Origin of the sequence: Saccharopolyspora rectivirgula DSM 43747 (assembly GCF_000497205.1) — a bacterium.
Classification (GTDB): Bacteria; Actinomycetota; Actinomycetes; order Mycobacteriales; family Pseudonocardiaceae; genus Saccharopolyspora; species Saccharopolyspora rectivirgula.
Genome location: NZ_AYJW01000027.1, coordinates 1 through 52,458, shown reverse-complemented (window position 1 = coordinate 52,458; position 52,458 = coordinate 1). Strand labels below are relative to the sequence as shown.

The window sequence follows — 52,458 nt, the reverse complement described above, 5'->3', positions numbered from 1 at the left end:
CCCTGCCCCAGCTGAGCCGTTACTTGCAGCTGGCGGCGCTGCTCGGGGCGATCTACATCGTCAACAGCTTCGACGCGATCTACCTGATGACCCAGGGTGGTCCGGGGACGGCCAGCACGAACCTGCCCTACTACATCTACCAGCGCGCTTTCGAGGGCTTCGACGTCGGCCAGTCGTCCGCCATGGGTGTGATCGTGGTGCTGCTGACGTTGGTCGTGGCGACCTTCGCCCTGCGGTTGATCTTCCGGAGCTTCGGTGTGAGCGAGGTGCGATGATGCGGATCCGCGGTCGTCTCGGCGGGGGGGTTCTGACCGCCTTCACCTGGCTGGTGGCAATCGTGTTCATCTTCCCGCTGCTGTGGATGGTGCTCACGGCGTTCAAGCGGGAAGCCGACGCCTACACCGATCCACCGCGCGTGGTCTTCAGCCCCACTCTCGAACAACTCGCAGGCATCTTGGAACGCGGGTTCCTGCCGTACTTGGCGAATTCGGCGTTCGTCACCGCGACGTCGACCGTGCTGGTGCTGCTGCTGGCCGTCCCGGCGGCCTACGCGCTGTCCTTGGCGGCCGTGCCCGGCACGCGGGATGCGCTCGGCTTCTTCCTGTCCACCAAGATGCTGCCGGCGGTGGCGGCGATCATCCCGCTCTACGTGATCTCCCAGAACATCGGCCTGCTGGACAACGTGTGGGCGCTGGTCGTGCTCTACACCGCGATGAACCTGCCGCTGGCCGTGTGGATGATGCGGTCGTTCTTCCTCGAGGTGCCCAAGGAGATCTTGGAGGCCGCCCGCGTGGACGGGGCCTCCCTGCCGACCACGCTGTTCCGGGTGGTGCTGCCGGTGGTGGCTCCCGGGATCGCGGCCACCGCGCTGATCTGCGTCATCTTCTCCTGGACGGAGTTCTTCTTCGCGGTCAACCTCACCGCTGCTCGAGCCGCCACCGTTCCGGTCTTCCTGGTCGGTTTCATCACCAGCGAAGGCCTCTACTGGGCGCAGCTCTCGGCGGCGGCCCTGATGGCGTCCCTGCCGGTGATGGTGATCGGTTGGTTCGCCCAGAACCACTTGGTGCGCGGCCTGTCCATGGGCGCGGTCAAGTGAGCACGGCACGAACAGCTCCTGCCGTCGCGCCCGCACCGGGCACGGCGGCAGGAGCTCCGCTGCTCACCCGCTGCTAGGCGGGCACGGTGTGCTTGCCCTCCGCGATCTCCTCGACGATCTTGGCGTTGAAGGCCGGCAGGTCCTGGGGGCCGCGACTGGTCACCAATCCGTGGTCGGTGACCACTTCTTCGTCCACCACCTCGCCGCCGGCGTTGCGCAGATCGGTGCGAATGCTCGGGTAGGAGGTGACCCGGCGTCCCCGCACGACATCGGCTTCGACCAGGGTCCACGGCCCGTGGCAGATCGCCCCGACCGGTTTGCCGGAGTTGACGAAGCCCCGCACGAATTCCACCGCGTCGGGGTTGTTCCGCAGGTTGTCCGGGTTGACCGTGCCCCCGGGCAGGATGAGGGCGTCGTAGTCGTCCGGGGAAACCTGCGATACCTCGCGGTCGACCGGGAACCGGTCCGCGGGGTTGATGTCCTTGTTCATGGCCTGGATCTCACCGGAATGGGTCGACACCAGTTCGGCCTGTCCCCCGGCTTCTTCGACCGCTCGACGCGGCTCGACCAGCTCCACCTGTTCGACCCCGTCAGCGGCGAGGATGGCCACTCGTCGACCGCTCAGCCTGTCACCCATGTCCGATCACGCTCCTGCTCGTCGTTTCGAATAGCACTGGCTGTTCCAGCCAGGGGCTCCCCGGCTGGCCCCGTGCGCAAACGTGTGACCGGGAGTGACCGAGCGCCTCGTCGGCCTACCGACCGCTGGTCAGGGCGGGGGCCAGTTCGCGCAGCGCGGGGAGCGGGTCCGTGCTGCGCTCGTCACCGAGCGCCTGCACCACCACGTGATCGGCGCCGGCGTCGAGCTGCTCCCGCACGCGGGCAGCGATGTCCTCGGGCTTTCCCCAGGCGACCAGTGCTCTTGCCAGTCGCTCGCTGCCGCCGCGCACCAAGTCGTCCTCGTGGAAGCCCAGGCGCAGCCAGTTGTTGCGGTAGTTCGGCAACCCCGTGTACATGTCCAGGTGGGTGTGCGCCCGGTGCAACGCGGTCTGCTCGTCGGTGGTGAGCACGACCCCCTGTTCGACGACGAGCAGCTTGTCCGGCCCGAGCACTTCCCTGGCCCGGGCGGTGTGCTCCGGTGTCACCAGGTACGTGTGCGCACCGTCGGCGCTGTCGCGCGAGAGTTCGAGCATCTTCGGCCCCAGCGCCGCCAGCAGCCGGGGTGGTCTCGCGGCACCGGGTTCGACCGTCTCCGGCACCTGGTCCATTCGCGAGAGGTATTCGCGCATGGTCGCCAGGGGTTTCCGGTAGTTCCCCGAGCGGTGTTGGACCAGCGGCGCGTGGCTCACGCCCAGGCCGAGCAGGAAACGTCCGGGATGCAGGGCGGACAGGGTGCGGCTGCCGGATTCGGCGGCGATCGCGTCGCGGGCGTGGATGTTGGCGATCCCGGTGCCCACCCGCAAGTTCCGGGTGGCGGCCAGCAGCGCACCGGCCTGGGTCAGCGCTTCCTTGCCCATCGCCTCGCCGAACCACAGCGAGCCGTAGCCGAGCTGTTCCAGCTCCTCGGCCGCTCGTTGGACCTCGGTGATCGGCACCTCGTCACTGGTCCACCAGACACCGGCGGCAGCGGGAAAAGCAGCAGCGGGCATGACCGCAAACTAGCACTCCGCGGCCGGGGGCGCGGTCAGAACGAACTCGTCTCCCCCGGTCAGGTCGTGCGCATCGAGCAGCCCGCGCGAGCACCTCGACCCACCACTGGTCCACTGCGCGGACGAGATCGTCCACGCTGGACCATCCGGTGAACGGGCGCGCCGGCGGTCCGGAACTGGTCGCGGCAGGTGTTTCAGCCTTCCTGCGGCTCGAGGACCATCCCGGCCACGTCCAACTCCTCGTCCACGTAGCCGAAGTCCCGCATCAGGCGCACGACGCGCTGCAAGTCCGCCGCACCGATCCGGGATTCCAGCTTCGGCAGGGTGATGACCGGAGCGATGTCCGGATCGATCTTGGTGAACTCCGGCAGCAGCTCCACGACCTTGCTGCGGTCCTGCGCGGCAGCAGCCGCGCTGTCCATGGCGCGTTGGAAGGCCGCGACCGTCCGCGGGTTCTCCTCGGCGAAGCGCGCGTTGGCGACGAAACCGCTCAGCGGCAGTTCCTCCAGGAGACCGGTGGCGACGTCCGCCACCGGGATGGCGCTGACGTTGCGCACCGAGAGCGTGGTGAAGGGTTCCACGGTTTGCGCGGCGTCGACCTCGTTGGCCTGCAACGCCTGGGGCATGTTCGGGAAACCGATCGGAACCCACTGGACCCCGTCGAAGTCCACGCCGTGAGCGCGCATGACGGCCTTCACCATGAGCTCGGAAATCGTGCCGGCGCCGCTGATGGCGATGCGCTTGCCGGCCAGGTCCTGCACCTCGCGAACACCGGACCCCGGAGAAGCCATGATCATCAAGCTGTCCGGCACCGCTGACGCGCAGTGGGACACGATCTTCAGCTGGGCGACTCCTCGCGCCTGGGCTCGGAATATCGGCAGGTAGCTGCTGCTGGCGAGGTCGTAGTCACCGCCGATGGCGGCGGCGAGCGCGGCACCGCCGTCGGGAGCGTTGACGATCTCCACGTCGAGCCCTTGCTCCTGGAAGTGGCCGTCGCGCACGGCCAGGTGCAGCACGGCGAGTTCGCAGGCCGGCAAGGCTCCCACGCGCAGTTTCGGCTTCTCGACCTGGGAATTGCCGTTCTGCTGCGATCCGCCCAGGGCACTGCAGCCACTGACGCCGAACCAAGCCCCCGCTGCGACCGCGCCCCCGGTGAGCTTCAGCAGATCGCGGCGGGAAACGGCTCGTGCCAAACGCATGTGGGTTCTCCTGTCGGTGCGGCACAACGCGCAGCCCTTCCTCCTGTCGCGGCCCCAGGGGCGCGGGAGGAGGACTGCAGCGGTGCAGTGCTTGCCGGCGCGCGGGAATGCCCTGCGCAAGGGCGCCGAATCGCGAAGAGCTCCACTGCGTGGTGCCGTGCGCGGCGCGGTCCTTGCGGGTGAGGTCATCTCCCCTCCGGTCGAATTGCAAGGCAAACCTAGTGACCGAACTTTTGCTCGATCAATCAAAATCGGACACTTCACTCGAACAGATCAATCTCCGCGCATTCGAGCAGCGAACGAGCTGATGGGTTACCCCTTTCGCGGTAAACGCCCCGGTGGAAGCTCCCGGTTCGAGGAGCGCTCATCCGAGCCACTGCCCGCCGGTTTCCCGCTGCGCAGGGGAATCCCCTGCCGTCCCGCCCACCCCCGCCTGCGACTTCCTGCCGTGCGGCAGGACCGCACCGGTGTTGTACTCGGAACCTCCGGAAGTCGCGCTGCTTCCGGTTCCCGGCCTGCCCGCCGCACCGCGGGCGGGCGCTCACCGGCGGGAAGATCCGGTGCTGCAAGCGGAGGGGGGGATGGAGCAGTTCGAGTACCTGCTCGTGCTGGCCGGCTGCCTGGCGATCACCGCACCTCTGGAGTTCTTCGGCGCACGGGTCTACCGCAGACCCGTCCGACTGGCCCGGGCGGTGCTCCCGGTCGCCGCGGTGTTCCTCGTCTGGGACGCCATCGCCATCGCCAACCGGGTTTGGAGCTACAACCCCGAGCACATGACCGGTGTTCGGCTACCGCTGGCGATACCGCTGGAGGAATTCCTGTTCTTCCTGGTGATCCCGGTGTGCGCGGTGCTGACCTACAGCTGCGTGCAAGCCATGCTCCGCCGCCTGCGCACGGGGCGGCGAACGCAGGAGCCGGCCGGGGAGGTGCGCTCGTGACGGGTTTGGGCTACACGCTCCCGGCGGTGCTGGCGGTCGTCGCCGTGTGCTGCTGGGAGCTCCTGGTGCTGCGCACCGGGTTGTTCACCAAACCGGCTTACTGGATCTCGATGGCCATCGTGGGTGCTTTCCAGGTCGCGGTGGACGGGTGGCTGACCAAGCTGTCCGCACCGATCGTGCTGTACGCACCGGAGCACATCAGCGGAGTGCGCATGCCCTGGGACATTCCGGTGGAGGACTTCTTGTTCGGGTTCGCGCTCGTCACCTCTGTTCTGCTGCTGTGGCAGCGGCAGGCCGACCGCAACGAGGAGTCGGCATGAGGGTGGGGCCGACCGGACTGGTCCGCAGCGCGGTCGCTGACGCGTTCGACACCGGAGCAGTCGCGTACGACCGGCTCGTCGGCGCCAATCCCGGCTACCACGCCCACCTCCGGCTGTCCGCCCGGAGGATGCGAATCCCGCGCCGCGGCCGGGGCATGCGGCTGCTGGACGCCGGGTGCGGCACCGGGGCGTCCACCGCTGCCCTGCTGGCGGCAGCACCGGAAGCGGAGATCACCGCCATCGACGCCTCGGCGCGGATGCTGGCCAAGGCCGCGGAGAAGCCCTGGCCGCCCTCGGTGCGCTTCGTGCACACCCGGGTCGAGGAGCTCGCCGAGAACGGAGTCCACGGCCCGTTCGACGGGATCTTCGCCGCGTACTTGGTGCGCAACCTCGCCGAACCGGATCGGCAGTTGCGCGCGCTGCGGGACTTGCTGCGCCCGGGCGCTCCTCTCGCCGTGCACGAGTACTCCGTGCGCGATTCGGCGGTGGCCACTGCCGTGTGGAGCGCGGTGTGCTGGTCGATCATCATTCCCGCGGGTTCCCTGTTGACCGGGGACAGCACGCTCTACCGCCACCTGTGGCGCAGTGTCTTGAGCTTCGACGGCGCGGCCCGGTTCCGGCGGCGACTGGCCGAGGCCGGGTTCACCGATGTGCGCAGCGGGACGATGACCGGGTGGCAGCGCGGCGTGGTGCACACCTTCCTGGCGACCGCCCCGGGACGGGAGGCTCCGTGAACCCGGCAGTGCGCGTTCCCCGGGATCCCCGCGCGGTTCGCCATCTCGCTCCGCGCGGGGCTGCGCACGCCGATCAACTCCCCCGGCGTCCGCAGGTCGTCGTCGCGGGAGCCGGGATCGCGGGGCTCACCGCGGCCACCGCGTTGGCCGAGCGCGGTGTCGCGGTCACCGTGGTGGAGCGCGAGGAGCACCTCGGCGGGCGAGTGGGCGCGTGGACCGAGCAGGACGCCAACGCGGGGCAGTTGTCGGTCAGCCGGGGTTTCCACGCTTTCTTCCGCCAGTACTACAACCTCCGCGCCCTGCTGCAGCGGACTGATCCCGAGCTGCGCCGGTTGCGTTCGGTGCCGGACTACCCGTTGCTGGACGCGCACGGCCGCCGGGACACCTTCCGGGGGTTGCCCCGCACTCCACCGTGGAACGCCTTGTTCTTCGCCTTGCGCAGCCCGACTTTCCGGTTGCGCGACCTGCTGGCGCTGGACGCCCGGGCGGCTGCTCCGCTGGCGGCGGTGTCGGTACCGGAGATCTACCAGCTGTTGGACCACGTCGACGCCGAGACGCTGCTGGAGCGCATCAACTTCCCGCGCCCGGCGCGACACCTGGCGTTCGAGGTGTTCTCGCGCAGTTTCTTCGCGTCCCCGCGGGAGATGTCCGCTGCGGAACTGGCGGTGATGTTCCACCTGTACTTCCTCGGTTCCGCCGAGGGACTGGTGTTCGACGTGCCCACTTCTGCGTTCGACACCGCGCTGTGGGAGCCGCTGCGGGCCCACCTGGAATCGCTGGGCGTGCGCTTCCGCACCGGGGTCGCGGTCACCGCGGTCGAACGCCCTGGGGCCGGTTTCCGCGTCCACACCGGAACGGGTGAGCAGTTGCCGGCCGACGGCGTGGTGCTCGCCCTGGACGTGGCCGGGTTGCGCTCGGTGGTCGACGCTTCTGCGGATCTGGCGGACCCGCAGTGGCGGGAGCAGGTGCTGCGGCTGCGCACCGCGCCACCGTTCCTGGTGCACCGGCTGTGGCTGGACCGGCCCGTCTCCTCGCGGCGCCCTCCGTTCTTGGCCACCGGAGGGTTGGCTCCGCTGGACAACATCAGCGTGCTCGACCACTACGAGCGCGAAGCCCAGCAGTGGGCGGATCGCCGCGGTGGCTCGGTGGTCGAGCTGCACGCCTACGCCGTCGAACGGCTGCCCGGGGACGAGGAGGCGCGCGTGCGCGCGCTGTGCGATCGGCTCGTGGAGCGCTTGCACCAGGTGTACCCGGAAACCGGGAGTGCTCGGGTGGTGGCGCAGCGGTCGCTGTGGCGCCAGGACTGCCCCATGTTCGGGCTCGGGGATTTCGCCCGGCGGCCTCGGGTGCGGACTCCGTTCGGCGGCCTGGTGCTGGCCGGGGACGGGATCCGCATCGATCTCCCGGTCGCCCTGATGGAACGGGCCGCGGCCACCGGTTGGCACGCCGCCAACACGCTGTTGGCCCGGTGGGGGTTGGCCGGCCACGAGCTCACCAGCGTGCCGACACGCGGGCGGCTGGCACCGCTGCGCGCTTGGGCTTCTCTTGGAAGGTGATGAGTGATGAGCATGGTGAACCTGCGTCACCGGTGGCCGCGCACCTGGCCGCTGCAGCCGATTCCGCGCATCCCGTGGGCCCGCCAGGAGCCGACGTACCAGGAGGCCCGGCCGAAGCTGATCCAAGCCGCGCTCAAGCGAGCCGAGGCGCGACCGTCCGGCAACTGGTTCGTCTTCGCCGCCAGCCGGGACATCCGCTCGGATCGGCCCTGCGGTGCCACGGTGGCGGGGATTGAGCTGGTGGCGTGGCGCGACGAACGCGGCGCCCTGCTGGTCGGCCCCGGAACTTGCCCGCACTTGGGGGCGCCGTTGTCGCAGGCGCGGGTGGACGGCGGAGATCTGTTGTGCCGGTGGCACGGCTTGCGCCTGGGGAAGACGAGCGACTGCGGTTGGCGGGTGCTGCCCAGTCACGACGACGGTGTCCTGGCGTGGGTGCGGCTGGACCGGGTGGGCGGGGAGGAACCGCTGGAGTCCCCGGTGATCACCGAGCGCCCCGATCTTGCCAGCAGCATCGATTCGGTGGCGACTCTCGTCGGGACCTGCGAGCCGCGGGACGTGATCGCCAATCGTCTCGACCCGTGGCACGGTTCTTGGTTCCACCCGTACTCCTTCTCCAGGCTGCGCGTTCTGCAAGCCCCGGATGAGTCCGTTGTGGACGATTCCGAGGACCGCTTCGTCGTTGCGGTGACGTTCCTGGTGACCCCGACGCTGGGGGTGCCGGTGCGCGCGGAGTTCGTCTGTCCGGATCCGCGCACCATCGTCATGCGCATCATCGACGGCGAGGGGGCCGGCAGCGTGGTGGAGACGCACGCGACTCCCCTCGGCCCGGGGCCTGATGGGAAGCCGCGCACAGCGGTCATCGAAGCCGTCATCGCGCGCTCACCCCGGCCCGGCTTCAACTTGGCCAGGACCGTTGCTCCTGCGATCCGGCCGCTCATGCGCCGGGCCGCGGCTCGCCTGTGGCGCGACGACCTGGCCTACGCCGAACGCCGGTACGAGTTGCGCTCGCGCCCTTGAGGCTGCGGTCACCGGCTCGGCGGCGCCCCAGAACTGAAACTGCTGATCGGCGTCGCAGCGCTGCGCGGTCGCCCACCCTCGGGCCCCGGGGTCGCGCACCTCCGCACCCCTTCTCGAGCGTCCCCCGGTTCCGCCGCGGATCTCCTGCCTAGTCGAAGGCCGCTCATCGCTCCACCGCGCACGGTCTCGCCGCTGCTTCCCATACCCGCAAAGTAATTATACATATGAAAGTACATGGTATTTGCGTTCTGAAGCGACGCGACACGAACGAACGCGGGTGATTGATGTGGGCCGAGGCAACGTCCTGATCGTCGGCGGCGGAATCGGCGGTCTCACCACCGCCATCGCACTCCGCAACGCCGACTACGACGTGCACGTGGTGGAGCTGCGACCGGGCCTCCGCTCCTCCGTCGCCGGAGCGGGGATCATCCAACCGGTCAACGCGCTGCGCGCGCTGGAAGCGATCGGCTGCGCGCAGGAATGCCTGGACGCGGGCTTCTCGAGCACCGCCTGGGGCCGGGTGCTCGACGTGGAAGGCAACGTGATCGGCGAAATGCCAGGCGCTACCATTCCCGGCTCCGGCCTGCCCCCGCTGAACGGCCTCACCCGCCCACGGCTGCACGAAATCCTGACCCGCAAAGCCCGCGAAGCGGGAGCCGTCATCGAATACGGCAAGACCTTCACCGAACTGGCCGACACCCCGAACGGTGTCGACGTGCGCTACAGCGACGGAACCCGCGAGGTCGTGGACATCGTCGTCGGCGCCGACGGCGTCCATTCCGAGGTCCGCGCGCACGTGTTGGGCGAAACCGCAAAACCCGTCTACAACGGCCAGTTCGCGTTCCGGTGCAACATTCCCCGCGAACCGGAGATCGACCGGATCATCCTGCAGAAAGGGCCCAGCGGCACAGCCGGTTTCGTGCCACTGGCACAAGACCTGGCCTACCTCTTCTACAGCACCTCGTGGGATCGCGACGACCGACCGCACCCCGACGAACTGGACGAGGTGCTCCGGGAGCGCCTCGCCCCGTTCGGCGGGTTGACCGGACGGGTGCGGGACAAGCACATCAACGACCCGTCGGTGATCGTGGTGCGCCCCGAAGAGTGGCTGATCGCCCCACCACCGTGGCACGAGGGCCGGATCGTGCTGATCGGCGACGCCGTGCACGCCGTGACCCCGCAACTGGGTCAGGGAGCGGCGCAGGCGATCGAAGACGGCGTGGTGCTCGCGGAGTGCCTGTCGGGCGGCAACGGCCTCGAAGAGGCCTTCGCCCGGTACGCCGAGCGCCGCTACGAACGCTGCAAGCTCATCGTGGAATCATCGGTGCAGATCGGCGAGTGGGACGTCAATCCCACCGAAGACGTGGACCACGCGGGACTGACCCAGCGCGTCCTGGGAAGGATGGTCCAACCGATCTGATCACCTGACCGCCACCCTTGTTCTCGCCCGGATGCTCGGCCGAGAACAGCCGGCGGTGGCCGGGAATTCCACGATCCACTGCGGAAGGCGTTCCCGGCCACCAGATCCCGACCGTTGCGGTCCGCAACCAACCCCGGCAGCGGCCAGCTCGCTGCCGACTACCGGTCGGTCTTGCCGTGCAGCTCGGTGTAAGCAGCGTGGTACTGCTGCCGCACCTGTTCTCCTCGCTGCGGATCGACGACGTCGAGTTGGACGGAATCCGCCAGCGGCCAGTCAGGTGGCAGTTCGGTCCCGGCCAACGCCCACGCCGCCTGCCGGGCCGCCCCGCGCGCCACGTATTCGGCGGCAGCGGGAACAGTGACCGGAACCCCGAAGACCTGCGGTGCCGCCTGCTGCACCGCCGCGGACTGGGCCGCGCCCCCGATCAACAGCACCCGCTGCACCGGCAACCCCTGCTCGCGCAGCGCGTCGATGCCAGCGGCCAACCCGCACAGCATGCCCTCGACAGCGGCTCGGGCGAGGTTCTGCGGGGTCATGTTCCCCCGGCGCAGCCCGAACAGCGTTCCACTGGCGTCGGGCAAGGTCGGCGTGCGTTCCCCGTCGAGGTACGGCAGCAGCACCAGGCCGTCCGCTCCCGGGGCGGCCTGCCTCGCCAACCGGTCGAACTCGGCCATCTCCACGCCCAGCATCGTCGCGGTGGCGGTGAGCACCCGCGCCGCGTTGAGCGTGCACACCAGCGGCAGGAAAGCGCCCGTGGCGTCGGCGAAACCGGCGATGATCCCGGTCGGGTCAGCGCTCGGGGTGTTGGCCGAGGCGAACACGGTTCCGCTGGTCCCCAGCGACACCACGACATCGCCCGGTTCGATCGCCAGTCCCAGCGCGGCACCCATGTTGTCCCCGGTACCGGCCGAGACGAGTTTGCCGTCCTTGGTGTGCCCGGCGGGTTCGGCCGCGGCGAGCACCCGCGGGGTTCGCGGGGTGCGGCCGCCGAACGCGGTGGCCAGCAGGTCGTTGCGGTACTCGCCCAGCCGGGGAGACCAGTAGCCGGTGCCGGAGGCATCCCCGCGGTCGGTGACGAACTCACCGGTCAACCGCCAGGTCAGCCAGTCGTGCGGCAGCAGCACGTCCGTGACGCGGTCGGCCAGCTGCGGCTCGTGCTCGGCCATCCAGCGCAGCTTGCTGGCGGTGTGGCTGGCGACCAGCACGCTGCCCACCGCCTCGGCGCAGGCCTGCGGGCCGCCGAAGTCCTCGATCAGGTCGAGCGCTGCCTGGGCGGAGCGGTTGTCGTTCCACAACAGCGCCGGGCGCACTACCTCGCCCCGCTCGTCCAGCGCCACCAGGCCGTGCTGCTGGGCAGCGACCCCGATCGCGGCCACGTCGTCGAGCAGGCCTTCGGTCGCGGTCTGCAGGGCTTGCCACCAGTGCTCCGGATCGACGGCCGTGCCGTCCGGATGCGGGGCGCGTCCTTCGCGCACCACCTTGCCAGTCTCCGCGTCGCACACCACGACCTTGGTGGCCTGAGTGGAGGAATCGACCCCGGCAACCAGTCTCATCGGATCTCCGCAGTGAAAGTGATCAGCTCTTCGGTCAGTTTCCGGCGAATCGGAGCCCGGTGGCAGCTGCACCACGCGCCGGGTCCAGTCTGCTCCGGTGGTCTCGCAGGAACCAGCCCTCCGTAGATTCGCACATCACCTCGATCGGCCTGCGCGCCTCCACCACCTGGGCTTGCCGTTCTGGTGAACCCCACCACGCGCCGCCCTCCCCCGGGCCCGCGGTGGGCAGCCCTCGCCCGCCCGGGGAAGGGTTGCCCACGGCATCCAGCTGCTGGCCCGGCGACGAACCACCCGGATCGCGAGGCCGGAACGCCTTCCTGGCGCGGACCGGCTGCCGCGGCCGGTCCGCGCCAGGAAGGTCAGGCGACCCCCAGGAGGTGGTCCATCGCCAGCTGGTCGAGACGTTCGTAGTGCATGCCGCGGGCGGCAGCGGCTTCGACGTCGAAGTCGTCGTCGGCCAGCAGGTCCGCGGCCGTTTCGCCGGGAGCCATCGTGGGGGTCTCCAACTGCGGGACCCGCGCTGCTTCCAGCGCTTCGCGCACCCTGGGGTCGGCGCGGAACGCCGCTGCCCGCTCCTTGAGGATCAGGTAGTTGCGCATGCACCCGGCGGCCGAGGCCCAGACCCCTTCGGCGTCTTCGGTGCGCGGCGGCTTGAAGTCGAAGTGCCGCGGACCGTCGTAACCGGCCGACTCCAGCAGGTCGACCAGGAAGAAGGCGTTCTTGACGTCTCCCGCGCCGAACCGCAGGTCCTGGTCGTACTTGATGCCGTGCTGCCCGTTGAGGTCCAGGTGGAACAGCTTGCCGGCCCACAGCGCCTGCGCCACGCCGTGGACGTAGTTCAGCCCGGCCATCTGCTCGTGCCCGACTTCGGGGTTGACACCCACCATTTCCGGGTGCTCCAGCTGGTCGATGAACGCCAGCGCGTGCCCCACCGTGGGCAGCAGGATGTCGCCTCGCGGTTCGTTCGGCTTGGGTTCCAGCGCCAGTCGCAGGTCGTAACCGCGGTCCTTGATGAACTGGCAGACCACGTCGATGCCTTCTTTGTAGCGGTCCAGCGCCACCCGCACGTCCTTGGCCGCGTCGGTCTCGGCGCCTTCTCGACCGCCCCACGCCACGAACGTCCGTGCTCCCAGTTCAGCGGCCAACTCCACGTTGCGCAGCACCTTGCGCAGCGCGAAGCGCCGAACGTCCCGGTCGTTGGCGGTGAGCGCACCGTCCTTGAACACCGGGTGCGTGAACAGGTTGGTGGTCACCATCGGAACCACCAGTCCGGTTTCGTCCAGCGCCTTCTGGAACCGAGACAGCACCCGGGAACGTTCTTCCGCGTCGCTGCCGAACGGGATCAGGTCGTCGTCGTGGAAGGTGATGCCCCACGCCCCCAGCTCCGCCAACCGGTGCACCGCCTCCACCGGGTCGAGCCGGTCGCGCGTCGGCTCACCGAACGGGTCTCCACCTCGGAAACCGACCGTCCACAGTCCGAACGAGAAGCGGTCTTCCGGGGTGGGCGTGTAGTCGCTCACGGTCCTTCCTTCCTGTTGCGTTCAGCTGGAACCGCGCCGGTCCAGCTTCCGTTCACTGCTCGCGGCTCTGCGGAGGAGCTCCGTCCCGCAGAGCAGCAGCCGCTCACCGGGGCTGGTGAGCGGCTGCGGTTCCGGTCACCTCCGGTGGTCCTCCTGGACGCGGATGACGAAGTCCGTCGTCCGCTCCGTTCCGTTGTGCCGCACGATCGCGGTCACGGTGGCCACTCCCGCCCCGCGGGTGCGGATGGTGCCGTCGGGGTCCACCGAGACGACCTCGGGTCGATTGCTGCGGTACTCCACGGTCATCCCCGCCGGGATGTCGGCGTCTTGACCGTGTCCGTACAGCGTTCCGTCGCTCATGCCGACGGTCAGGCGCGGCAGGACCACCGCTCCGCTGGGGAACACGACCTGGGCCGCGTCGTTGTGCGTCTGCTCGCCGGCCTCGTCCGGGGTCGCCGAAACCGTCTGCAGCACCGGCTGCAGCACCCCGCTGACCTGGACCTCTGCTCGCTGTTGCACTTCCCGATCAGCGCTGGAGGCCGCCAGTTGGAACTCGTACCGGCCTTCGTCCACTTCGTACTTCCCGCTCTCGGGGTTGAAGAAGGCCAGGTCGGCCACGCGGACCGGGAACTCGACGGTCTTGGTCTCGTTCGGCTGCAGGGTCACCTTCCGGAAGTCGACGAGCCGCTTGTCCGGCCTTTCCGCGGACGAGGGAGCGTCCGGGGTGGCCGCGTACAGCTGCACCACGTCAGAACCGGCGACCTGCCCGGTGTTGGTGACCTGCGCGGTCACCGTCACGACGTCGTCGGGATTCGCGTCGTGCCGGTCCACCTGGATGTTCGAGTACTCGAACTCGGTGTAGCTCAGGCCGTGGCCGAACGGGTAGGAAACCGGTCCGTCGAAGTACATGTAGGTGCGGCCGGGCGCACCTTCCCCGTCCCGGATCCGGTAGTCCCCGATCGGTGGGAGTTGCGATTCCTCGCGGTACCAGGTGAAGGGCAGGTGCCCGCTCGGGTTGCGCTTGCCCAGGAGGACGTCGGCGAACGCTTCGCCCTTGCGCTGCCCGTTGTAGGAGCTCCACAGGATCGCCGGCACCGCGGATTCGAACTCGGTGACGTCGACCTGCCCCACCGTCTCCAAGTACACCACGGTGTTGGGGTTGCGGGCCGCCACTTCCTTGATCAGTTCGGTCTGCGGGCCGGGCAGCCGCAGGTCCTCCCGGTCCTTCTCCTCGCGCGCGGTTTCTCCATCGGTGGTGGCGTGCACGATCACCGCGTCGTACTGGGCTGCTTCGGCGATCGAATCCGCATTGGGCTCGTTGGGGTCGTCGGCCGCACTGCCCGGCAGGTGGTCGACGCGCGCCTGCAGGTTGATGGCCTGGATCGCCTGCTGAACTCCCTTGTGGACGTTCACGTTGTTGGCCTTGCCGGAGGACTCCTGAACGCTGGAGTACCCGCCCAGGTACATGTCGTCGGTGGCGGCCTGGTCGCCGATCACCGCAACGCGGAACGGCCCGGAATCCGGGACCGACAGCGGCAGCAGTGCGCCGCCCGGGCGCTCGCTGTTGCGCAGCAGCACGATGGCTTCACCGGCCGCTTCGCGGGCCAACGCCAGGCGCTCCGGGGTTTGGGTCACCGCGCCGTTGGCATCGGAGTTCTCCCAGCTGCCCTGCGGCACGCGGGCCCGCGCCTGCTGGACCCAGGGGTTCTGCTGCGGGTCGTCGAACTCGCCCAACTGGATCCGCACCGTGAACAAGCGGACGAGGGAGGCGTCGATGAATTCTTCGGTGTAGACGCCTTTCTCGGTTTCCACGCCCTGCTGCACAGCGGTGGGCAGGGTGTTGCCGAAGTTGTGCTCGTCGTGCAGTCCGCGGTTGCAGTTGAGGTCGACGCCGGCGGCGTTGGCGTACGCGTTGCGCTCGATGTGGTCCAGGGGTTCCTCGCGGCCCGGGGGTTGCCAGTGGTGCCCGTGCTGGATCTCGTAGACGGAGTCGCAGTCCGAGGTGAAGAAGCCGTCGAAGCCGAACGTCTTGCGCGCCAGTTCGTCCATCAGGTGCGTGCTGGCCGAAGCCGGCACGCCGTTGACCCGGTTGTAGGAGGTCATGATGGAGGCCGGGTCGCTCTGCTGGATCACGCTCTCGAACTGCTTGAGGTAGTACTCGCGCAACGTCCTTTCATCCATGTCGGACGTTCCGGTGGTGCGGTTGTACTCGCTGTTGTTGGCGGCGAAGTGCTTGAGCGTGGTGCTGGTCTTGAGGTAACCGCCGGATTCGGGACGGAGCTGCCCGTTCAGGTCCTTGCCTTCCATCCCGTTGACGTACTGGGAGGCGATGCGGGAGGTCAGCACCGGGTCCTCGCTGTACGTCTCGTCGTTGCGCCCCCACCTCGGGTCCCGGCTCAGGTTCACCGTCGGCGAGTAGAAGTTCAGGTCCAGCAGGTTGTCCCGCACGACTTCGCGCGCTTCGCTGGAGATCTGGTCGGCGACCCGGTGCATCAGTTCCGGGTTCCAGGTGGACCCCATGGACAGGCTCACCGGGTAGGAGGTGGTGTTGACCAGGTCCGGTGGTTCGTCGTTGTCGACGGTCTGCTCCCGCGAGACGCCGTGGATGGCTTCGTTCCACCAGCCGTAGGCGCGGACGCCGAGCCGGGGGATCGCCGGGGCCTGGCTGCTGTTGAGCTGGGCCGCTTTCTCCTCCAGGGTCATGCGCGACACGAGGTCAGCGGCCCGTTCGGCCGGGGAGTAGGACGGGTCCAGGTACACCGGGGTGTCGGCGGCCGCCACTTGCGGCACCGCTGCCAGCGGGCCGGCCACCGCAAGACCGGTGATCACAGCGAGCAGTGCCCGTCTTGTTCTTTTTCTCTTCCTTCTCACGGAACCCTCCCGAATCTCCATCTACTGGCGTTTCAGGCCCGAGAGCTCGTGTTCTCACCCGCGGTCGCGGTGCTCAGCCGTTCTTCCAGTTCTTCGAGGCTCGTTCCGGTGGTCTCCGGGACGAAGTACCGGACGAAGAAGAACGAGAGCACGCCGAACGCGGTGAAGATCAGCATCGACGGTCCCTGTCCGATGGCGGTCAGGATGACCGGGAACAGCAGGGACACCAGGAAGTTCGCCGCCCAGTTGCCCCAGGTGGCCAGGCCTTCGGCGGGTCCGCGGATCCGCAGCGGGTAGAGCTCGGGGAGCATCACCCACACCACCGGCCCCCACGTGGCCCCGAACGAGGCGACGTACGCAGCGAGGCAGACGATGGTGATGAGCGCGATGACTTGTCCGCTGGAGCCGACCACGAGGGTGAGCACCCCGAGCAGCCCCAGGCTGATGCTCATCCCGGCGCTGCCGAACAGCAGCAGCCGCTTGCGGCCGATGCGGTCGATGTAGCGCACCGCCACGAAGGTGAAGAGCAGCATGATGGCGCCGATGCCCATCTGCGCCGCGATGGAGGCGCTGTTGCCCATGCCGAGCTGGGTGAGGGTGGTGGGTGCGTAGTAGATGATCGTGTTGATCCCGACGAACTGCTGCAGCACGGCCAGGCCCAGCCCGATGAGCAGGGCCGGGCGGATGCTCTTGGCGGTCAGGTCGCGCCAGCGGCCTTCTTCCCGGGTGCGGCGGTGGGCTTCGCGGATCTCCGCGCGGGATTCTTCCAGTTCTTCCGGTCCGCGGATGGTGCGCAGCACGCGTTCGGCCTCGTCCATCCGGTTGCGGCTGGCCAGCCAGCGCGGGGTTTCGGGCATGAACAGCATTCCGATGAACAGGGCCGCTGCCGGAACGACCGCCAGGCCGATCATCCAGCGCCACGCCTCCCACGGGGCGAGGGCGTAGTTGACGATGTAGGCCAGCAGGATGCCCACCACGATCAGCAGCTGGTTCAGCGAGGTGAGGGTGCCGCGGATGCTGGTGGGGGCGATCTCGGCGATGTACATCGGCACGATCACCGATGCGAGCCCGACACCGATGCCGATCACGAAGCGCCCCGCCACGAGCGTCCACACCTCGGGGCTGAGGGCCGCGAGGACGGAACCCGCGGCGAACACGCACGCCGCGAAGAGGGTGACCGCACGCCTGCCCCACCGGGCGGCCATGCCTCCGCTGGTCAATGCGCCGAGCATGGCTCCGACCAGCAGCGAACTGGTGACCAGGCCTTGCAGGAACGCGTTGTCCGCGATCCCCATCGGCCCCTTGAGGTACAGCAGAGCCCCGGAAATCACCCCGGTGTCGTAGCCGAACAGCAGTGCGCCGATCGCGCACACCGCCGAGGCGACGTACACCGAGCGTCTTGACGTGGGCTTCGTCTCGCTCGTCGTCATCGCACAAGCCCCTTGATCTCTAATAAATTTTTAAAGAGGTAAAAACAAAATGACCGTCCTGTCAATCCCCAACTCCGGGTCGGCGATGCTGGATCGGTACGGGACCACGCGACCACCGCGAGGCTGAAACGAGGAAAGACGTGACTGCTACGACCACCCAGGGGCGGGACCCCGCCAGCCTGCGCCGCCACAACCTGCGCGCTCTCCTGCGCTTCCTCCACCTCAACGGAGCCACCAGCAGGGCGGAGCTGGCCGAGGTCACCGGCCTGACCCGCAGCGCGATCGCCGATCTCACCGGTGAGCTGGCCAGCAGAGGCCTCGCTGCGGAAGGCAGCCCCGACCGGAACCGTGGCAGTCGCGGACGCCCCCCGGTGACCGTCTCCCCGCGCAGCGAGAACGCCTACGTGCTGGCCGCGGCGATCGAAGTGGAAACGCTGCGCGTCAGCCGCGTCGGCATCGGCGGCACCGTCCTGGACGAGGCCGAGGAACCGCACGAGTACATCCCGGGCGACCCCAGCAGCAGCATCGAGCAGCTCAGTCGCATGCTCGACGGCCTGCTCCGCACCTGCGACGAACCGCCCCGCGCCCTGGGGGTGGCCGTGCCGGGCCTGGTGCGCTCCTCCGACGAACTCGTGCTGCACGCCCCCAACCTGGGCTGGACCGACCTGGCGCTCGGCGAGGAACTGCGCCGCACCACCGGACTGCCCGGTCCGGTGTTGATCGGCAACGAAGCCAGGCTCGCCGCCATCGCCGAGAACCGGCGCGGCGCGGGCCGGGGCTGCAGCAATCTCGTCTACATCTCGGCCGAAGTCGGCGTCGGCGGCGGAATCATCACCGGGAACCGCGTGCTAACCGGGCACAGCGGCATCGGCGGCGAGATCGGCCACATGATCACGCGCCCCGGCGGCCGGCGGTGCCGCTGCGGACGCAGGGGGTGCTGGGAAACCGAGATCGGCGCCGACGCCCTCCTGCGCCACGCCGGGGTGCCCGCCTCGCAAGAGCGCCGCGCCGCGCTGAACGAACTGCTGTCCAACGCGGAACGCGGGAATCCCAGCGCCGTGGCGGCTTTCCGCTCCCTGTGCACCCCCGTCGCCTTCGGACTGACCAACCTGTGCAGCATCTTCGACCCGGAACGGGTCGTCCTGGGGGGCCTGCTGGAACCGCTGGTCCAGCACGCCGAAGAGGAACTGCGCGCCCGCTTGGCCGAGTTCAGCGCCCGCCCCGGCTCGACCCCGGAGCTCCACCCCGCCCAGCTCGGCCCGCACGGTCGCCTGCTCGGAGCAGCCGAAGCCGCGTTCGACAGCTTCATCGCCGCGCTCGACTGAGCCCGAAAGCAGCCGCAGGGGACCCCGATCCCCCTCATCCGCCGCACCGCGCCACTTCCACAACAGGATTGGTGGCAGCGGCGAACCGGGTACTCGGGGCTCGTCCACCTGCACCGGGAAAGCCGGTCCACCGCACCGGCTCCCCGGTGCTCAGGACGTGAAGGCGCAGAACCGGCAGCACGGAACGACCCCGGAAGGCACGTCGCCGCCCATTCCGGCACATTCGGACGAGGGGGACCAGCAGTGACCCGAACACCGGTGACCACCGCACTGACCATGAGCCGACTGACCCGGAAACTGACGCGCGGCAAGACGCTTCCGCGCATCCCCCGACCGCGGTCAGCCCCCACCACCCCCAGCGCCATCCCGGACTCCAGCGGCGTGTTCCCCTCGGTGTTCCGCGCCCTCGCCCAGCTGCGCAACGCCCGGGTCTTCCACCCCCACGGACTGGTCCTCGACGGGGAGCTCACCGTCTTGGCGAGGGGCCCGCTGCCGTGGGAGGCGGGAACCCGCAATCCCGTGCTCGCCCGCATGTCCCGGGGGATCGGCCTGCCCGGCGACGTCCCGGACGTCCTGGGGCTGAGCATTCGCCTGCTCGACGCGGGCGGACCGTCCCGCCACTGGGACTTCGCCCTTGCCAGCTGCGGGTGGGGCCCGGCCCAGGTGATCCCCTTCCCCGCCCGGTCGTGGGACCGCGCCCGCTACAGCACCCTGGCCCCGTACCGGCTCCACAAGAAGCTGGTGTGGCTCTCGGCCACGATCGACGAGCTACCGGGCGCCTCGCTGGAGGCGGTGGAGCGCGGACTGCGCACCGGGCCGCTGCGCGCCACCCTCCACTGGCGCGGTGGCGTGCGGGGCAAGTGGCAGCCGTTCGCCCAGCTGGAACTGCACACCCAGCGCCAGGACGAGGAGCGCCTCGGTTACGACCCGATGCTCCACCGCCCGCAGGAGCTGCAGCTCTACCCGCAGTGGCTGGCCAAGGTGCGGGAACTGGCCTATGTGGGCAGCAGGGTCGGCCGGCCGCACCGCCAAGCCGAGCCGCTCTGAAGCGGAGCACTACGCGACGGGCAGCGGTTGCCAGCGAGCGCCGGCGGACTCCGGCGGCCACACGACCACGCGCCGGCCACCTCGCCACTGCACCGTCAACACCCGGTGGCCCACCTGCTGGCCTCGGGTGTCGATGCGGAACCGGCCGAACAGCGTCGTGCAGTCCAGCCGGCGGGCGGCCTCCAGCACCGCCGCGTCGCGGGAAGCACCCGCTGCGCGCAGGCAGCGCAGGGCGAGCAATCCCGCGGCGAACGCCTGCACCGCGGGATAAGCGGGTTCTTGACCGGTGCGCTCCCGGAAAGCAGCCAAGAATTCCTCCGCGCTGGGGCCTTCGTCGGGGATCGGGGCGGCTTCCGCCAACCACTGCGCCGGTCCCAACAGGCCTTCCCGCCGCTCGCCGAGACCGGAGAGCACTTCCCGGACCCCGGCAGCGACGAAGCCCACCGCCTTCCTGCCCCGGAAGTCCAAGGTTTCAGCGATCCGCACTTCCTGAGCGGGACTGGCGACCACCAGCAGCACGTCGGCCTCCGGGGTGGACTCCGGCAGCACGGCTCGGCGGGTTTCGATCCCCAGCCGCTGCGCTTCGGCGAGCGCCCCACCGCCCACCCCGCGGCCGAACCCGGTGTCCGAGTGCAGAACACCGGCGCTGAAGCCCCCGGCGAGGTGGTGGTGCAGGAGTTGCACAGCTCCCGTGAAGTAGGTGCGGGCCGGAGCCAGCACGTTGATGACATTGCGCCGCGGCGGCACCTGCGCTCCTCCGTGGTTCCACACCAGCCGGGAAGCTGCGGCGGCCGCTCTGGCGGCGGGCCCGCTGCCGTAGGGCCCGAAGAGCAGGTCCGGGCGGGTGCCCTCCGCGCGGTGCAGTGCGCCCCGGGCATCGGGGTGGGCGTCCACCACCGTCAAGCGCACCTGATCGGGACCGCTGAACCGGTCGGCCCAGAGGGCGAGCGCGGCGGCCCCGGCTCGACCGAATCCGCCCATCGGGCCGGACAGCGGTGTCACCAGGGCCGCCCGCACGGGTGCCACGGCTAGTGGTGCTCGACGTCCTTGTTCTCCGCCGCACCCCAGCCGTGCCAGCGGTCGATCTCGATCCACGCGTTGACCCGTTTGCGGTCGCGCACCGGGTACTGCTCTCCGGTGTAGTGCTTGGCCAACCGGTCGATGGTCCGCAGGTCCACGTCGTCCTCCAGGGCAACCACCCTCCCCTGCAGGCTGACGTGCGTGTACCAGCTCTTCTCGTCCAAGATGGTCAGGGAGACCCGCGGATCCGCCCGCATGTACTCGAGCCGTTTGCGGCCTTCGTCCATGTTGACCAGCACGCGACCGTTCTCCCACGAGTACCAGGTCGCCACGGAGACCGGTTGGCCGTCCGGGCGCAGCGTGGTGATGACACACGGGTTGGGCTTCGCCAGCAGCTGGCTCACCTCATCGGGCAGTGGTGGTTTCGCCACGACGTTCTCCTCGTTGCTCTGTTCTCCGCGAACCTGTGCTCACCTGAACTATCCCAACGGCCACAGGTTCTGCGCCAGGTAACCACGGATCTCCTGGTCCCCGCGTTGCTGTTCACCCTGCAGGGCGTTGAGGACGACCAGGGCACCGGTCAACGCCGGCACCGCCCACTGGGTGACCCGCAACCGCCGCTCGATGGCGGCCACGTCGGGGGCCTGCCCGGGGTGCGGCTGGTGGGATTCGTCGGTCTGCTCCGACGTCGCCTGCGCCACCCGCTTGCCGAGGACCGCCGAGTAGGCCGTCGCCGCGAGCGCCGCACCGGTGACCGCGCTCTTCCAGAAGGAGGACGCCGCCACGCCTTGCTGGTATTTGATCCGCGCGCGGTTGGCTTTGAGCAGACCCACCCCGCCGACGACGTAGGCGCCGAGGGCTGCGGCGTTGACCGGGGCCCACTTGGCCCATCCGGCGCTGGATATCCGCCGGGTCTGCCCGCGGTCCCCCATGGAGTTGGCGGCCCCGTTCAGACCCACCGCCCCCATCAGGGAGCCGCCGAACCACGCCCCCAGGCCGAGTTCGTGCAGCGCTCGCATCACCGTGCTGCGTTCGGACAACGCACACCTCCTCGCTCCGGAATTTCCCCCGCGGGGTGCCCGGGCGGCGAGCAGTCAGGCCCCGCTGGGCTGTTCTTCGAACGTGATGTCGATGTTCCTGGTCATCGGGCAGGACTGCCAGGCGCGCTGCTGGATCGACCGAGCGGTGTTGTCGTCGGTCCCGGGGAGTTCGACCGCGACAGCGGCCTGCATGGTGAACTTCTCCTGCACGAGCTTCAAGGTGACCGTGGCCCGGACTCGACTGCTCTCCGTGGGCACGCCTTCCTTGCTGGCTTCCAGCACCACGCTCTGGTGCAGGCAGGAGGCGAGCGCGGCCGCGTAGAGCATCTCGGGATCCGCAGCATCGGAGTGGACGCTGTCCGGCGTGGTGACCCGCCACCGCATGCCGTTCTCGCCCACCCTGACCTCGCCGCGTTCGGAGACGGCGAGGTGTTCGGCTATCCGTTGCTCTGCGGACATGCCGTAGAGCATGCTGCAGATCCGCGTTCTCCGCACGACGTCTCCCCCGGGGCGCGCTACCGGAACGGTCGTGTTCCGCGCGGTTCCGCCGTGGCCGCTGGCGATCGGGTTTTGCGATGGACCCACTTCCACCGGGGCTCGACCATCCTCCAGAACCGGCACCGAGGTTCCTGCCGAACGCACGGGTCTTCACTGTCCACAAAGAATCCGGAACGACGGAGTTCCGCGGAGCCTTGCGTCAACTACAACAACACCGCCGTCCGATCTTGCAGTCCGCCAATGCCGTTCAGCGCACCCTCCACATGAGATCACCAGTTGCCCAGCGATCTCATTCCGATCCCCGGCCACCGGTGCGCAACCCGCGCGGCTGGAGGGGGCGGCTCCGCGCTGCTGCCTTGCAGGTACGCCGCCCAGCTCGGCGCGCTCCAGCGGCGAGCAACCCACCGGATCCGGTGGGAAGGTGGTGGCATGAGAGCCGCCCGTGGCTCCTCAGGAACCGATCGGCAGCCCCGATCACCGAGCTCGCAGCCCGGTGGTTACGTCCCGCTGCGCGACTACGCGGTGATCGGTGACGGCCGGACCGCAGCCCTGGTCTCCCGGCGCGGCTCGGTGGACTGGCTGGGTGTGCCCGACCTGGACTCCCCCGCGGTGTTCGGCGCCGTGCTGGACGCCGACCAGGGCGGCCGGTGCGCTCTCGAACCGGAGGTCCCCTACCGCACGCAGCGCCGCTACCTGCCCGGAACCAACGTGCTGGAGACCACCTTCCTCACCGACCGGGGCACCGTGCGGGTCACCGATGCGCTGACCCTGCGCGACGACGAGGCGCTCAGCCCGGCGCGCGAGCTGGTGCGGCGGCTCGAAGGCGTGTCCGGGTCCGTGCCGCTGCGGTGGAGCGTGCAACCCCGGTTCGACTACGGCGCCGCCCGCGCTCAGTTCTCCTCGCGCTCCGGTGTTCCGGTGGCGGCCACTGGTGGGGACGCGCTCGCCATCTGCTCCTGGGGTGCCGGCTCCCCGAAGTGGGACGGGACGACCGCCGGCGACCGGTTCGAGCTGGGCCAGGGCCAGCGCGCCGTGCTCGCCATGCCGTTCGCGCACCAGGAACCCCTCGTCCTGCCGGTCCGCGCCGAGTGCGAAGAACGCCTGGAGCGCACGTGCGCGGCCTGGCAGCACTGGACAGCGCGCCGCACCTACCGCGGCCGCTGGCAGCAGGAGGTGATGCGCAGCCTGCTGGCGCTGAAACTGCTGATCTACGCCCCTTCCGGTGCCGTGGCGGCCGCGGCGACGACCTCGCTGCCGGAGAGCGTCGGCGGCGAGCGCAACTGGGACTACCGCCTGTCCTGGATCCGCGACTCCGTTTTCACCCTGGTGGCCTTCCTGCAGCTCGGCTGCCCCGGGGAAGCCCACGCCTACTTCTGGTGGCTGATGCACGCCTCCCAGCTCTCCCACCCGAGCCTGCACGTGCTGTACCGACTGGACGGTGGCCAGCGCGCACCGGAACGGACCCTCAGCTGGGAGGGCTACCGGGGTTCTGCTCCCGTGCGCGTTGGAAACGCCGCCACCGAACAGCTCCAGCTGGACACCTACGGGGAGTTGTTGCAGACCGCGTGGCTGTACGCGCTGGCCGGCCAGGCGCTGGACACCGACTTCGCGCGCCGCCTCGCCGAACTCGCCGACCTGGTGTGCCGGCTCTGGCGGCAACCCGACTCGGGCATCTGGGAAGTCCGCAGCGCGCCCCGCCACTTCACCCAGTCGAAGATGATGTGCTGGGTGGCGCTGGACCGCGCCGCCGACCTCGCCGAGCGCGGGCTGATCCCGAACCGCAACAGCAACCGCTGGCGAACCACCCGCGACGAGGTGGCCGAGTTCATCGAAACCCGCTGCTTCTCCCGGAACCGCAACAGCTACGTGCGTTCCGCCGACAGCGAAGAGCTGGACGCCGCCGTCCTGCTGGGCTTCCTCTACGGGTACGACGGCAGCGAGCAGCGCACGCGGGCCACGGTCAGCACGCTCGCCCGAGAACTCCGCCACGGGCCCTACGTCGCCAGGTACACCGGAGAGGACGGGCTCAGCGGCACCGAGGGGGCTTTTCTGGCCTGTTCCTTCTGGTTGGCCGAGGCCCTGGCCCGCACCGGCTTCCTCCCCGAGGCCGTGGAGCTGATGGAGGAGCTGCTCGACCTGGCCAACGACGTCGGCCTCTACAGCGAAGAGGTCGCCCCGGGGACCGGGGAGTTCTTGGGAAACCTGCCGCAAGGCCTCAGCCATCTGGCGCTGATCAGCGCGGCCTGCGCCATCAGCAACGCGAGCGAGGAGGCGTCCCGGTGAACCCCTGGGGAACTGTGGCGGGTGCTTTCATCGGCACGCTGGTGCTGACCACCGCGCTGCGGGCGGCCAGCGAACTGAAGCTCACCCGCGCGGACCTGCCGTTCCTGCTCGGCACCGCGGTCACCGTCAACCGCACGCGCGCCAAAGCCGCGGGGTACCTGCTCCACTTCGTGAACGGGCAGGTCTTCGCGTTCATGTACTACGCGGTCTTCATCGCCATCGGCCAGGCGGGGTGGGGCCTGGGGGCGCTCTTCGGCTTGGTGCACGGGCTGTTCGCCAGCACCGTGCTGGTCAACGTCCTGCTGCCACTGGTGCATCCTCGCATGGGCAGCGCGTTGACCAGTGCTCCCGAGGTGGCGCTGCTCGAATCTCCCGGATTCCTGATGCGCAACTACGGCCCGGGGACGCCGGTGGTCAACCTCTTGTCCCACGTCGTCTACGGAACCATCGTCGGGGGGTTCACCTCGCTGGGCAGCTGAACACCGGCGCCCCGCACCAGCACAAGGCGAGAACATCCCGTCAGCAAAGGAAGATCTCGCATCCGCCGATCATCGCGCGCCCGATCCTCCGGACTCCATTGAGGACAAGTCCATCGCGGTCGGACCGGCGGGGTCACCGTTGGCGCGTCTTCCGGTGGCGCATCAGGTCGAGCGCGAAATCGACGTACTGCTCAGCGATCTGCTCGGGAGCAAGCGGACCGTCCGGGCGCCACCAGCCCGACAGCGCGGTGCACATCGTGACCACCGCCCTGGCCGCTTCTCGCGGGTGGCTCGTGCAGAAGTCCCCTTGACGAGCTGCTTGCTCGGCTTCCGCATCGACCATGCGCTGCTGGGCGACGCGCATCGCGGCGATCCGCCGTCGGGCGGAGCCGGCCAAGCTGCGCATCTCGCTCGCGCCCACGAAGCCGAGTTCTCGGCGGTGGGTGTGGAAGAGGGCGAGGTGCTCGATGAGGAAGCTGAACCTCTCGACGGGGTCGTTCCCCTCGCCCCGGGCTGCTTCGGCTCGTGCCAGCAGCTCCGTCATGGTGCGTTCGAGAATGGTGACCAGCATCTGCTGCTTGCTGGTGTAGTAGTGGTAGATGCCCGAAACCGAGAAGCCGCAGCGCGCGGCGATGCTGCGCACGGTCGCTCCGTGGTAGCCGATTTCGACGAACTCGCTGAGCGCAGCGGCGAGAACGGGGTCGAAGTCCAGCGGTTCGTAGTCGCGCCAGTGCGGAATCGGTGGGACGTGCGGCGTTGCCGCCGCTGCTCCGGACGGCTTGGCAGCTCTGCCCCGGTGCGCGGTTTCACCGCGCGGATCGATGTCGAGGATTTCCGCCACGGTCATGTCCAGGGCGTCGGCTATCCGCCCCAGCCGGGAAACGCTCACCTTCGTGCGCCCGTTCTCGATCTGGCTGATCGTCGCCGGGCTGACGCCCACGGCGGAGGCGAGGGTGCGCACGGTCAGGTTGCGCCGCAGGCGGGCTGCTCGTATTTGCGCGCCGGGCGGCCCGGTAGCGCTGGAGGCGGTCATGCGGTCCCCCAATCCTGATCTTGTTTAGAAAACCTAAACAGAAAGATAGCGCGGCGCCTTTCACCGCCAAGAAACTCCCCCTGATCGCAAGGAAGTGTTGACACATCGTTGTGTGATGCAGATCATCACTGAACAAATTCCAAACGATCGTTCGGACGACCATTCGGTGCCAGTGGCGAAGGAGCTGCCGATCATGACCGAAGCCCCGTCGATGCGCGAAGTGCTGGGTGAGGACGCCCCCAACAACTGGGGCAAGTGGGGACCGGACGACGAGCTGGGCTGCCTGAACTACCTGGACTCCAGCGAAGTGCTGCGCGGCATCGGAGAAGTCAAGACCGGCGAGGTCTTCACCCTGCAAACGCAGATGGGCCACCCCAAAGGGGACCCCGTCTTCCCCGGCCGCAAGAGCATGGAGCGGGAGAACGTCCTCGACGAATCCAGCTGGGGACCGGGCAAGGACGACGCACCGCAATTCCCCGGCGGCGTGCACTACGCCGACGACGTGGCGAAGATCTTCCTGCAGGGCTCGTCGCAGTACGACGCGCTCGGGCACGTCTGGTACGACGGCAAGATCTGGAACGGCTACGACGCCAAGACCACCATCGGCGGCCTGTCCAAGGCTTCGATCCTGCCGATCGCCGAGAAGGGCGTGGTCGGCCGCGGGGTGCTCATCGACATGGCCCGGCACCGCGGCAAGGAACACCTGGACAAGGGCGAGACCTTCGACCACAACGACCTGCTGGCGGCCGCGGAGAAGCAGGGCGTGACCATCGAACGCCACGACATCCTGCTCATCCGAACCGGTTTCCTCGGCTACTGGTACAAGACCACGCCCGAGGAGTTCTACGACGACTTCAACGAGCCCGGCCTGACCTACTCCCGGGAACTGGTCGAGTGGTTCCAACAGACCGAAATCCCCAACCTCGTCACCGACACCATCGCCAACGAGGTGACGAAGGACCCGGAGACCGGGGTGATGCTGCCCCTGCACTGCGCCCTGATGCGCAACCTCGGGGTGGCGCTCAGCGAGGTGATCTGGCTGGACGACCTGGCCGAAGCCTGCGCGCGGGACAACCGGTGGAGCTTCCTGTACGCGGCGGCGCCGCTGAAGGTCGTCGAAGGGACCGGTGCCCCGGTGAACCCGATCGTCATCCGCTGAGGAGCTGGGCATGAGCGCCTACAGCAGCAAGCCGTGGCTGGCCCGCTACGCCCCGGGCCAGCCGGCCGAGATCACGCCGGAATTCGCCAACGCGCTGGAGATGTTCACCGCCTCGGTGCGGCGCAATCCCGACGGGGACATCATCCGGTACTTCGACGGGCGCATCACCCTCCGCGAACTCGACGAGCTCACCGACGCCTTCGCCGCCGGCATCACCGACGCCGGTTTCTCCCCCGGTGAGCGGGTTGCCATCTACGCGCAGAACGTCCCGCAGTTCCTCATCGCCCAGATCGGCACCTGGAAAGCCGGCGGCATCGCCGTGTCGGTGAACCCGATGAACCGGCAGCGGGAGCTGGAGCTGATCCTGCAGGACTCCGGTGCGAGCGTGCTGGTGTGCTTGGAAAGCCTCCACCGCGACGTCGCCCGCGAGGTCCTGCCCCGCACCCAGGTGCGCACCGTGATCACGACCTCGGAGCTGGAGTACCAGACGCGCAACGACGAACGCCTGTTCGCCGGCGTCGAGCGCATCCCCTGCGACGGCACCGTCGACATGGGCGAAATGCTGCGCGAGCACCGGGGCCGCGCAGCACCACCGGTGTCGCTCGCCCCGGACGACGTGGCCCTCCTGACCTACACCTCGGGCACCACGGGGCCGCCCAAAGGGGCGATGACCACCCACCGCAACATCGTGTTCAACGCCCAGACCTACCGGGACTGGATCGGGCTGAGCGGTGACGACGTGATCCTCGGGGTGGCTCCCCTGTTCCACATCACCGGGCTCATCGGCCACGCCGCCCTGGCCATGCTGACCGGGGCGCCGCTGGTGCTGATGTACCGGCTCCACCCGAGCGTCACCATCGAGACGATCCAGGCCGAGCAAGCCACCTTCACCGTCGGGGCGATCACGGTGTTCATCGCGCTGATGAACGCCCCCAACGCCAGCAAAGAAGCGCTGACGAGCCTGACCAAGATCTACTCGGGCGGGGCTCCCATCCCGCCGAGCACGGTGCGGGCGTTCCAGGAGGCCTTCGGCCACTACATCCACAACATCTACGGGCTCACCGAGACGACTTCGCCCACCCACGCGGTGCCGCTGGGAGCGGACGCCCCGGTGGACCCCGCGTCGGGCGCCCTCTCGGTCGGTGTTCCCGTGTTCAACACGGTGGTCCGGGTCGTCGACGACGACGGGCAGGACCTGCCACCCGGGGAGATCGGCGAGCTGGTCACCTCCGGCCCCCAGATCGTCGCCGGCTACTGGAACAAGCCCGAGGAAACGGCCGAAGCGATCTCCAACGGCTGGTTCCGCACCGGCGACGTGGGCTACATGGACTCCGAGGGCTGGTTCTACTTGGTGGACCGCAAGAAGGACCAGATCAACGCCAGCGGCTACAAGGTCTGGCCGCGGGAGGTCGAAGACGTCCTCTACGAGCACGAGGCGGTCCGGGAAGCCGCGGTCGTCGGAGTTCCCGACCCCTACCGGGGCGAAACGGTGAAGGCGTTCGTCAGCCTGCGCCCGGGCAAGACCGCCCAGCCCGAGGAGCTGATCACCTTCTGCAAGCAGCGCATGGCCGCCTACAAGTACCCGCGCGAAGTGGAGGTCCTCGACGAGCTGCCCAAAACGGTGACCGGGAAACTGCTGCGGCGCGAGCTCCGCGCTCGCCACCAGCAAAGCTGAAACCGATCGACAGCGGGCCGGCCCCGGCCCGGGAGGGGTACCGGGGCCGGCCCGCGCTGCCTACCGCACCGTCACGGTTTGATCAGGACCTTCAGCGCTTCCCGGTCGGCCATCGCCCGATAGCCGTCCGGAACCTCGTCCAAGCTGATGGTGCGGTCGAAGACCCGGCCGGGCTCGATCTTGCCGTCCAGCACGTCCGGCAGCAGTTCTTCGATGTAGGCCCGGGCCGGGGCCACCCCACCGGTGAGCGTGATGTTGCGCAGGAACATGTCCGGCCCGACCGGCCCCTCCTCGTACTGGGGCACGCCGACCCGGCTGACCACACCGCCGTCGCGGGCCACCCCGAGGGCCATCTCCAACGCCTGCTTGGTGCCCACGCACTCCAGGACGGTGTGGGTGCCGTCGCCACCGGTGAGGTCGCGCACCTTCGCGATGCCCTCCTCACCGCGTTCGGCCACCACGTCGGTGGCCCCGAACTCGCGCCCCAGCTCGGTGCGCTCGGTGTGCCGGCCCATCAGCACGATCCGCTCCGCGCCGAGCCGGCGGGCGGCCAGCACCGCCGAGAGCCCGACAGCACCGTCCCCGATCACCGTGACCGTGGTGCGCGGGTTGACCCCAGCGGTGACCGCGCAGTGGTGGCCGGTGGGGAACACGTCGGCGAGCGTCAACAGCGACGGGAGCAGCTCGGAGTCCTCCCCGACGGGCAGCTTCACCAGCGTGCCCTGGGCTTGCGGCACCCGCACCGCTTCGCCCTGGGCACCGTCCACGCCCTCCTGCCCCCAGAAGCCGCCGTGCCGGCACGAGGTGTGCAGGCCCTCGGAGCAGAAGTCGCAGGTGTTGTCAGCCCACACGAATGGCGCGACCACCACGTCACCGGACTTGAGCCCCGACACCTCCGAGCCGACTTCCTCGACGACGCCGAGGAACTCGTGGCCGATGCGCTCACCCGCGTCCGAAGCTGGTTTCGACTTGTAGGGCCACAGATCACTGCCGCAAATGCAGGAGCGCAGCACGCGCACCACGGCATCGGTCGGTTCTTTCAGGGCCGGGTCGGGCACGTTCTCCACCCGAACGTCCCCGGCACCATAGATCACGGTTGCCCGCATGAGTCCCTTCCGGTTCTCCGTCTCGCTCCGCGCCGCACCCGGACGTGCCGGCGCCGCAGTCCACAATTCGCACCCGTGCGTTCGCACCTGGAAGTTCACGCACCGAATTCCGCCGCGCAGGACGACCTGCGATCGACCACGACGGCACCGCGGACGAAATACCCGCGCGCACGGGGTGACCGGACTGGAACTGCACTGCTTCCTCTCACCTTTCTAACAGCTTCTCCAGGAGGCGCCACCGCTGGGAACAGCACTGTCCGGATCGGAAATTTGTTCGTCCTATTCGTCCTCGATCGAACTGGCACCACGATTTGCCAGGTAGCGCCGGGGAAAATCAACGGCAACGCGACGAGCCGCCCTCAACTCGGACAGCGACCTCCTGTGGGGCGAATCATCGAGTGAAGCTTCAAACACTCGCCACTGCCGCGCCGTTCAACGGATCAGCGCTCGTTCCAGTGCACGCAGGTGCACCGTGCGCGACAACGGGCTTTCCGGAGCAATGCACCGAATTGGAAATTCAAGACAGATCTGGCCAGGACGGCGGAAACCACCGCTTCCGGACGAGCCGCGCGAGGAACACCGGACATCCGCGCCTCCAACAGCGATTACCAGTGCGGAGCGAACGGGTAAGCCCGGGGCGCAGCGATCGATGACGCTGGAGGAGGAGCCATGCCCGTGCAAACCATGATCGACACCTACCCCGCGGAAATCAGACTCGACCGGGTCCTGCTGGCCGAAGCCTCCCAAGCCGCGATGACGTGCGCCCAGGCGTGCACGGCCTGCGCCGATGCGTGTCTGAGCGAGAACGACGTCGCCGAAATGCGCAAGTGCATTCGCACGAACCTGGACTGCGCTGACATCTGCGATGTCACCGAGCGCGTGCTGTCCCGCCACACCGAGTACGACGCCAACATCACGCGCGCGATGCTGCAGGCGTGCGTGCAAGCGTGCAACAGCTGCCGGGACGAGTGCGCCCGCCACACCCACATGAGCCACTGCCAGGCCTGCGCCGAAGAATGCCAGCGGTGCGCCGACGCCTGCCAAGCCATGCTCACCAGCATCAGCTGACGCACGGGTGACCAGCGGCCGGAGACCTGCTCAAGCGGTCTCCGGCCGCCGCACGGCAAGACCTCCCCCGACGGCTGATCGCGCTGCCCGATCACCTGTTCACCGGAATGGGGACGCCACCGCTGCTCCCGGCGCCAGAGGCCCTCTTCGCCGCCGCACACGCCGATGGCGCGGCAAGTGAAGACGAACACCGCAGCGGCGATCGCGGCGCCCACGACCGCCACGGCGCAAGCACCGCCCAGAAGAGCACGTGCCAATCGGTGCTCTGGCCCAGCAGGGCTCCCCGGGCGGACCGAACGCCCCGCCCACGACGAGCGAAGCTCTCATCAGGGCGGTGGCCGAGGCGAGCCGTTCGGCCGGCAGTGCATCCCGCACGATGCCGATCCCCAGCGGGATGACTCCGGGCGCCAACCCCTGCAGTGCGCGACCGAGGACCACCTGCGCCGGCGTTGCACCGACCCCGCAGACGGGGGAGCCCGCCACGGACCGGGCCAGGCCGATCAGCAGGACCCTCCTCTTGCCGTGCACGTCTCCCCGACCGACCGGCCACCGGCGTTGCCCCCGAGCTGGCGAGCAGGATGGCGGTGACCGCCCAGGTGCATTGGCCGCGGAGGAGTCCGGCAAGCCGGGCAGCGGCGGAACCAGCGGAATGATCAGGGCGTGCTGCGGCGAGACCACGATCCCGGCGAAGACGATCCCCACCACGACCGGGGAGGCGGATGGAGCAGCAGCCCTGGCGAGCGCAGCGCGGGCGAAGGGCGTCGAACGGACCTCCGGGGATGGCTGTGCTGCGGGGGTGAAATTTAAATCAATCGATTGACTCAAGTTGAGCGGGGCGGGTTGACTGGGATCACCACTGACCAGCAGATGAGGTACCGATGGGTCAAGACAACACGAAGCAGACGCTGAACTTTCCATTCACCAGCGAGGAAGTCCTGGAACCACCAGCGGAGTGGGCCGAGCTGCGGCAGCAGTGCCCGGTCGCACCGGTGAAGCTCCCCAGCGGTGACGAGGCCGTGCTGGTGACGCGGTACCACGACGTCAAGAGCGTGCTGTCCGACCCGCGCTGGACCCGCAAAGCCCCCGACGGAAAGGGGGCCCGGGTTTCGAAGAACAAGTCCGGTGGCCCGTTCAACGGCAAATCGGCCAAGCTCATCCCCGACAGCGGCAAGGAGCACCAGGCCTGGCGCCGGAAGCTCAGCAAGTGGTTCACCGCCAAGCGCATGGCGTCCTTGCGCCCGCGGATCGAGGCGATGGCCGAGCAGCTGATCGACCGGATGCTGGAGCAGGGCCAGCCCGCCGACCTCAAGGCGAGTCTGGGTTTCCCGCTGCCGGTGTGGGTGATCTGCGACATCCTCGGCGTCCCCGACGCCGACCGGGACAAGTTCTCGCACTGGTCGGACACCCGGCTCAACTTGGACAAGTACGAGCAGGACGAGATCGACGCCGCCCAGGCCGAGTTCGACGAGTACATGCACGCCCACGTCGAGGCCAAGCGAGCAGAGCCGGGCGAGGACCTGCTCAGCGAGCTCATCCGGGAGGGCGAGAACGGGACCGCCATGTCCGACGCCACCCTGGTGGCCACCGGGCAGGGACTGCTCGTCGCCGGGCACGAAACCACGGCCAACATGATCGGCAAGATGGTCGCGATGCTGCTGGCCGACCGCACCCGCTGGGAGCAGCTGCTGGCCGACCGGTCGCTGGTGCGCACCGCGGTGGAGGAGTCGCTGCGCTTCGACCCCAACGCCGGCTTCGGCATGGTGCGCTACCTGCACGAGGACACCGAGATCAGCGGAACTGCGGTGCCGCGGGGCACCACCGTGGTCTGCAGCATGGCGGCGGCCAACCGGGACGAGAGCGTTTTCGACGACGCCGGTGAGATGGACCTGCGCCGCAGCCCGAACCCGCACCTGGCCTTCGGCTCCGGCGCGCACTCCTGCCTCGGTCAGGCACTGGCCCGCACCGAGCTGCAGACCGTCCTGGAAGTGCTGCTGCGCCGACTTCCGGCGCTGGACCTCGCCGTGCCGGTGGAAGAGCTGCCGCGCATCGAGGGGCTCCTCGTCGGCGGCTTCCGAGAAGTTCCAGTGAGATGGTGATCATGACGGGTAGGACCGCTCGGGCCGAACAGGTCGGCATGACGCGAGAAGCGATTCTCCGCGCTGCTGAGCAGTTGTTCGCCGAGAACGGGGTGTTCGCCGTGTCCAACCGGCGGATCAGCCAGGCGGCCGGTCAGGGCAACAACACCGCGGTCAGCTACCACTTCGGCTCCAAGGTGGAGTTGGTGCGCGCGATCGTGCGCAAGCACGCCGACCACATCGAGCAGTTGCGGACCCGAATGGTGGCCGAGCTCGGCGCCGCCCCGGAGCTGCGGGACTGGGTGAGCTGCTTGGTGCGCCCGAGCACCGAGCACCTCGCCAGCCTGGGCGAGCGGACGTGGTTCGCCCGCTTCGGCGCGCAGGTGATGGCCGATCCCACCCTCCGGGAGGTCATGCTGGAGGAGTCGTTCAGCTCCCCAGCGCTCCACCAAGTGCTGCAGGGCATGCGGCGCTGCATCGGCGACCTGCCGGACGAAGTGCTCGTCGGGCGCAGCGAGATGGCTCGCCAGCTGATGGTGTACACGTGCGCCGAACGGGAGTACGCGCTCGCCACGGGCATCCGAACCCCCTGGTCCTCCTGGCACGAGACCGGCACCGCGCTGATCGACGCGATCGTCGGCCTGTGGCTGGGGCCGGTCACAGAGCAACCCTGAGGCAGGGCAGCGGTCGCTCCCGGACCGCTGCCCCATCCCCGCAATCCGAAAGGAGATCCCCATGAAGGTGTCCGTCGACGAGGAGAAGTGCTGCGGCGCCGGCCAGTGCGTCATGATCGCACCCGAGGTGTTCGACCAGCGCGATGAAGACGGCGTCGTGGTCCTGCTGGACGCCCAGCCCGACGCGGGCCTGCACGACCAGGTCCGGGAAGCCGCCAGCGTCTGCCCGGCCGCGGCGATCGCGCTGAGCGAAGACGAATGACCGCACCCGCCAGCGTCCTGGTGGTGGGTTCGTCAGCTGCCGGGCTCACCACCGCAGAGGCCCTGCGCCGGAAGGGGTACCGGGGGAAGCTGACGGTGCTCGGGGCGGAGAAGCACCTGCCCTACGACCGTCCCCCGCTGTCCAAACAGGTCCTCTCCGGGAAGTGGGAACCGGAGCGCACCCAACTCCGCCCGGAAGCGCAACTGACCTCTTTGGACATCGAGTTCGTCCTCGGTGATCCAGCTGCCGGGCTGGACGTCGGAGAGCGCACCGTGCGCACCGCTTCCGGGCGGGAACTGGCCGCTGAGGCCGTCGTCGTGGCCACCGGGGTGCGTCCTCGCGCCCTCCCCGGCCAGGACCAGCTGGCCGGGGTGCACGTCCTGCGCACGCTCGACGACGCGATCGCCCTGCGCGACGAGCTGCTGGGCGCCAGCCGGCTCGTGGTCGTCGGCGACGGCGTGCTGGGCGCGGAGATCGCAGCCACCGCGCGGGGACTGGGCCCGGAGGTCACCATGGTCGGACCGCAGCAGGCGCCCATGGCCGGCCAACTCGGTCCGCAGATCGCCGGCTTCCTCGCCGAGCTGCACGTCGAGAACGGCGTGCAGCTGCGCCTGGGCACCGGGGTCGAAGAACTGGTGGGCCGGGACGGCGAGGTCACCGGGGTGCGGCTGGCCGACGGGGAGGAGCTCTCCGCTGATGTGGTCGTGGTGGCGGTCGGTGCCGAGCCGGCGACCGACTGGCTCGCCGACAGCGGCCTGCAGGTGGACGACGGAGTGGTGTGCGATTCCCGCTGCCGAGCCGCCGACGGCGTCTTCGCCGCCGGAGACGTGGCGCGCTGGCACCACGAGCAGCTGGGCGTGCTGGTACGGCTGGAGAACCGCACCAACGCCACCGAACAGGCCAATGCGGTCGCCGACAACCTCCTCGGCGCCGACCGGTCCTACACCCCGGTGCCCTACTTCTGGACCGACCAGTTCACCACCAAGATCCAAGTCCACGGCACGCTGGCGGCCGACGCCGACGTGGCGGTCGTCGAAGGAGATCCCGCCGACCGGCGCTTCGTCGCGCTGTACCGCCGGAAAGGCCGGGTGACCGGGGTGCTCGGTTGGAACATGCCCAAGCAGGCACGGCTGTTGCGCCAGGAGATCCACTGGCTCCCGAACTCCGCCCAGCGCTGACCCACCTGGCTTTCCTCCCGGTGAACACCTCACCGCATCTCAGGAGAAGTCGCTCTGGTGCGGTTGTCCGACGGCAGCACACCGTGGCTGGTCACCCGCTACTCCGATCAGCGGGACCTGCTGGCGGATCCGCGGCTCAGCTCCGACCCGACCACACCGGGCCATCCCGCGCCAGGAGCGGCCAACAGACCGCGTTCCTCCCCGGCCTTCATCCTGATGGACGGCCCGGGAGCACGCCCGGCTGCGGCGCACGGTCGCCGCCCCGTTCACCGTCAAGCGGATCAAGGCGCTGCAGCCGGCCGTGCAGAAGACCGTCGACGACCAGATCGACAGCACGTTCGCCGGCCCCAAACCGGCCGACCTGGTCGAGGAGTTCGCGCTGCCGGTCCCCTCGCTGGTGCTCTGCGGACCGCTCGGAGCCCCCTACCGCGACCACGACCCCTTCCAGAACAACAGCTAGGTCGTCATCAACCGCAATTCCACCCCGGAGCAGCGGTCGGCCGCTCCCGGAGAACTGGGCGACTGCTTGACTCCCCTGGTGGAGGAAAAACTGCCCCCGGTGATGACCTGCTGCCCCAGCTGACCGAACGCATCGAAAACGGCGAACTGTCCACTGAGGAAGTATCTGGGACAGGCGTGCTGCTGCTCATCGCCGGCCACGAGACCACCGCGAACACGAGCGCGCTCGGCACGCCGGCCCTGCTCCAGCACCCGGATCAATTGGCGCTGCTGCACGACACCGAAGCCCCTGAACCGGTCGCGTCCGCGGTCGACGAGTTGCTGCGCTACCTGACCACCGCCCACAACGGCCGGCGGCGAGCGGTGCGGGGAGGACATCGAGGTCGCCGCGCACACCATCCGTGCCGGCGAAGGCGTGCTCGTGCCCAACGACATCGGAAACCGGGATCCGGAGGTCTTCCCGGAGCCGAACCGGCCGGACCGCACGCGGGCACCGCGCAACCACCCGGTGTTCGGCTCCGGCGTGCACCACTGCTTGGGGCACGCGCCGGCCCGGATGGAGCTGCAGGTCGTCCACAGCACCCTCCACCGCCGCATCCCCATCCCGCGGCTGGCCACGGATCTGGAGCCCATCCCGTTCGAGCACGACGGATCGGTCTACGGGGTCCACGCGCTCCCGGTGACCGCCGGAGCGAGCAGGCCGTTGAACTCCCGGTGGGGAGGCGGGATCGCACCGCCCTCCCACCGAGAGGTTTCAATCCCCCACCGCTGAACCATTTGATCTTGCTGTCGGCATCGCCGACCGAGATGATCAGAACACCTGTTGAACTGGAACCTCGGTGAAGGATGTCAATTCCAATGCAGATCGGCTTCACCCTGCCGCAGATGGGAGCGCTGGCGAACGAAGCGGCGCGAGCGGCCCGGTTCGCCGCAGAAGCGGAACGCCTGGGAGCGGACAGCCTCTGGGTGGGCGACCGGATGCTCGCCCCGGTGAACCCGTCCGTCGGCTACATGGGCGGCGATGGGATCCCGGAGGTCTTCCACAGCGTGCTGGACCCGTTCGCGCTGATGTCAGCTGCCGCAGCGGTCACCGAGCGGGTTCGGATCGGCTCCAACGTGCTCAACGCACCCTGGTACCCGCCGGCCCTGCTGGCCCGCTCGTTGACGACGATCGACCAGATCAGCGGTGGCCGGCTGATCGCAGGCTTCGGCACCGGGTGGTCTCCGGAGGAGTACCAGGCCGCTGGGGTGCCGATGCCGCAGCGCGGCGCGCGCCTGGACGAGTGCCTCGACGTGCTCTTCTCCTGGTGGTCGGAGAACCCGGTGGAGCACCACGGCGAACACTGGTCCGTACCCGCGTCGCGCGTCAACGTCAAATCCGTCCAGCGCCCCCGCCCACCGGTGCACCTGGCGGCCTTTTCTCCCGCTGCCCTGCGCCGGGTGGCCCGCCGGGCCGACGGCTGGCTGCCCGTCCACGTTCCCGGGGCGAGCGGGTTCGATCCGGCTGCCCTGAACGGGACGATGGCGGAAATCCGGCGGCACGCGGCAGAAGCCGGCCGGGATCCGGCGGAGCTCGGCGCGGTTCTGCGCATCAACCCGGTGTCCCCGGAAAACCTCGACGAGACGGTCGAGACCATCAAGCGCGCGCAAGCGGAAACCGAGATCGACCACGTCTTCGTCGAACTCATGAACTTGGCCAAAGACGTGGATCAAGCCCTGGAGTTCGCCGAGCAGGTGCTGCGACTGGCACGGGGTTGAAACACCCGCCGGACGGTGTCGGAGCACCTGCTTCCCACCGTCCCGGCGGTTGCCCCCGCTTCCGCAAGAGTCGAACCACTCCGACTCCCGGGCATCCGGGTGAATTCCGTTGCGCAGTAGGGAATCCCCGGTTCAGCGGTGCCCCGAGCGATCACCCGAGATCGACCATTTCCCTCAGGTTCTGCGCGATCTTGGGGGTGGAATGCAGCGCCTGGGGAACCACAACACGAATTGCGAGGAAGCCGCCAAACGAACTTGCGTCTGCACCGGATGCTGCGGAGCACGGCATGGCTGGAGCGGATGGCTGCAGGTCAGCACGAATACGGACCTCCTTGGTCAGCAAGCCGAGATAGCACGACAGCGGTGGATCGCTGAAAAGCAGCACTACAAGAAGACATCCCGACGCAAACCCCGGTTGGCCTACAAAGGCGCCTGCGTGGACCTGGCCCGGATCGACTTGCTGAAGTGGATGGCTGACGACAACGGGACCATCCAGAACGGTCGATCCCGCTCCTCGGAAATCGGGGCCCCCCTGGTCGACCAGGTGCGAGAAGTCGGTCAGCTGTTGCCCGAGCAAGTGCTGACCGAAATCACCAAGTCCTGCGGCGGTCAGCTCACGCAGGCGATCGGGAAGGAACTGGCCAACCACTTCTGGTGCGATGTGCTCGCGCACCTGGCGCGCGTGCTCAGCCCGGCCGAGAAGCTGATGGGCAGAGCTCCAGTGAAGGCGCTGGAACGCGAGATCACCGGTTCCCGAGCCGAGGTGTCGAAGACGGCATCCCTGCTGGACAACGGACTCACGAGAACAGCGGTGACAGCGCTGTGGGGTCAGCTCCAGCGTCTCGTCACCAGCGCGCTCCTCGGCAACTTCAGCGATGTGCCCGATGTGCTGCGGATCCTGACCCTCCTGATCTGCAAGTCCCCGGAGCAGCACCGCGCCGTGGTCGTCCACTGCCTGGAGCCGTTGAAGAAGCGCTTGCTGAGCACCACCCGGGAAGAGCTCGCCGTGGTCTTCCACGACTGGATACCGGATGTGGCCCTGCAGCGCGACGGCGAATGACCACTGGACCACCGCAACAGCGCTGCATCGAGCAACGCCCGCCGTCCTGGTGCGGTTTCCCGCTGGTCCAGTGGGGAAACCACACCAGGGGGCCTCTTTTGGCCAGCCGCTCCAGCCAGCGGTGAGGACAAAAGGACTACTGCGCTGAACACCATCCGGGCGATGTCAACCGCGGCGCAACGCAATACGGTGCCGGTGCAGCAACCAGTGCGCAGTGAGGGCAGGTCGATATGGGTACCAGTGGAATCACTCGCCGGGCCGTGCTCGCCGGCATGGGTGGCACCATCGCCGCGATCGCCATGACCAGCAAAGCGCTGGCCAGCCAGAAACCAGCTGACCCCGCGATCGAAGCCCGAATACAGCGGTTGCTGAAGCAGATGACGATCGAGGAGAAGTTCGGCCAGCTGCAACAGCTGAGCGGCAACGGCGACACCGGCCCCGGGGACGGCCAGATGAAGGAGATCGTCGACCGCACCCGCGCCGGACGGCTGGGCTCGGTGCTGAACGTCTACGGCGCCAAGAGCTCCAACGACTTGCAGCGGATCGCCGTCGAGGAATCGCGACTGGGCATCCCGCTGCTGTTCGGGTTCGACATCATCCACGGTTTTTGGACGACCTTCCCCATTCCCATCGCGCAGAGCGCCAGTTTCGACCCGTCGGTGGCCGCCCGCGACGCCGAAATATCCTCTGCGGAAGGCCGCTCCAACGGCGTCCACTGGACGTTCGCCCCGATGATGGACGTCACGCACGATCCGCGGTGGGGCCGGATAGCGGAGAGCGGGAGCGAGGACCCGTACCTGACAGCGCGTTTCGCCGCCGCCAAGACCGCGGCCCACCAGGGCAACGACCTCAGCGCGCCCGATCGCGTGGCGGCTTGCGCCAAGCACTTCGTCGCGTACGGCGGAGCGGAAGGCGGCCGGGACTACAACACGGTGGACGTTTCCGAGGCCAGGCTGCGCAACCTCTACCTGCCGCCGTTCAAAGCCGCGGTGGAAGCCGGCGTGGCCACCGTGATGGCGTCGTTCAACACCATCAGCGGCGTTCCGGCGCACGGCAACCACCACACCATGACCGAGATCCTCAAGCAGCAGTGGGGGTTCACCGGCTTCGTCGTCAGCGACTACAACGGCGTGCAGGAGATGGTGCCGCACCACTTCGCCGAGGACAAGGCAGACGCGGCCCGGCTGGCGCTCCAGGCCGGGGTGGACATGGAAATGGTCAGCACCACCATCAACGACCACGGACCGGAACTGCTGGCCAGCGGTCAGATCAGCATGCGGCGGCTGGACGACGCGGTGGCCCGCATCCTCCGCCTGAAGTTCGAACTCGGCCTCTTCGAACAGCCGTACGTCGACGAGAACGCGGCGATCACCGAACCCACCGCGGAAGCCCGGGCGGCCGCGCGCAACGCCGCCGCCCGGTGCGCGGTGCTGTTGAAGAACGACGGTGGCGTGCTCCCCTTGGCCCGGTCAGCGCGTTCGGTGGCGCTGGTCGGCCCGTTCGCCGATTCCCGGGACCTGCACGGCTGCTGGTCCGGGCCGGGCAAGGAACTGCCAGCGGTGACCGTGCTGGAGGGGCTGCGCAAGGCTCTTCCCACCACCCGCATCACCCACGTCCAGGGGGTCGACCCGCTCGGGGAGGACACCAGCGGCATCGCCGATGCGGTCGCGTCCGCGGAGAATTCCGAGGTGACGGTCGTGGTGGTCGGAGAACCTTCGGAGCTCAGCGGGGAAGCCAACTGCAGGAGCGACATCAGCCTGCCCGGTGCTCAGGCGGAACTGATCAAAGCGATCGCCGCCACCGGCAAGCCCTTCGCCGTCGTGCTGGTCAGCGGCCGGCCATTGGTGCTCAGCGATTGGCTCGAGCAGGCCCCTGCGGTCCTGGTGGTCTGGCACCCGGGCATCGAGGGCGGTAACGCCGTGGCCGACGTGCTGCTCGGCTCGGTCAACCCGGGCGGGAAACTGCCGGTGTCCTTCCCCCGGTCGAACGGGCAGATACCGGTGTACTACAACCACGAGAACACCGGGCGGCCGTACGATCCGGATGACGAGTACACCTCGTACTACTTGGACTTGCCGCACGGCCCGCAGTTCCCGTTCGGGCACGGGCTGAGCTACACGACTTTCACCACCGGATCGCCCAAGTTGGACAAGGACCGGATTTCGGTGCAGCAGCTCAAATCCGGTGACTCGGTGCGGGTTTCAGTGGAGGTCACCAACACCGGACCTCGAGAAGGGGATGAGGTCGTGCAGATCTACTTGCACGACCGCGCTGCCAGCATCGTGCAACCGGTTCGAAAACTCCGCGGTTTCCAGCGGGTGGCCCTCAAGCCCGGGGAGACCCAGGAGGTCCAGTTCGATTTGACGGCCGAGGATTTCGGGTTCTGGACCAATGATCCTCGCGGTGAGTTCGTCGTCGAACCTGGGAAGGTGGACATCTACGCGGGGAACAGCTCGACGGCGACCAAAAAGGCGACGTTGAGCATCCGATAGCGAGTCGCCCACGGGGCAGGGGGCCGAGCTCCTGGTTCGTGCTCAGGAAGCTCGGCCACCGATGTCCGCACAGCAAACCCGTGCCTTCGCGCTCTCCAGCTGTTCTGCGGCGAGCAGCGAGGATGGGGAACTCTCCGGGTAAGACCGTGATCTTCTCGAAGCAGCCCTACAACGAAGTCCGGTCCTCCGAGCGTGGATCCTCCACCAGTTCTCCACTGTGGAGCACTCCGGACAACGCACGGTCCCGCCACGGTCCGGTCGAGTCGTACAACTCCGCTTCCGTATCCACTGTGGAAACAAGAACTCCTGGCTCGTTGCGCTGCAGCCTGCCGGTGGTCACCCCGTCCGCGCGGACGAAGAACGCCGGCCACATGCTCTGCGGAGCGGACGAGTTCGAGCAGCTGATCCACACGTGGTTGCACGCCGCGGCGGTGGTCATGGCCGCCGGCATCGTGATCCCCGGGTAGGTGAGCGTCGGCGCGTTGTTGAACTCCCCCAGCTCCGGCCCGATGTTCTCGGCGATGGTGCGCAACCGCTCGTCCGACGCGTTGCCGGTGTGGAAGGAGTGGAACATCAACTGGACGCCACGTCGCTTGTACTCCCGGTACAGCTCGGGATACCGGTAGTCGTAGCAGATCAGCGCTCCGCAGCGAACACCGTTGATCTCCCACGTGCTGAAGTGGTTCCCCGGCGTGTAGTGCGCCAAGTCCCCGGTCGTCCCGGTGCGGTCGCCGGAGCAGAAGCGCTTGTCGTAGCGGTCGACGACCTGACCGCTGCTGTTGATGACGTAGACGCTGTTGTGCGGTTTGTTCCCGCGGCTGAGGCGGTGCGCCGACCCGAGGACGACCCACATCCGCAGCTCCCGCGCCAACTCCAAGATCTGTTGCGTGGCACCCCGCAGGGTTTCCCAGTCGTAACCGCTGAAATCGCCGAAGTCCACACCCGCGTACCCGGAAAGCGCTCCCTCCGGGAAGTGGGCGACCTCGGCGTGCTCGTCCTTCGCGATGCGCAGCTGCCGCGCCACGTGCTCCGCGTTGCGGGCCACATCCGCGCTCACCGGGAATTGACAGGTCGCCACCCGCAGAACCGCCATCTCCCACTCCCACGACTCCTGCTGCGCAGCTGCCGAGAACGTCGGGCGAGCATATCCAGCGCGGCAATGCCCCGGCCACCCATTTGCCGGACGGGCGGAAACGCCTTGGCGCCGCTCCGCCCGGTGCACGATGTTCCGCGACGTGAACGAGACGCAGGAAGTCGAGCTCTCCCGCGATCCCCTGCCGCTGCGGGGCCGGGTGGCTGTGGTCACCGGGGTCAGCCGGCGCAACGGCATCGGCTACGCCACCGCTCTCCGGCTGGCCGCGTGCGGCGCGAGTCCGTTCCTCCACCACTTCCAACCCCACGATCGCGCCCAGGAACGGGAGGCTGACGGCCTGGACGCAGTGCTGGCCGGGGTGCGGGCACAGCTGCGCACCGAAGGCGCCCGGGTCGAAGACCTGCACGCCGATCTCGTCGAACCCCGAGCCCCGCACCAAGCATCGACGCCGCCGAGCGGCGTTCGGCCACGTGGACATCCTGGTCTGCAATCACGCGCTGACCGGGGTGGACGGGCCCCTGGGCGAGCTCTCCGCAGCAGAGCTGGACCAGCACTGGGCGGTCGACGCTCGCTCCAACATCCTGCTCGCGCAGGCCTTCGCCGCCCAGCACGACGGACGCCCCGGCGGGAACGTGGTGTTCCTGACCTCCGGACAGCACCTCGAGCCGCTGCCGGGCGAAGTCGCCTACGCCGCGGCCGAAGCCGCGCTCGCCGGGATCACGACGACGCTGGCCGACCAGCTCGTCGACCGGGGAATCCGGCTCAACACCGTCAACCCCGGACCGGTGGACACCGGATACCTGGCCCTGGAGATGTGGCGTGCGGCCGCCCCGATGCCCCCCTTCGGCCGCTACGGGGACCCGGACGATCCGGCTCGGCTGATCAGCTGGCTGGTGACCGACGAAGCCAGGTGGATCACCGGGCAGGTCATCAACACCGAGGGCGGTTCCGGCCGCTGGCGCCCCGCAGCACCGCGGAACAAGCGCCCCATCTCCGCGGGGAACTGGCCGCCCTGGTCACGTGCTGCACCGGTCTCGACACCGCACCGCACTTCCCTCGCCAGCGCATCGCTGCTAAGACAAGTCGGCATGACGCGTCGTTCTGGGAAACTGCTGCGGCTGGTGGCCGCGGTGGTCGCGGCCGCAGCCCTGCTGGCCCCGCAAGCGCAGGCCGCGCCTGCTGCGGGCGAGGCGCCGGAGGAGTTCGTGGCGCTGCGCGATGTCGCGCCCACCGTCATCCAGGAGATCCGCTACCACGGCTCCCACAACTTCGTGGGGCACCCGATCCCGGGCTATCGAGAACCGGAGTGCTTGCTGACCCGCCCCGCTGCCGAGGCGCTGCGGGACGCCCAGCGAAAACTGCTGCCGATGGGCTATTCGCTCAAGGTCTACGACTGCTTCCGACCGCAGCGCTCGGTCGACTTCTTCGTGCGCTGGTCCGAAGACCCGAGCGACCAGCGGATGAAGGAGGAGTTCTATCCGCGCATCGACAAGGAAAGGCTCTTCCCCGAGGGCTACATCGCCGAGCAGTCCGGCCACAGCCGGGGCAGCACCGTCGACCTGACCCTGGTCGAGCTCCCGGTGCGGCCGCAGCGCCCGTTCCTCCCCGGTGAACCGCTCACCGCCTGCTACGCGCCGCACCACGAGCGCTTCCCGGACAACAGCATCGACATGGGCACCGGGTACGACTGCTTCGACGAGCTCGCCCACACCGACGACCCGCGGGTCGAGGAACCGGCCAGGCGCAACCGGCAGCTGTTGAAGAGCGTTCTGGAGTCGGTGGGCATGGAGAACTACCCCTACGAGTGGTGGCACTTCACCTTGGTCGACGAGCCGTTCCCGGACACCTACTTCGACTTCCCGGTGTCCCGGGGCTCGTTGCGCGGCTGATCGGTCGCGGCTGCCGCTCGACAGCTGTCGAGAGGAGTCCGGCTTCGGAGTAGAACACCAGGTCAACGGCCTTCCGTTGACCTGCCGAGTCCTGCCGGCTGCGCAATGATGCCGGTGGGGTGATGGCTATGCCGGACAACGCGTGCGCGGGGGTGGACGTCGGCGGCACCTTCACCGACGTCGTCGTGCACGGGCTGGGACGGCCACGGGCGGTGAAGGTGCCGACCACCCCGGAGAACCCGGCGGACGGGGTGCGCAACGGCATCCTCGCAGCCGCACCGGAAAGCGACCTCCGGGTCCTGTCCCACGGCAGCACCACCGCGACGAACGCCGTTCTCGAACGGAACATCGCCCGGACGGTGCTGGTCACCACCGCCGGTTTCCGCGACGTCTTGCGAATCGCCCGGCAGGACCGGCCGGCGCTCTACGACCTGACGGCGACCCGCCCGGAACACCTGGTTGCCGACGACGCCGTGGTGACCGTGCGGGAGCGGGTGGACGCCCGCGGCGAGGAGATCGTCCCGCTGGACGATGCCGAAGTCGAACGGGTGGTCGCCGAAGTCCGCGCCCTGGAACCGGAATCGATCGCGGTGAGCCTGCTGTTCTCCTACGCCCGCGAGGACCACGAGCGGCGGCTCTGCGCGGCGCTGGAACGGCTGGGGGTGCCCATCACCCGCTCCAGCGCGCTGCTGCCGGAGTTCCGGGAGTACGAGCGGGCGTCCACCTGCGTGTTGAACGCGGCGGTGGCACCGGTCATGGAGAAGTACCTGCGCGAGCTCGCCAACCGGATCCCCGGCCCCTCCATCAGCATCATGACCTCCAGCGGTGGCACCACCAGCATCGAGTACGCCTCGACCGCGCCGGTGCACACGCTGCTGTCCGGCCCGGCCGCCGGGGTCGTGGCCGCTGGCGCCACCGGGGAAGCCGCCGGTCATCCCGACGCGATCGCCTTCGACATGGGCGGCACGTCCACCGACGTCTGCCTGATCCGCGACGGCGTCCCGGAAGTGTCCACGTCTTCGCAGATAGCCGGCCTGCCGTTCAAGACACCGGCGGTGGGCATCCACACGGTGGGCGCTGGTGGGGGTTCCATCGCGTGGATCGATGCGGGCGGGGCGCTGCGCGTGGGCCCGCAGTCCGCGGGGGCGGTGCCGGGCCCGGCTTGCTACGGGCGCGGTGGGACCAGACCGACGGTCACCGACGCGCACTGCGCGCTCGGGCACCTCGCCCCGGAACGAGCGTTGGGCGGCGAGCTGCACCTGGACGTGTCCCGGGCGCACCGGGCGCTGGAGTCGTTGCCGGGATCGGCCGGGGGCGCGCACGGGGTGCTTTCGGTCGTCCGCGCCACCATGGCGCGGGCGTTGCGCCGGGTGAGCACCGAACGCGGGGTGTCCCCGTCCGGATTGGCCCTCATCGCCTACGGCGGGGCTGGGCCGCTGCACGCGACGGCGCTGGCCCGCGAACTCGGCTGCTCCGTGGTGGTGGTTCCACCAGCGCCCGGGGTGCTCAGCGCCGTGGGTTTGCTGTTGGCCCCACCTCGCTACGAGGCGTCCCGGACGGTGATGGTGGACGCGCGGGAGGACCTGTCGGCGCAGTGGGTCGAGCTGCGCACCGAGGCCCGCCAGGAATTGCAGAAGCAGGGGGTGGACGGGCCGCTCGTGCTGTCCCGGGTGGTGGACGCCCGGTACGCTCGGCAATCGCACGAGCTGCGGATCAGCGTTCCCGAGGACGAGGACCTGGCCTCGCTGCTGCACGAAGCGCACCGGAAGGCGTACGGCTACGCGATGCCCGAGGAACCGGTCAGGGTCGTAACCATGCGCGTCGTCGCGCAGGGCGACCCGGTGCTGCACCTGCCGCCGAAGGATTGGGACCAGGGGCCGGTCGAAGACAAGCCGGACCGGGAAATCGGTGTCGACGGACAACTGGTGCGAGCCCAGGTGATCTCCCGAGCCGCGCTGCGGCACGGCGACGAAATCACCGGTCCTGCTCTGATCGAGCAGTCCGACACCACGACGCTGCTCGCCCCCGGTGACAAGGCCGTTGTGGACGAATTCGGCAATCTGGTGGTGCGCTGTCATGGCTGAACTGTCCGCTGTGGAATTGGAAGTGGTGCGGCACGCGCTGGCCGGGGTGGCCGACGAGATGGGAATCGCGCTGCGGCGCGCCGCCTACTCCCCGAACATCAAAGAACGCGCCGACTGCTCGGCCGCTGTTTTCGCCCCGGACGGGCAGATGGTGGCCCAAGCCGAGCACATTCCGGTGCACTTGGGGGCGATGCCGGAAAGCGTCCGCTCCGTGCTGTCCGTCTTCGGTCCGCTCAAGCCCGGTGACCAGGTCTGCGTCAACGACCCCTACCTCGGCGGTACGCACCTGCCGGATTTGACCATCGTGTCCGCGGTCGGGTACGGCGACCGGCTGCTCGGCTACGTCGCCAACCGAGCGCACCACGCCGACGTGGGCGGGGCTGCTCCCGGTTCGATGCCGGCTTCCGCGACCGAGATCGCCATGGAGGGGGTGCGGATCCCGCCGGTCCGGGTCGCCGACGCCCACCGCGAGTACACCGATGTCGTGCAGTTGATCGCCGCCAACTCCCGAACCCCCGAGGAACGGATGGGCGATCTGCGAGCCCAGTTCGCCGCCAACTACGTGGGCGCGCGCAGGCTGCGGGAACTCACCAACCGGATGGGGTCCCAGCTGGTGAACGACGCGATGGCGGCGGTGTGCGACTACTCGGACCGGAGGGTGCGGGCCGCGGTCCGCGAGATTCCCGACGGGCGCTATTCCAGCGAAGACGTCCTCGAGATAGGCGACGGTGTCCCCATCCGGGCCATGGTGGAGGTCAACGGGGACGAGATCGCCGTCGACTTCACCGGCACCGCCGAGCAGATCCCGGTGAACTGCAACGCGGTGTTCGCCGTGACGCTTTCGGCGACCATGTTCGTCTTCCGCATGCTCACCGATCCGCACGCCCCGCCCAACGCCGGCTGCTACCGGGCGCTGCGGGTGAGCGCCCCGGAGGGAACCGTGGTCAACCCGGTCTTCCCGGCGCCGACCGCGGCCGGGAACGTCGAGACCAGCCAGCGCATCGTGGACGTGCTGCTGGCGGCGTTCGCCCAGGCGATGCCGGAGAAGGTGCCGGCTGCCAGCCAGGGGACCATGAACAACTTGTTGATCGGCAGCGCCAACCCCCCGTTCAACTACTACGAAACGCTGGGCGGAGGTGAAGGCGCCACTCCCCTGCGCGACGGGATGTCCGGTGTGCACACGGGGATGACCAACACGCAGAACACCCCGGCGGAGGCCATGGAACTCGACTACCCGCTGCGGATCTGGCGCTACGAGCTTCGCCGGAACAGCGGCGGTGGGGGTCGGTATCGCGGCGGCGAGGGGTTGGTCCGGGAGGTCGAGGCGCTCGCCGACTGCACGTTGACCATCCAGTCGGAACGCCGGACCACCGCCCCGTGGGGTGCGCACGGCGGGTGTTCTGGAGCAGCTGGCCGGAACCTGCTGATCCGCCGGGATGGCAGCGAGGAAGTGCTGCCGAGCAAGTCGACCCGCCAGTTGGCCGCTGGGGAGCGGGTGCGCATCGAAACTCCCGGCGGTGGCGGGTGGGGAAGCAGCGGATGACGGGTATTCCACGACTACCGGCCGGGCTCTGCGCTGGCACGTGGAGCGATCGATCCCGGTCGCAGCAGGAGCCTCCGGTCCGAGCGGCCGGGGGCTTCTCCGCTGATCGCGCGGACGCGACAAGCCCGGCAGGGGGCGGCTAGCTGGCGGCCACCGCCCCCGCCGGTGCGTCCCCGCCTTGCACCCATTCCCTCATCGGCCTCCCATGGTTGCAGCGTCAAGTGCCGAAATGGTCACCGTTCTGACACGACCGGATAGCACCGCCGCTGGTGGCCCTCCGCTGCCGGAGCGCAGCGCTCCCCGCTCGTGCCCGGGGCAGCCCGCCGACCCGGTTTTCGGGAAGGCCGTCTTCTCAGCGCCGGGGGTCTTCCTCCCGGCGCAGTTGCTGCTCGGCGGCTTCGAACTCCTGCTGCGCCTGGGCGATGCGCTGTCTCGCTTCCTCCTCGGCCGTTGCGAGGTTCGCCAACCGGTTGTCCAGCTGGCGCAGTTCGGCGCGCAGGTCGTCCCGGTGTTCTTCGACGTCCAGCCTCGCGTCCTGGACCTTGTTCAACTTGTCTTCGGCGATGCGGAGCTGCCGACGCGCGTGGTCCCGCCGTTGTCGCAGCTCTCGACGGTGGCGCTGCGCTTCCGATTCGCCCTCCACTGCCCCGGTGAGCGGTTCCGGCGGGGGCGTCAGCGGCTGGTCGAGGGAGTGGTGCTTGGGCGGCGCGCCGGGTTTCCCCTGCTCGGTGGTCTTGTTCTGCTTGACGCGACGAATCGCCTCGGCGGAGAAGGAGCCCAGGGCGAAACCGCTGAACTCCAATGGTCTGCTGAGCGTGCCCTGCCGCACTTCCTCTCCGGCCTGCGGATCGGACAACGCCGCGGTGAGGGTCTGCTCCACTTGCTGGCGGGCCTGTTCGCTGAGCGGGTGACCGGCTCCTTCGGCGAGTTCGACGGCTCTCGCGGCGAGCCTGCGCAGCAGCGTTGAGCGCCTGTCCGCCAGTGCCCGGAGCTGGTCGGCGCGCAGGTCGTGCTGCGCGGCGCGCAACTGCTCACCCAGGTGGAGCAGGTCCTCGACCAGGTCTGGCTCGGTGGCGACCATCCGGTTGATGGCCCAGGCCGCCGTGGTGGGTTTGCGGAATTTCTTCAGGCGCGCGGCGAGGTGCTTGTCCCCGCGTTCGCGGGCCTGGGTGCTGAGCGCGTCGCGTGCGGCGGTGAACTCCGCGGGATCTCCGCTGTAGAGCTCCCGCAGGGTTCGCTGCAGCTCCCGCTCGTCCACCTGCTCAACGTGCCACTGCCGCGCCGAGTCCGCGAGACGGCGGACGCGTCCGCCCTCCTGGCTCGATCACCCGGTGCGCCGTGCACCAGCTCCGGCACCAGCTCGCCTTGGTGCGCGAACGCAACATATGCAAATCTGCCGAAGTATGCATGTGGCAAGTGCAGGTTCCGCAACGGCCCCCAGGGGAACAGCATGACATCGAGCCAGTCGTCCAGTCCCGAACCCGAGCGCTCGATCGACCGCACTGCGGTCCAGGCAGCCGCCGCAAGACCGAGACCGGTTCCCACCACCGCAGCCCGCACCCGACGGCTCGCCGCCGAAGAACCGCACCTGCGCGTCCCCGGCCCCCAGGCACCCTCCCCCTCCGCGCGTCCCCGCCCGAGCCGATGACCGGACCAGTGGCGGCACAGCAGCAAGCGAGCTCCGCAGCTGCAGCCAGTGCCCCGAAACATCGCGGCCGGCCCGGTCGACCACCTCTGCGCAGGCGCACGACGGGCACCGCGGCAACGCGCCGCTGCTCGCACCCGCCGCACCTGATCGACCTCGGGGGCCACGGACAGTCATCGATCAACTACTGTACGATTTGGCGACGGGAGGGGGATCATGGTGCCGACTTCAGCTCCGCAAGCCCGCGCGATCGACATCGACCGTCCATGCGCTGCCCGGATCCACAACGCTTTCCTCGGCGGCAGCCACAACTTCGGCATCGACCGCACCTTCGCCGAGCAATTGGAGAACGAGCTCCCGGGCATCACCGAGACGTACCGGGAAAGCCGGGCGTTCTTGCACAGGACGGTGGAGCACCTGATCACCCTGGGTGTTCGGCAGTTCGTCGACTTCGGCTCCGGAACCCCGACGATCGGCCACATCCACGAAATCGCCGTCCGGTACACGCGGGACTTCCGGGTGCTCTACTCGGACAACGAACCGCTCACCGTCGCCTTCAGCCGAGACCTGCTGGCCAGGCAGCCCACGGCGGAGATCGTCGAAGCCGACTGCCGCCGCCCCGAAGCGGTCCTCGACTCCCCGCAAGCGGCTGAGCTCATCGACCTCACCCAGCCGATCGCCTTCGTCTTCTCCTCGGTGCTGCACTTCATCGCCGACCACGACGACCCGGCCGGTCTGATGGCGCACTACCGCGACCACATCCCCGCTGGAAGCTACCTGGTGATCTCGCACCTGACGGACCACTACGACCCGGAACCAGCGCGGGTCCTCGCGGACCGGTACGCGAACACCGCCGACCCGGTGCACGTGCGGAGCACCGCGCACATCGACGGGTTCTTCGGGGATTTCGAAATCCTGGCACCGGGCACCGGGCGGCTGCCGGACTGGCGCCCAGAACCCGGGCAGCGGTCCTGCCAGCAGAAGTACCACTTGCTGCACGGAGGCGTCGCCCGCAAGCCCTGACCCGCCCAGCGGCTACCCGCTCCGCTGGTTCTGGCGCCGCACCAACGCCATCAACACCCCCGCCAGCACCGCCGCACCTCCGGCAGCTGTCCAGGCCCCTGGCAGGCCGACGTGCTCCGCGAGCAGCCCGAACAGCAGCGGGCCGAGGCTGCCGCCCACGAAGATCCCGGTTTGACTGGACGAGGTGGCGCTGGCCACCCGGTGCGGCATCAGCTTGGCCACCGCGAAGTTCAGCAGCCCCGACCAGGCCCAACCGCCCCCGAAGGCCACCAGCACTCCGGTGAGCACCGCAATCGGGGAATCCACCGCCAACAACCCGTATCCAACGGCCCCCAGCAGCAGCATCACGGTGATGACGCGCATCAGGTCCGGGTTCCACCGATCGGCCACCAACCCGGAGGCCAACCGCATGAGCAACCCGGCCAGCGAGCCCGCCGACAGCACCAATCCCGCAGCTGCCGGGGAGAACCCCACCGCCACGGCCGTGGTGGTCACGTACGCGCCGAGGGCGTTCGCGGCAGCAGACCCCAGCGCTCCGGCCACGGCGAGCAGCAGCAGCGTGGTCTTCTCGTTGCGCACCGCCTCGGACCGCTCCGGTCCCCGTTCAGGCCACCTGCGGTGCTCACCTCGAGGAACGCTGGCAGCTGCCAGCAGCGCGATCCCTCCGGCCATGACGAACACCCAGCGCCAGCCGATGGTCAGCGCCACCCCTGGCACTGCCGCCCCGGCCAGCATCGTGGCCGCGGGGATCGCCGAGTGCTTCACCCCGAACCCGAAGCCCCGCCGCCGCGGCGGCACGCTCTGGGTGATCAGCAGGTTCGACGACGGTTGCCCGAGCGCGTTGGGCACACCCGCCAGGCACACCACGGCCAGCAACCACACCGGACCGGTGGAGAACGCGAGCAGCACCAGGCAGAGGGAGCTGACCAGCGCGGCCAGGCGCATGCCCCGGGTGGCGCCGAGCCGTTCGGCCACCCAACCCATCGCTCGGGACGCCAGGGCGGCCACCCCGAAGAACCCCGCGGCTGCCGCCCCGAGCAAGGCCGGCCCGAAGCCGAGGTCTTCGCGCAGCTGCACCCCGAGACCGCCGACCAGGAAGACCGGGAAGGAGCCGGCCGTGACCACGCTGGCCACCGCCACCAGCACCCGCACCGGAACCGGGGCCGCCGGAGTCGCTCTGGGCATGAGTGACCCTCCCCCGAAGAATCGCTTCCCGACCCCTCCGGAACGGCCCCACCGGCTCGTCGGAGAGGAGCGAGCGGCCGAGCCCGACACCACCCCGGGGTGGAAGCGGGTCTTGGCCACCGCTCACCTGCCCCGCAGCAGCGGGGAGCGGAACGCGGCCGGCGTCCCGCTCCCCGCGAGCGGTCAGCTCCGGAAAGCGGGGATGCCGGTCATCGCCTGACCGATGGTCAGCGTGTGCATCTCGCTGGTGCCTTCGTAGGTCAGCACGGACTCGAGATTGGTCATGTGCCGGATCACCGGGTATTCGAGCGAAATCCCGTTGGCGCCGAGCACGGTGCGCGCGGTGCGCGCCACCTCCAGCGCTCCGCGGACGTTGTCGAGCTTGCCGAAGCTGATCTGCTGCGGCAGCAGCTTCCCGGCGTCCTTGCGCTTGCCGAGGTGCAGGGCCAGCAACCGACCGTTGTTGACCCGGACCGCCATGTTCGCGATCTTCTCCTGGGTGAGCTGGAAACCGCCGATCGGCTTGCCGAACTGCTCCCGCGTCCGGGCGTACTCCACGGCTGCTTCCAGGCAGCTGCGGGCGGCCCCCACCGCTCCCCAGACGATGCCGTACCGGGCTTCGTTCAGGCAGCTCAGCGGACCGCGCAACCCGGTCACCTCGGGCAGTACCGCATCGGCGGGCAGTCGCACGTCGTCCAGCACCAGTTCGCTGGTCACCGAAGCGCGCAGGGAGAGCTTGTGCTTGATCTCCGGCGCGGAGAAGCCCGGGGTGTCGGTGGGCACGACGAATCCGCGCACCCCTTCTTCGGTGCGCGCCCAGACCACCGCGACATCAGCGATGGTCCCGTTGGTGATCCACATCTTGCGGCCGTTGAGGACCCAGTCGGACCCGTCCTTGCGGGCCACCGTCCGCATCGAGGCGGGGTCGGAGCCGTGATCGGGCTCGGTCAACCCGAAGCAGCCGATCGCCTCGCCCGCAGCCATCTTCGGCAACCATTGCTGCTT

General features: G+C 69.1%; 47 protein-coding genes and 1 pseudogene. 28 read left to right on the top strand and 20 right to left on the bottom strand.

All coding sequences use genetic code 11. The annotated features are described in order from the left end of the window. Positions 1-275: pseudogene (locus SREC43747_RS0109715) on the top strand (sugar ABC transporter permease); the annotation flags it as partial. Continuing rightward, positions 272-1,096, top strand: a complete 825-nt coding sequence (locus SREC43747_RS0109710) for a carbohydrate ABC transporter permease (RefSeq protein WP_029721019.1) — start codon at positions 272-274, stop codon at positions 1,094-1,096. The pseudogene SREC43747_RS0109715 and the gene SREC43747_RS0109710, both read left to right, overlap by 4 nt. A 73-nt stretch (positions 1,097-1,169) precedes the next feature. Here SREC43747_RS0109710 and SREC43747_RS0109705 read toward each other — a convergent pair whose 3' ends face one another. The 3 genes from SREC43747_RS0109705 to SREC43747_RS0109695 all read right to left on the bottom strand — a co-directional run bounded on the left by SREC43747_RS0109705 (position 1,170) and on the right by SREC43747_RS0109695 (position 3,941). Beyond that, on the bottom strand, positions 1,170-1,733 hold the full coding sequence (locus SREC43747_RS0109705; RefSeq protein ID WP_029721018.1) for a type 1 glutamine amidotransferase domain-containing protein: 564 nt from the start codon (positions 1,731-1,733) through the stop codon (positions 1,170-1,172). A 115-nt stretch (positions 1,734-1,848) separates the two neighbouring features. Further along, complete coding sequence (locus SREC43747_RS0109700) at positions 1,849-2,742, bottom strand: LLM class F420-dependent oxidoreductase (protein ID WP_029721017.1); 894 nt, start codon at positions 2,740-2,742, stop codon at positions 1,849-1,851. A 194-nt stretch (positions 2,743-2,936) separates the two neighbouring features. After that, complete coding sequence (locus SREC43747_RS0109695) at positions 2,937-3,941, bottom strand: ABC transporter substrate-binding protein (RefSeq protein WP_029721016.1); 1,005 nt, start codon at positions 3,939-3,941, stop codon at positions 2,937-2,939. 581 nt (positions 3,942-4,522) lie between these two features. Here SREC43747_RS0109695 and SREC43747_RS0109690 point away from each other — a divergent pair. From SREC43747_RS0109690 to SREC43747_RS0109665, 6 genes are all read left to right on the top strand, one after another. Then, complete coding sequence (locus SREC43747_RS0109690) at positions 4,523-4,879, top strand: lycopene cyclase domain-containing protein (protein ID WP_029721015.1); 357 nt, start codon at positions 4,523-4,525, stop codon at positions 4,877-4,879. After that, the gene (locus tag SREC43747_RS0109685; RefSeq protein WP_029721014.1) at positions 4,876-5,199 is read left to right on the top strand and encodes a lycopene cyclase domain-containing protein; all 324 of its coding nucleotides are present in this window, start codon (positions 4,876-4,878) and stop codon (positions 5,197-5,199) included. Before SREC43747_RS0109690 ends, SREC43747_RS0109685 begins: the two co-directional genes overlap by 4 nt. After that, a complete protein-coding gene (locus SREC43747_RS0109680) occupies positions 5,196-5,933 on the top strand; it encodes a class I SAM-dependent methyltransferase (protein ID WP_029721013.1) in 738 nt (245 codons plus the stop codon). Before SREC43747_RS0109685 ends, SREC43747_RS0109680 begins: the two co-directional genes overlap by 4 nt. Further along, a complete protein-coding gene (locus SREC43747_RS0109675) occupies positions 5,930-7,489 on the top strand; it encodes an FAD-dependent oxidoreductase (RefSeq protein WP_029721012.1) in 1,560 nt (519 codons plus the stop codon). The genes SREC43747_RS0109680 and SREC43747_RS0109675 overlap by 4 nt, the downstream gene beginning before the upstream one ends. A 6-nt stretch (positions 7,490-7,495) precedes the next feature. After that, positions 7,496-8,506: a Rieske (2Fe-2S) protein gene (locus tag SREC43747_RS0109670; protein ID WP_029721011.1), complete on the top strand. Its 1,011-nt coding sequence runs from the start codon at positions 7,496-7,498 to the stop codon at positions 8,504-8,506. Positions 8,507-8,792: 286 nt separating this feature from the next. After that, positions 8,793-9,926, top strand: a complete 1,134-nt coding sequence (locus tag SREC43747_RS0109665; RefSeq protein ID WP_051387915.1) for an FAD-dependent monooxygenase — start codon at positions 8,793-8,795, stop codon at positions 9,924-9,926. A 158-nt stretch (positions 9,927-10,084) separates the two neighbouring features. On the opposite strand, the gene xylB is transcribed toward SREC43747_RS0109665, so the two are convergent. The 4 genes from xylB to SREC43747_RS0109645 all read right to left on the bottom strand — a co-directional run bounded on the left by xylB (position 10,085) and on the right by SREC43747_RS0109645 (position 17,300). Continuing rightward, a complete protein-coding gene (xylB, locus tag SREC43747_RS0109660; RefSeq protein WP_029721009.1) occupies positions 10,085-11,479 on the bottom strand; it encodes a xylulokinase in 1,395 nt (464 codons plus the stop codon). Positions 11,480-11,838: 359 nt separating this feature from the next. Beyond that, on the bottom strand, positions 11,839-12,999 hold the full coding sequence (xylA, locus tag SREC43747_RS0109655) for a xylose isomerase (protein ID WP_029721008.1): 1,161 nt from the start codon (positions 12,997-12,999) through the stop codon (positions 11,839-11,841). A gap of 135 nt (positions 13,000-13,134) precedes the next feature. After that, the gene (locus SREC43747_RS0109650) at positions 13,135-15,828 is read right to left on the bottom strand and encodes a glycoside hydrolase family 3 C-terminal domain-containing protein (protein ID WP_037331692.1); all 2,694 of its coding nucleotides are present in this window, start codon (positions 15,826-15,828) and stop codon (positions 13,135-13,137) included. A gap of 74 nt (positions 15,829-15,902) precedes the next feature. Continuing rightward, positions 15,903-17,300, bottom strand: a complete 1,398-nt coding sequence (locus SREC43747_RS0109645) for a sugar porter family MFS transporter (RefSeq protein ID WP_051387914.1) — start codon at positions 17,298-17,300, stop codon at positions 15,903-15,905. 140 nt (positions 17,301-17,440) lie between these two features. Between SREC43747_RS0109645 and SREC43747_RS0109640 the strand changes: the two genes are divergently transcribed. Next, complete coding sequence (locus tag SREC43747_RS0109640) at positions 17,441-18,625, top strand: ROK family protein (protein WP_051387913.1); 1,185 nt, start codon at positions 17,441-17,443, stop codon at positions 18,623-18,625. Between the two features lie 243 nt (positions 18,626-18,868). Next, positions 18,869-19,672 carry a catalase family protein gene (locus SREC43747_RS0109635; RefSeq protein ID WP_152528372.1) on the top strand — a complete coding sequence of 268 codons (804 nt, stop codon included), beginning with the start codon at positions 18,869-18,871 and terminating at the stop codon, positions 19,670-19,672. Positions 19,673-19,681: 9 nt separating this feature from the next. Here the strand turns inward: SREC43747_RS0109635 and SREC43747_RS0109630 are convergent, their stop codons facing one another. From SREC43747_RS0109630 to SREC43747_RS19725, 4 genes are read right to left on the bottom strand one after another with little or no spacing between them, the layout of a single operon-like run. Then, a complete protein-coding gene (locus tag SREC43747_RS0109630) occupies positions 19,682-20,698 on the bottom strand; it encodes an ABC transporter substrate-binding protein (protein WP_029721003.1) in 1,017 nt (338 codons plus the stop codon). Between the two features lie 2 nt (positions 20,699-20,700). Then, a complete protein-coding gene (locus SREC43747_RS0109625; protein ID WP_029721002.1) occupies positions 20,701-21,123 on the bottom strand; it encodes a PPOX class F420-dependent oxidoreductase in 423 nt (140 codons plus the stop codon). A gap of 48 nt (positions 21,124-21,171) precedes the next feature. Beyond that, positions 21,172-21,732, bottom strand: coding sequence for a hypothetical protein (locus SREC43747_RS0109620; protein WP_029721001.1), 561 nt, complete (start codon positions 21,730-21,732; stop codon positions 21,172-21,174). 54 nt (positions 21,733-21,786) lie between these two features. Beyond that, positions 21,787-22,227: an OsmC family protein gene (locus tag SREC43747_RS19725; RefSeq protein WP_152528371.1), complete on the bottom strand. Its 441-nt coding sequence runs from the start codon at positions 22,225-22,227 to the stop codon at positions 21,787-21,789. Between the two features lie 432 nt (positions 22,228-22,659). Here SREC43747_RS19725 and SREC43747_RS0109610 point away from each other — a divergent pair, with 432 nt between their 5' ends. Together SREC43747_RS0109610 and SREC43747_RS0109605 are read left to right on the top strand one after the other, a co-directional pair. Beyond that, the gene (locus SREC43747_RS0109610) at positions 22,660-24,513 is read left to right on the top strand and encodes a glycoside hydrolase family 15 protein (protein WP_051387911.1); all 1,854 of its coding nucleotides are present in this window, start codon (positions 22,660-22,662) and stop codon (positions 24,511-24,513) included. Continuing rightward, complete coding sequence (locus SREC43747_RS0109605; protein ID WP_029720998.1) at positions 24,510-24,992, top strand: hypothetical protein; 483 nt, start codon at positions 24,510-24,512, stop codon at positions 24,990-24,992. The genes SREC43747_RS0109610 and SREC43747_RS0109605 overlap by 4 nt, the downstream gene beginning before the upstream one ends. A 133-nt stretch (positions 24,993-25,125) precedes the next feature. Here the strand turns inward: SREC43747_RS0109605 and SREC43747_RS0109600 are convergent, their stop codons facing one another. After that, positions 25,126-26,025 (bottom strand): TetR-type transcription factor C-terminal domain-containing protein, encoded by a 900-nt coding sequence (locus SREC43747_RS0109600; RefSeq protein ID WP_029720997.1) that lies wholly within the window; start codon positions 26,023-26,025, stop codon positions 25,126-25,128. A gap of 166 nt (positions 26,026-26,191) precedes the next feature. On the opposite strand from SREC43747_RS0109600, the gene SREC43747_RS0109595 reads away from it, so the two are divergent. Both SREC43747_RS0109595 and SREC43747_RS0109590 read left to right on the top strand, forming a co-directional pair. Next, a complete protein-coding gene (locus SREC43747_RS0109595) occupies positions 26,192-27,184 on the top strand; it encodes a cyclase family protein (RefSeq protein WP_236623115.1) in 993 nt (330 codons plus the stop codon). Between the two features lie 10 nt (positions 27,185-27,194). After that, entirely contained in the window at positions 27,195-28,859 is a 1,665-nt protein-coding gene (locus tag SREC43747_RS0109590; protein WP_029720995.1) for a long-chain-fatty-acid--CoA ligase, read from the top strand. A gap of 71 nt (positions 28,860-28,930) precedes the next feature. Here SREC43747_RS0109590 and SREC43747_RS0109585 read toward each other — a convergent pair whose 3' ends face one another. Beyond that, positions 28,931-29,965: a zinc-dependent alcohol dehydrogenase family protein gene (locus SREC43747_RS0109585; protein ID WP_029720994.1), complete on the bottom strand. Its 1,035-nt coding sequence runs from the start codon at positions 29,963-29,965 to the stop codon at positions 28,931-28,933. A 669-nt stretch (positions 29,966-30,634) separates the two neighbouring features. Between SREC43747_RS0109585 and SREC43747_RS0109580 the strand changes: the two genes are divergently transcribed. Next, entirely contained in the window at positions 30,635-31,033 is a 399-nt protein-coding gene (locus SREC43747_RS0109580) for a four-helix bundle copper-binding protein (RefSeq protein WP_029720993.1), read from the top strand. Between the two features lie 99 nt (positions 31,034-31,132). Here the strand turns inward: SREC43747_RS0109580 and SREC43747_RS20570 are convergent, their stop codons facing one another. Beyond that, a complete protein-coding gene (locus SREC43747_RS20570) occupies positions 31,133-31,951 on the bottom strand; it encodes an MFS transporter (protein ID WP_236623114.1) in 819 nt (272 codons plus the stop codon). On the opposite strand from SREC43747_RS20570, the gene SREC43747_RS0109575 reads away from it, so the two are divergent. The 5 genes from SREC43747_RS0109575 (at position 31,912) to SREC43747_RS22230 (ending at position 35,682) form a co-directional block, all read left to right on the top strand. Beyond that, positions 31,912-33,129, top strand: coding sequence for a cytochrome P450 (locus SREC43747_RS0109575; protein ID WP_029720992.1), 1,218 nt, complete (start codon positions 31,912-31,914; stop codon positions 33,127-33,129). The two genes, SREC43747_RS20570 and SREC43747_RS0109575, sit on opposite strands and share 40 nt — an antisense overlap. A 2-nt stretch (positions 33,130-33,131) precedes the next feature. Continuing rightward, complete coding sequence (locus SREC43747_RS0109570) at positions 33,132-33,782, top strand: TetR/AcrR family transcriptional regulator (RefSeq protein ID WP_029720991.1); 651 nt, start codon at positions 33,132-33,134, stop codon at positions 33,780-33,782. Positions 33,783-33,843: 61 nt separating this feature from the next. Beyond that, positions 33,844-34,044: a ferredoxin gene (locus SREC43747_RS0109565; protein ID WP_029720990.1), complete on the top strand. Its 201-nt coding sequence runs from the start codon at positions 33,844-33,846 to the stop codon at positions 34,042-34,044. Then, positions 34,041-35,222, top strand: coding sequence for an NAD(P)/FAD-dependent oxidoreductase (locus tag SREC43747_RS0109560; RefSeq protein WP_029720989.1), 1,182 nt, complete (start codon positions 34,041-34,043; stop codon positions 35,220-35,222). The genes SREC43747_RS0109565 and SREC43747_RS0109560 overlap by 4 nt, the downstream gene beginning before the upstream one ends. Before the next feature lie 301 nt (positions 35,223-35,523). Then, on the top strand, positions 35,524-35,682 hold the full coding sequence (locus SREC43747_RS22230; protein ID WP_306413778.1) for a hypothetical protein: 159 nt from the start codon (positions 35,524-35,526) through the stop codon (positions 35,680-35,682). Here the strand turns inward: SREC43747_RS22230 and SREC43747_RS22225 are convergent. Next, the gene (locus SREC43747_RS22225; RefSeq protein ID WP_306413777.1) at positions 35,679-36,116 is read right to left on the bottom strand and encodes a hypothetical protein; all 438 of its coding nucleotides are present in this window, start codon (positions 36,114-36,116) and stop codon (positions 35,679-35,681) included. The genes SREC43747_RS22230 and SREC43747_RS22225 overlap by 4 nt on opposite strands. Here SREC43747_RS22225 and SREC43747_RS22220 point away from each other — a divergent pair. After that, positions 36,103-36,453, top strand: a complete 351-nt coding sequence (locus SREC43747_RS22220) for a cytochrome P450 family protein (protein WP_306413776.1) — start codon at positions 36,103-36,105, stop codon at positions 36,451-36,453. The genes SREC43747_RS22225 and SREC43747_RS22220 overlap by 14 nt on opposite strands. A gap of 86 nt (positions 36,454-36,539) precedes the next feature. Then, positions 36,540-37,439 (top strand): TIGR03619 family F420-dependent LLM class oxidoreductase, encoded by a 900-nt coding sequence (locus tag SREC43747_RS0109550; RefSeq protein WP_029720988.1) that lies wholly within the window; start codon positions 36,540-36,542, stop codon positions 37,437-37,439. Between the two features lie 151 nt (positions 37,440-37,590). Here SREC43747_RS0109550 and SREC43747_RS21015 read toward each other — a convergent pair whose 3' ends face one another. Next, on the bottom strand, positions 37,591-37,824 hold the full coding sequence (locus SREC43747_RS21015; RefSeq protein ID WP_152528370.1) for a hypothetical protein: 234 nt from the start codon (positions 37,822-37,824) through the stop codon (positions 37,591-37,593). 30 nt (positions 37,825-37,854) lie between these two features. Here SREC43747_RS21015 and SREC43747_RS0109545 point away from each other — a divergent pair, with 30 nt between their 5' ends. Together SREC43747_RS0109545 and SREC43747_RS0109540 are read left to right on the top strand one after the other, a co-directional pair. After that, positions 37,855-38,499, top strand: coding sequence for a hypothetical protein (locus tag SREC43747_RS0109545; RefSeq protein WP_029720987.1), 645 nt, complete (start codon positions 37,855-37,857; stop codon positions 38,497-38,499). Between the two features lie 230 nt (positions 38,500-38,729). After that, positions 38,730-40,991: a glycoside hydrolase family 3 N-terminal domain-containing protein gene (locus SREC43747_RS0109540; protein WP_029720986.1), complete on the top strand. Its 2,262-nt coding sequence runs from the start codon at positions 38,730-38,732 to the stop codon at positions 40,989-40,991. A 166-nt stretch (positions 40,992-41,157) separates the two neighbouring features. On the opposite strand, the gene SREC43747_RS0109535 is transcribed toward SREC43747_RS0109540, so the two are convergent. Further along, the gene (locus SREC43747_RS0109535) at positions 41,158-42,084 is read right to left on the bottom strand and encodes a carbon-nitrogen hydrolase family protein (protein WP_029720985.1); all 927 of its coding nucleotides are present in this window, start codon (positions 42,082-42,084) and stop codon (positions 41,158-41,160) included. Between the two features lie 470 nt (positions 42,085-42,554). On the opposite strand from SREC43747_RS0109535, the gene SREC43747_RS21930 reads away from it, so the two are divergent. From SREC43747_RS21930 to SREC43747_RS0109520, 3 genes are all read left to right on the top strand, one after another. Continuing rightward, on the top strand, positions 42,555-43,973 hold the full coding sequence (locus tag SREC43747_RS21930; RefSeq protein WP_236623113.1) for an SDR family oxidoreductase: 1,419 nt from the start codon (positions 42,555-42,557) through the stop codon (positions 43,971-43,973). 122 nt (positions 43,974-44,095) lie between these two features. After that, the gene (locus SREC43747_RS0109525; protein WP_081722508.1) at positions 44,096-46,057 is read left to right on the top strand and encodes a hydantoinase/oxoprolinase family protein; all 1,962 of its coding nucleotides are present in this window, start codon (positions 44,096-44,098) and stop codon (positions 46,055-46,057) included. Next, positions 46,050-47,600, top strand: a complete 1,551-nt coding sequence (locus tag SREC43747_RS0109520) for a hydantoinase B/oxoprolinase family protein (RefSeq protein WP_029720982.1) — start codon at positions 46,050-46,052, stop codon at positions 47,598-47,600. The genes SREC43747_RS0109525 and SREC43747_RS0109520 overlap by 8 nt, the downstream gene beginning before the upstream one ends. A gap of 352 nt (positions 47,601-47,952) precedes the next feature. Here SREC43747_RS0109520 and SREC43747_RS0109515 read toward each other — a convergent pair whose 3' ends face one another. After that, positions 47,953-48,858 carry a hypothetical protein gene (locus SREC43747_RS0109515; RefSeq protein ID WP_051387908.1) on the bottom strand — a complete coding sequence of 302 codons (906 nt, stop codon included), beginning with the start codon at positions 48,856-48,858 and terminating at the stop codon, positions 47,953-47,955. A gap of 603 nt (positions 48,859-49,461) precedes the next feature. Between SREC43747_RS0109515 and SREC43747_RS0109510 the strand changes: the two genes are divergently transcribed. Further along, positions 49,462-50,268 (top strand): SAM-dependent methyltransferase, encoded by an 807-nt coding sequence (locus SREC43747_RS0109510; RefSeq protein ID WP_029720980.1) that lies wholly within the window; start codon positions 49,462-49,464, stop codon positions 50,266-50,268. A 12-nt stretch (positions 50,269-50,280) separates the two neighbouring features. On the opposite strand, the gene SREC43747_RS0109505 is transcribed toward SREC43747_RS0109510, so the two are convergent. Then, positions 50,281-51,453 (bottom strand): MFS transporter, encoded by a 1,173-nt coding sequence (locus SREC43747_RS0109505; protein WP_037331690.1) that lies wholly within the window; start codon positions 51,451-51,453, stop codon positions 50,281-50,283. Between the two features lie 183 nt (positions 51,454-51,636). After that, the coding region (locus SREC43747_RS0109500) for an acyl-CoA dehydrogenase family protein (RefSeq protein WP_029720977.1) at positions 51,637-52,458 on the bottom strand (822 nt) is incomplete at its 5' end.

Excerpts from the sequence above, each read along its gene's own strand:
- SREC43747_RS0109710 (WP_029721019.1), top strand. The coding sequence starts at position 272 with ATGATGCGGATCCGCGGTCGTCTCGGCGGGGGGGTTCTGACCGCCTTC.
- SREC43747_RS0109705 (WP_029721018.1), bottom strand. The coding sequence starts at position 1,733 with ATGGGTGACAGGCTGAGCGGTCGACGAGTGGCCATCCTCGCCGCTGAC.
- SREC43747_RS0109700 (WP_029721017.1), bottom strand. The coding sequence starts at position 2,742 with ATGCCCGCTGCTGCTTTTCCCGCTGCCGCCGGTGTCTGGTGGACCAGT.
- SREC43747_RS0109695 (WP_029721016.1), bottom strand. The coding sequence starts at position 3,941 with ATGCGTTTGGCACGAGCCGTTTCCCGCCGCGATCTGCTGAAGCTCACC.
- SREC43747_RS0109690 (WP_029721015.1), top strand. The coding sequence starts at position 4,523 with ATGGAGCAGTTCGAGTACCTGCTCGTGCTGGCCGGCTGCCTGGCGATC.
- SREC43747_RS0109680 (WP_029721013.1), top strand. The coding sequence starts at position 5,196 with ATGAGGGTGGGGCCGACCGGACTGGTCCGCAGCGCGGTCGCTGACGCG.
- SREC43747_RS0109670 (WP_029721011.1), top strand. The coding sequence starts at position 7,496 with ATGAGCATGGTGAACCTGCGTCACCGGTGGCCGCGCACCTGGCCGCTG.
- xylB (WP_029721009.1), bottom strand. The coding sequence starts at position 11,479 with ATGAGACTGGTTGCCGGGGTCGATTCCTCCACTCAGGCCACCAAGGTC.
- SREC43747_RS0109645 (WP_051387914.1), bottom strand. The coding sequence starts at position 17,300 with ATGACGACGAGCGAGACGAAGCCCACGTCAAGACGCTCGGTGTACGTC.
- SREC43747_RS0109610 (WP_051387911.1), top strand. The coding sequence starts at position 22,660 with ATGAGAGCCGCCCGTGGCTCCTCAGGAACCGATCGGCAGCCCCGATCA.
- SREC43747_RS0109600 (WP_029720997.1), bottom strand. The coding sequence starts at position 26,025 with ATGACCGCCTCCAGCGCTACCGGGCCGCCCGGCGCGCAAATACGAGCA.
- SREC43747_RS0109590 (WP_029720995.1), top strand. The coding sequence starts at position 27,195 with ATGAGCGCCTACAGCAGCAAGCCGTGGCTGGCCCGCTACGCCCCGGGC.
- SREC43747_RS0109585 (WP_029720994.1), bottom strand. The coding sequence starts at position 29,965 with ATGCGGGCAACCGTGATCTATGGTGCCGGGGACGTTCGGGTGGAGAAC.
- SREC43747_RS0109580 (WP_029720993.1), top strand. The coding sequence starts at position 30,635 with ATGCCCGTGCAAACCATGATCGACACCTACCCCGCGGAAATCAGACTC.
- SREC43747_RS0109575 (WP_029720992.1), top strand. The coding sequence starts at position 31,912 with ATGGGTCAAGACAACACGAAGCAGACGCTGAACTTTCCATTCACCAGC.
- SREC43747_RS20570 (WP_236623114.1), bottom strand. The coding sequence starts at position 31,951 with ATGGAAAGTTCAGCGTCTGCTTCGTGTTGTCTTGACCCATCGGTACCT.
- SREC43747_RS0109570 (WP_029720991.1), top strand. The coding sequence starts at position 33,132 with ATGACGGGTAGGACCGCTCGGGCCGAACAGGTCGGCATGACGCGAGAA.
- SREC43747_RS0109565 (WP_029720990.1), top strand. The coding sequence starts at position 33,844 with ATGAAGGTGTCCGTCGACGAGGAGAAGTGCTGCGGCGCCGGCCAGTGC.
- SREC43747_RS0109560 (WP_029720989.1), top strand. The coding sequence starts at position 34,041 with ATGACCGCACCCGCCAGCGTCCTGGTGGTGGGTTCGTCAGCTGCCGGG.
- SREC43747_RS22225 (WP_306413777.1), bottom strand. The coding sequence starts at position 36,116 with ATGTCGTTGGGCACGAGCACGCCTTCGCCGGCACGGATGGTGTGCGCG.
- SREC43747_RS0109550 (WP_029720988.1), top strand. The coding sequence starts at position 36,540 with ATGCAGATCGGCTTCACCCTGCCGCAGATGGGAGCGCTGGCGAACGAA.
- SREC43747_RS0109540 (WP_029720986.1), top strand. The coding sequence starts at position 38,730 with ATGGGTACCAGTGGAATCACTCGCCGGGCCGTGCTCGCCGGCATGGGT.
- SREC43747_RS0109535 (WP_029720985.1), bottom strand. The coding sequence starts at position 42,084 with ATGGCGGTTCTGCGGGTGGCGACCTGTCAATTCCCGGTGAGCGCGGAT.
- SREC43747_RS0109525 (WP_081722508.1), top strand. The coding sequence starts at position 44,096 with ATGGCTATGCCGGACAACGCGTGCGCGGGGGTGGACGTCGGCGGCACC.
- SREC43747_RS0109520 (WP_029720982.1), top strand. The coding sequence starts at position 46,050 with ATGGCTGAACTGTCCGCTGTGGAATTGGAAGTGGTGCGGCACGCGCTG.
- SREC43747_RS0109510 (WP_029720980.1), top strand. The coding sequence starts at position 49,462 with ATGGTGCCGACTTCAGCTCCGCAAGCCCGCGCGATCGACATCGACCGT.
- SREC43747_RS0109505 (WP_037331690.1), bottom strand. The coding sequence starts at position 51,453 with ATGCCCAGAGCGACTCCGGCGGCCCCGGTTCCGGTGCGGGTGCTGGTG.